We start from the raw sequence: 56,178 nt of genomic DNA, 5'->3' as shown, positions 1-56,178 counted from the left end.
CGGTGCATGCCCTCGTCGGGGTCGCAGACCGACATCGCCCCCAGGGTGTCGCCGTGATAGCCCTCCCGGAAGGCCAGGATGCGGGTGCGGCCGGCGACGCCCCGGTTGATCCACATCTGGACCGCCATCTTCAGGGCGACCTCGACCGCCACCGAGCCGGAATCCGTGAAGAAGACGTGATCGAGGTCGCCCGGAAGCAGGGCCGCGAGGCGCGCGGCCAGCCGCTCCGCGGGGGCATGGGTGAATCCCCCGAACATCACGTGCGGCATCGCCTCGAGCTGCGCCGCCACGGCGGCGCGGATGTGGGGATGGTTGTAGCCGTGGGCCGCCGTCCACCACGAGGCGATGCCGTCGATCAGCTCGCGCCCGTCGGAGAGCACGATGCGCGACCCGTGCGTGCGCACGGCCTCCAGCGGCGGGGCCGCCCCCCGCATCTGCGTGTAGGGCCGCCAGAGATGTTGGATGCGCGGGCTGTCCATGACCCGCAGGGGATGGGCCGGCGCAGACCCCGGGTCAAGGCGGGGCGCACTGCTCCGCGCGAGACCCGGGATCATTCGGCATGAAGTTTAGTTTGTGAAATATATTGATATTCTGACATATATAACAGAAAATTTAGATATATTCCAATATACAGCGTGGCTATTTTTATAAAACCAAGACTCTCCTACGGCAGATCGAACCTCGATCAGGAGCGATCATGTCCCGTCCGGCCCGACATCATCACCGCACCTCGTCCTGCGGCCGGAAACCTGCGGATCCGGCGGCACGGATCTCGACGCGGTGGATTTCGGCGGGATGGATCTCGGGTGCCGCGCTCCTGCTCCAGGCCGGGCCGGCGGCCGCGCAGCAGCCCGATTTCTCGTCCGTCGCCCTCGATGAGATCCAGGTCGCGGGCGACGGCGGGGCGGTGATCGGCTACCAGCCCCGGCGCACGAGCTTCGGAGCGGGGTCCGACACGGCCCTCCTCGACACACCGGCCAACATCGCCATCGTGCCGAGCGCCGTGCTGCGCGATCAGCGGGTGCTGAGCCTCGACGAGGCCCTGCGCAACGTTAGCAGCGTGGTGCAGACCAACAGCCTCGGCGGCACGCAGGAGGCCGTCATCCGGCGCGGCTTCGGTTCCTCCCGTGACAGCTCGATCCTGCGCGACGGGCGCCGCACGGTTCTCCAGCAGAACTTCAACCATGCCATCGAGCGGGTCGAGGTCCTGAAGGGCCCGGCCTCCCTCCTCTACGGCATCTCGGAGCCCGGCGGCCTGATCAACCTCGTCTCGAAGCGCCCCGACTTCACGCCTCGCGGCTCCCTCGATCTGACCGGAACGAGCTTCGGCGGCGGCCTCGTCCAGGCCGACCTCACGGGTCCGATCCAGGACACCAACCTCGCCTACCGGGTCGTCGGCGACTTTCAGGACTACGCCTACTGGCGCAATTTCGGGCAGCTCCGCCGTCAGGTCCTCGCCCCGTCGATGACCTGGCGCGGCGACAACACCACCGTGACGGTGGGCTACGAGTTCACGCACTACTCCATCCCCTTCGACCGGGGCACCACCTTCGACCCGCGCACCGGGCGCGCCCTTCGCGTGCCCCGCGACCGCCGCTTCGACGAGCGCGTCAGTAAGGTGGACGCCGAGAGCCATCTCGCCACGATCGACGTCGACCACCGGTTCGACGCGGATTGGAGGCTTCACTTCGGCTACAGCTATTCGCGGCTCGGCTACGACGACAACCAGATCCGGCCCGTCGCCTACAATTCCGACACGCGCCTCCTGACGCGCCGGGCGGACGCGACGCGCGGCGGGGATTTCGAGGCCCACGTGGCCCGCCTCGACCTGACGGGGCGCTTCGAGGCCTTCGGCCTGCGCAATGATCTCCTCGCCGGGGCGATGGTCGAGCGGATCGACTATTATCGGAAGACCAGCGTGCGGGGACCGAACGTCGGCGGGTTCGACCCGTTCGACCCCGTCTACGGCCTGATGGGCGCCTCCGACCGGGTCTCGCTGGCGGCCAGCAACAACCGCGACCGACTCAGCAACACCAGCCTCTACCTTCAGGATTCGCTCCACCTCACCGACCGGCTGATCCTGGTGGGCGGGATCAGCGCCCAGATCTACGACCAGCTCGCCTATGCGGGCCGCCCCGCCGTGATCTCGACCGCCATCGACGGCGTGAAGCCGGTGCCGCGGGCCGGGCTCGTCTACAAGCTCGCGCCCAATCTCTCGCTCTATGGAAGCTACACGCAGTCCTTTCGCCCCAACGTCACCGACCTCGATGTGACCGGGACCCTGCTGCCGGAAGAGGGGACGGCCTACGAGGTGGGGGTCAAGGCGGAGGTCGCCGACGGCCTCCTGATCACCGGCGCGATGTTCGATGCCGAGAAGAGCAACGTGCTGATCACCCAGGTGATCGACGGCACCCGCTTCGGTTCGACCGCGGGCAAGGTGCGCTCGCGTGGCTTCGAACTCGATTTCGCGGGGCAGATCCTGCCCGACTGGGCCGTGATCGGCAGCTACGGCTTCACCCAGGCGGTCGTCACCGAGGATCCGGTGCTCGCCGGCAAGCAGCTTCAGAACACGCCGCGCGTCACGGCCTCGCTGTTCCTCACCCACCAGCTCGGCGCCGTCGCCGAGGCGACGGCGTTCGGCTCGACCCTCCTCGGCCCTGGCTTCCTGGAGGCCGGGTTCGGCAGCCGCTACGTCGGGGTCCGCCCCGGAGACGCGGCCAATAGCTTCACCATGCCGGACTACCTGGTCTGCGACGCGTTCCTGGCCTACCGGACGCAGGTCAACGGGCTGCCGACCACCCTGCAGCTCAACCTGAAGAACCTGTTCGACGAGACCTATTACGCCTCGTCCGGGGCCAGCAACCTGCTGGTGGCGGTGGGCGAGCCCTTCCAGGCCCTGGTCACCGCCCGCGTCGCCTGGTGAGCGGGCGCGCCGAAGCCGGGCGGGATGCCGGGTCACCACGGACTCTGATACCAGGACGAACCGACCGGGCTGATCTTGCGTTCACTGAGCGAGACCCAAGAATCATTCCAAAACTCGATTCCTCTTCTGTTTTTGAATGCTTCTAATCTTGGTATCTACAATGGAAATTCCGCGGGGGAGCCGATAGAGGTACCGGCTTCTTCGCACGGACCCGTCATGCCTTCCGCTCCCCGCCCGTTCGCCGCCACGCGGCGGCCCCTGCCGACCGGCCTTCTCCTGCTCCTCGCCACCGGGACCGCCGTGCAGGCCCAGCGCGCTTCGGACCAGGCGGCGTCGCCGTCCGCCGTCACCCTCGAGGAACTCAGCGTGGCCGGTCTGGGCGACGGACTCGCCACCGTCGGCTACCAGCCCAGGCGCTCGACCTTCGGGGCGGGCGCCGACACCGCGATCCTCGACACGCCGGCCAACATCGCCGTGGTCTCCGCCGGGGTGCTGCGCGACCAGCGCGTGATCTCGCTCGACGAAGCCCTGCGCAACGTCAGCGGCATCGCCCAGACCAACAGCGTCGGCGGCACGCAGGAGGCGGTGGTCCGGCGCGGCTTCGGCACCTTCCGCGACGACTCGATCCTGCGGGACGGGCGCCGCACCGTCCTGCAGCAGAACTTCAGCTACGCCATCGAGCGCGTGGAGGTGCTGAAGGGCCCGGCCTCGCTCCTCTACGGCATCACCGACCCGGGCGGCCTGATCAACCTCGTCTCGAAGCGGCCCGAGTTCACCGCGCACGGCTCGCTCAACCTCACGGGGACGAGCTTCGACGGGGGCCTCGTGCAGGGCGACCTCACCGGACCGATCGCGGGCACCAACCTCGCCTACCGGATGGTGGCCGACATCCAGAGCTACGCCTACTGGCGCAATTTCGGCCATCTCAGCCGGCAGGTCGTGGCCCCCTCGCTGACCTGGCAGGGCGACGACACCACCGTGACGGTGGGCTACGAGTTCGGCCATTACCGCGTGCCCTACGATCGCGGCACGATCGTCGATCCCCGCACCGGGCGCGCCTTGCGGGTGCCGCGCGACCGCCGCTTCGACGAGCGTTCGAGCGAGCACGCGGCCACCAGCCATCTCGCCACCCTCGACGTCGACCACCGCTTCGACAACGCCTGGAAGCTCCACTTCGGCTACACCTACTCCCATCTCGGCTACGACGAGGACCAGATCCGGCCGGTCACCTACTTCCCGGCCACCGGCCTCCTCACCCGCCGGGCCGACGGCACCCGCAACGCGGACTTCAACGCCCACGTCGCCCGCCTCGACCTGACCGGCAGCTTCGACACCTTCGGCCTGCGCAACGACCTCCTGGCCGGGGTGACCTACGAGAACATCGACTACGGCCGGCCCGACATCATCCGGGGTCCGAACCGGGCGGGGTTCAACCCGTTCCGGCCGGTCTACGGCAGCCTCGCGGCGGTGCCGGTGATCTCGCCCGCCGACAGCAACCTGCGCGAACGCTTAGTGAATACCAGCCTCTATCTGCAGGACTCGCTCCACCTCACCGACCAGTGGATCCTGGTCGCCGGGGTCAGCGCGCAGATCTTCGACCAGTTCGGCGCCAAGGGGACGCCGGCGGTGGCCTATACCGATATCGACGGGGTGCGGGCCCTGCCCCGGGTCGGCCTCGTCTACAAGCTCGCTCCGAACCTTTCGCTCTACGGCAGCTACGCGCAATCCTTCAAACCCAACACGTCGCTGGCCAACATCGTCGGCGCCCTCCCGCCCGAGGAGGGCGAGGCCTTCGAGGTCGGCGTGAAGGCGGACGTCGCCGCCGGACTCACGGTGACGGGCGCGATGTTCGACATCGACAAGGCGAACGTGCTGGTGACGCAGGTCAACGGCCAGGGCCTCACCGTGGCGACCACCGCCGGCAAGGTGCGCTCGCGCGGGTTCGAGCTCGACGTCGCCGGCCAGATCCTGCCCGACTGGGCGGTGATCGCCAGCTACGGTTTCACCCAGGCCGAAGTCACCCAGGACCCGGTGCTGGCCGGCAAGCAACTCCTCAACACCCCGCGGGTCACCGCCTCGGCCTTCCTCACGCACCAGTTCGGCGCCATCGCCGAGGCGACCGAGTTCGGCGCGACGCGCCTCGGCGCGGGATTCCTGGAAGCGGGCTTCGGCGCACGCTATGTCAGCGCCCGACCGGGGGACGCCGCCAACAGCTTCACCCTGCCCGAATACGTCGTCTGCGACGCGTTCCTCGCCTACAACACCCAGGTGAACGGCTTGCCGACCACGCTCCAGCTCAATCTCAAGAACCTGTTCGACCGCATCTATTATCCCTCCTCGGGCGGCAGCAACCTTCTGGTGGCGGTGGGCGAACCCTTCCAGGCCCTGGTGACCGCACGGGTGGCGTGGTGAGGTACCTGCGTGCCGTCCTGTTCCAGCTGCACTGGCTGCTGGGGCTCGGGGCTGGGTTGATCCTGGCCGTGGCGGGCGTCACCGGCGCCCTCCTGAGCTACGAGGACGCCATCGGCGAAGCCTTCGACGCGGACCTGATCCGGGTCGCCCCCCGGGCGGAGGATCCGCTCGCGCCGGATGCCCTCCTGGCCCGCTTCCATGCCCAGCGTCCCGACACGGTGACGAACCTGACGCTCTCGGCGGAGCCCGGCACCGCCGCGATGGTACGGCTCGGACGCGATCCCGCCACCGGCCAGCGGCCGCCCTCCCTCTACCTCGACCCGTATGACGGCACCGTAAGGGGCGAAGCCCGGATGGAGGAGACCTTCGCCATCATCCGGCGCCTGCATCGCTGGCTGCTCCTGCCCGGCGACGGCAAGGGCTGGGGGCGGACCGTGACAGGCGCGAGCGTCATCGCGCTCCTCGTGCTGCTCTGCACCGGTCTCTACCTGCGCTGGCCGAAGGTGATGTCCCTGCGGATCTGGCTGAAGCCCCATCTCCGGCAATGGGGCCGGCCGACCTACTGGTCGCTGCATTCGGTGGCCGGAACCTGGGTGCTGCCGGTCTACCTCGTCATCGGCCTGAGCGGGCTGTGGTGGTCCTTCGACGGCTATCGCGAGGTCGTCACCGCCCTCCTCACCCGCGGCGAGACCATCACCCGGATGGCGGACGGCAAACCGCCGGCAGAGAAGGCGAACGGGCTGGCCGCCGGCCGGAGGGACGCCGCGGCGAAGGGAGAGGTTGCAGGTGGGGGCCGTCGAACGGATGAGGGGCTGGGCAGCGCAGGGGCGCCGTCGCTCGACGCCGCCTGGTCGGCCTTCCGCACGGCGGATGGCGGACACTTCACCCGTGCCACCCTGCTCCTGCCCGCGGGTCTCACCGGGCCGGTGCGCATCCGCTCCGAGAATCGGAACGGATGGCGCGACGACACACGGATCGAGGCATCCAGTGGACGCATCCTCGTGCGCGAGATCGGAGGGGAGCGCCCGCTCGGCGTCCGCATCGCCGGCAACATGCTCGACGTGCACAGCGGGCGCATCTTCGGCCTCCTCGGGCCACCGGTCTTCCTCGTCGCGGCCCTGCTGATGCCGCTCTTCCTCGTGACGGGACTTCTGCTCTACATCGGGCGCCGCGCGGCGAAGGCACGTCGGCGCGTGCAAGCGGGAGCGGGCCGCACCGCGACCTCCGCACTCAGCCCGCGCGCTTGACCCCCCGACCGGTTTTCGACAGGTTCCGCCGCCACAGCTCCCGACCCCGACCGCTGCAACTCCTGAGATCCGATGTCGTCTGGCGACGAATCCACCGTTCCGCCCGCCGCATCCGCGCCCGAGCGACGCTTCACGATCTGCCGCGAGGACGAGCCGGTGCCGCCCGTGATCGCCGGCGCCATCGCGGCCATCGGCAATTTCGACGGGGTGCATCTCGGCCACCGCGCACTGATCGCCGCCGTCCGCGAGACTGCCCGGGCGGCTGGCCGTCCCGCAGTGGCGCTCACTTTCGAGCCGCATCCACGCGCCTATTTCGCGCCGCATCTCCCCATGTTCCGCCTCACCGACGCGGACGCCAAGGAGATCGTCTTCGCCCATCTCGGCCTCGACGGGCTGATCGTGCGCCGCTTCGACGCGATCCTGGCGGGGACCAGTGCGCGCGACTTCGTCGAGGGATTGCTGTTGCGCGACCTCGGGGTGGCCGGGGTCGTCATCGGCCACGACTTCCATTTCGGACGAGGCCGCGAGGGTACGCCTGCCTTGCTCGCCGACCTCTGTGCGCAGGCGGGCCTGAGCTGCCGCATCATTCCGCCCGTGGGCCTGAGCTCGGGTGCAGAGCCGGTCTCGTCGAGCGCGATCCGAGCTGCGCTGGCCGAGGGCGTGGTGGCCCGGGCCAACGCCCTCCTGGGCTACCGCTGGTTCGTCTCCGGCGAGGTCCGCCACGGCGACAAGCGCGGGCGCACCCTCGGCTATCCCACCGCCAACGTGGCGCTGACCGCCTGCAATCTCGCCCACGGCATCTATGCGGTCCGCGTGCGCCTGCCCGACGGCCGGGTGAGAGACGGAGTCGCCAGTTACGGCCGGCGCCCGACCTTCGATGACGGCGCTCCGCTCCTCGAGGTCAACCTGTTCGACTTCTCCGGCGATCTCTATGGCCGGACGATCGCGGTGGAGTTCCTGGGCTACATCCGTGGCGAGGTCCGTTTCGACGGAGCGGATGCCCTGATCGCCCAGATGCATCGCGACGCGGCGGAGGCCCGTCGGATCATCGCCGAGGACGTGGTGCCCTCGATGTTCAACGCCTGACCCGATGGTGGTCCGATCACCGGGACCGCCCGGATCCGGCCTGCGGCGCGTTCAGTCCGCGTCGTCCTCGGTCTCGGGTGTGCGGTTGGGCCAGGTCACGATCCGGTCGAGGAGTTCGTCGGCCGTGAACTCCTCCTCGTTGCCCGACACACGGCCCCGCACGGAGATGCCGGCCTCGTGCACGCTGGCGGCGCGGCCGGAGACGAGGGGATGCCAGTCGTAGAGGTCGCGGCCCTCGCGGATCAGGCGATAGGCGCAGGTCGGCGGCAGCCACGGGATCGTACGGACAGCTTCCGGCGTCAGGCGCACGCAGTCGGGCACCCGCTTCTGGCGCCGGGCATAGTCCCGGCAGCGGCAGCCATGGCCGTCGAGGAGGGTGCAGCCGACATCGGTGTGGTAGACTTCCGCCGTGTCCTCGTCCTCGAGCTTAAGGAGGCAGCAGCGGCCGCAGCCGTCGCACAGACTCTCCCACTCAGCCGGCGACATCGCCTCCAGGCTCTTGGTCCGCCAGAACGGCTCCGGGGCCGGAGCGGCGATCTCGGACGGTGCGGTTTCTGGAAAGGCCCGCGGCGTTGGGGAACGCGCGGCCGAGCGGTCCCGCATGGGGAACACCTTGGGCTGGGAGCGGCGAGAATCCGGGTGATCCGCCCCTGTGCCGCAACGCGGAGCCCGGAGCAAGCGTTGCCGGCGCGGAGCGTGACGCCACGCGCGGGGTGGGACTCCCCGCGCCACCGGCCCGCCCCATTCCGGCATCAAGGTTAAGGACAGGTTATGGCCTGCGGCGGCGGGACGCTCGCCCGTGTCGAGCGTTCCCGTCAACGAAGCCTCGCGGCGGGGCGCAGGTGTTGGTAGGATCGCGCGGATCGGCGTCGTGCCGGATCAGGGTGCGGAAGGACTGGAACTCAGGTGCGCCTGCCCAAAGCGACGTCCCTCACGACACGGATCAAACGCGCCGCCCTCGCTTTCGATGCCTGGGTGAACGCCAGTCTGTACGACGGCAGCCGCTCGGCCGGCGAGACCTACGAGCGCTTCCAGGAGCGCATGAACGTCTTCGCGGTTCGGGGCTGGAAGCGGTTCGCCCTCGACCTGACCAGCGAGGCAGTGACTCTCGGCACCGGCGGCGCCGTGCTGATGCTGGCTCTGGCGCAGCCCGCCTTCAACCTGACCAGCGACAACTGGCTGAAGGCCCAGGACCTCGCCGTGACCTTCCTCGACCGCTACGGCACCGAGGTCGGACGCCGGGGCATCAAGCACGACGACTCGCTGAAGCTCGACGACTTCCCCGACATCATGATCAAGGCCCTGGTCTCGACGGAGGACCGGCGCTTCTACGAGCACTGGGGCATCGATCCCATCGGCACCGCCCGCGCCCTGGTGTCGAATTCGCGCGGCGGCGGCAACACCCAGGGCGGCTCGTCGATCACGCAGCAGCTCGCCAAGAACCTGTTCCTGACCAACGAGCGCTCCCTCGAGCGCAAGATCAACGAGGCCTTCCTGGCGCTCTGGCTGGAGAGCCACCTCTCCAAGAACGAGATCCTGAAGCTCTACCTCGACCGGGCCTACATGGGCGGCGGCACCTTCGGCGCCGTGGCGGCGGCGGACTACTATTTCGGCAAGCCGCTCAAGGACATCACCCTGGCCGAGGCCGCGATGCTCGCCGGCCTGTTCAAGGCGCCGACGAAGTACGCGCCCCACGTGAACCTGCCGGCGGCGCGCGCCCGCGCGGCCGACGTGCTGCACAACATGGTCGAGGCGGGCTTCCTCACCGAGGGTCAGATCCAGACCGCCCTGCGCAACCCCGCGACGCCGGTGACCCGGACGCGCGACATCACGGCGGATTACTACCTCGACTGGGCCTTCGGCGAAATCAAGCAGATGGCCGATGCGGGCCGCTTCCGCAGCGACCGGGTCCTCACCGTGAAGACGCCCCTCGACCTGACCATCCAGCGTCGGGCCGACGAGGCGGTGCAGAACACCCTGCGCCGCTTCGGCGACCAGTACGAGGTCGACGAGGCCGCCATGGTGATCCTCGATCCCGACGGCGCCCTGCGGGCGATGGTCGGCGGCGCCGATTACGGCGAGAGCCAGTTCAACCGCGCCACCGATGCGCTTCGCCAGCCCGGCTCGTCGTTCAAGCCGTACGTCTACGCCGCCGGCCTCGCCTCGGGCCTGTACCGCCCGGATACGCGCGTCGTCGATCGGCCCGTCTGCATCGGCAACTGGTGCCCTCAGAACTACGGACGCTCCTTCTCGGGCGCCACGACGCTCACGGTCGCGGTGGCGAAATCCATCAACACCATCCCGATTCAGGTCTCGATCGCCTTGGGCAGGGCGATGGGCATCTCCCATGAGGCACGGGCGGCCGCGGCCGGACGCAAGAAGATCATCGAGACCGCCCACGCCATGGGCATTACCACGCAGCTGACCGATTCCGTTTCCTTGCCCATCGGCTCGGCGGAGGTGAACGTCATCGACCAGGCCGCCGGCTACGCCGTGTTCGCCAATGGCGGGCGCCGGGCCAAGCCCTACGCGGCCATGGAGGTGCGCAACTCGTCCGGCGAGTTGATCTACCGCCACGCCGACGAACAGGTGCAGCAGGTCCTCTCGACCCAGGTGGTCGCCGACATGAATTACATGCTGACCAAGGTGGTGGAGGAGGGCACCGGCAAGCGCGCGGCGCTGGAGGGCATCAAGGTCGCCGGCAAGTCCGGCACCACGAACGCCTATCGCGACGCCTGGTTCGTCGGCTACACGGGCAATTACGTCGGCGCCGTCTGGTTCGGCAACGACGACCACACGTCCACCAACAAGATGACCGGCGGCTCGCTCCCCGCCATGACCTGGCACGACGTGATGGAAGTCGCTCATCAGGGCATCGAGCTGAAGCCGATGCCCGGCCTGAAGGACCCGGGGCGGGCCGTGGCACAGTCGAGCCAAAGCGCGGCGCCGGTCAACGCGGCGGCGAGTGCGGCCGGCAAGCTCTCCCGACGCTCCTTCGAGGTCATCGGCAGCATGAACGGGCTATTCCGCCAGGTGGAGAAAACCTCCGCCAAGGCGCCCGAGAAGACCTCGGCCCTCGAGCCGATGCACGCGCCCGGCGCGGTGGCCGAGGGGGTCCGCGCCGTCGGCGGCCGCATGGGCACACCGTAAGCGGCGATCATGCGCATGACATTGGCCGAGACGGTCGCGCGGTTGCGCCCGGACCAGACCCGAACCCCCTCCTCCGCGACCACGAGCCCAGAGGGCGCCGCCAAGGCAGGCGGGCGCACGATGTACGTGCTGCGGCAGGGAGTGCACCGGGCCTCGATCCTGTCCCTGGTGCTCTACGCCCTCGCCCTCGGTGCGGGGATCGGCCTCGTCACCGCCGATTATGCCACGCGCGGCGGCTATCCCTTCGGCGGCGTCAGGGTCGGGGCTTGGACAGCGTGGCCGAAAGTCGGCTCGGTGGGCGCCGACCCCTACAGTCGGGCGGTCAATGCCCGGCGGGGCGAAATCCCCCTCGCGGTCGGCGAGGGCATGCTTCTCACGGCGGAGCAGGACGAGTCCGGCCGCTGGCTCGACGCCACCTGCACCTATCGGGTGGCGGGGGTGACACCGCCGGCCCGCGCCTGGACCGTGACGGTGGCCGGGCGCGGGCCGCGCGATTCGGAGGCCGCACCGATGCGTGAGGGCTTCACCGCCACCGAGATCCTGCGCGAGACCGACGGACAGTTCGTGATCACCCTGTCGCCCGAGGTGCAGCCGGGCAATTGGCTGCCGATGCCGCGCGCCAAGGGAGCCGTGCGCCTGGCCCTGCGCCTCTACGACACGCCCGTGGCGGCCAGCGCGGGAAACCTCGACCGCACCTCGCTGCCGGCCATCACCCGTACCGGATGCACCCCATGACGCCGCGGGGACGCTTTCTCGTCGCCACCCTGTCGGGGCTGGTGCTGGCTGGCCTGGTGCACGTGGCCACGGTGCTGCTCATCCCGGGTCTCGCGCAGTCCGACGCCTTGTCGCGGGCGCGCTCCGGAGAGAGCCTCGACCACCCCTTGGCGGTGAACACGGTGGCCACCGGCGACACCGCTCCGCCGATCGAGGCTTGGCTTCCGATTCCCGATCCTGCGGTGGCGGTCGGGCTCTGCGCCTACAATCTCAGCGAGGGACCCATGCGCGTCTCGGCACGCACCGGCACGCTGATGCTGTCGCTCGCGGTGCACGGGCCGCGTGGCGCCTTCTACGCGGTGACGGATCAGGCGGCGGTCCGCGGCGCCCTCGACCTCGTGGTGCTCACGCGGGCACAATACGACGAGGCGCTCGCCAATGCCGACGAGGACGAGGTCAGCCACGACGTCCGCATCGTCGCCGGTGAGGTCCGCGGATTCGTGGTGGTGCGTGTGATCGCCGCCCTGCCGAGCCAGCGCGCGGCGGCCGATGCGGCGGTGCAGGCGGTCTCGTGCACCGTCGACAGCCCGGGCGATGACAAGACCGGCGGCTGACGCCGCCGCTCGTCTTCAACCTTGCGGCTGGAGAACCTTGCGGCTGGAGGCCGCCCTCAATCCTTGACGACGATCGGCCTCGCCGCAGCGACCGCGATCTCCGCCTCGGGCAGGAGCCCACACCGCGCCTCGGCCTCCGGAGGCACCAGCGGATCGAGCATGGGACGCCGCCCGTCGAGGGCGGCCAGGGTCCGTTCCACCGCCACGGCCTCGGGCCCCGGCGCCTCGATCAGCAGATGCTCGAGGGCGTAGCGGTAGCGATGAGAGCGGCGGCCGGTCTCGAAGCGGACCCAGGCGATGAGGCAGCGGTTCTCGGCCACCCGCATGGCGGCTTGGCGGACGTCGCGGTCGTCCAGGCTCTTGGCGAAGGGCAGGCTGCGCAGGCGCAGGGCATCGCTCTCCTTCACCCGCAGCGCCAGGGCGGCGAATTGCGGGATGAGCCGGGCGTCAATCGCGATATCCTCCGACAGGCGCCGATAGCGGGAGACCGGCGACCGGAAGCGCTCTGCCATCAAGGTGTCGTGATAGGCCGCCGGGTCGTCGATCCGCCAGGAGGCGGGCAGCACGCGGGTACGCGTGAGATTGGCGAGGACGTCCGTGAAGGCATCATGGCCAGCCGCCGGCATCAGGAAGCGCCAGGCGCGGTCGCGCAGGGTGCGTTCCTCGTCCGTGAAGGGGAAGGTGGAGGCCGGCTCCTCGCGCTCGCGCGCGGCGAGGGTTCCGGTGGTCTCGATCAGGCTGTTCCAGGCGCCGGCCTTGGGCCGTCCGAAATCGCCCTCTTGCGCGCAGCCGGCGAGAAGTGCCAGGGTCGCGAGGGGCATCAGGCCTGCCGGGCGCAGCCACGAGGCGTGCCGGCGTCCAGTCCGGGGGAAGGGCACCATGCGGGACCGCGCCGGTCGTGGCTTCAGGAGCGGCGGCGCAGGCGCGGCGCGGGCGCTTCCGGCTCGGGCATGCGCTCGTAACGGATCCCGGTGAAGAGCAGGATCGCGCCCCGTGGCGTATCCGCGTCGGTCCGCCGGAAGCGGCGTGCCGAGGCCGGGAACGTGACGACCGTGGCCGTCGGACGCTCGGGGCGGCGATCGATGCCGCCGGTATCGGGCAACCTGTGGCTGTTCATCGGCTGATTTCCGATTCCATTCGATCTCTGAGGCGAGCCGTTATCGGCCCACCACCGCCGCTTCCGGGCCGTTCCGGTGTCGGGGTGTTGCCCGCAGAGATCAGCATGGGGTGGTTAACGGAATCTTGCGATGCTTCGACCGGTCCCGTCTTCCCTCGACCCACGGTGGCGGATGCGGCGTGCGTGGCTTCCATGCCACGGTCGGCGGCTCATGGCATGGCCCGCGACTTGCTTTGATGCGAGCTGCCCATGGCGGGCATTTCCTCCCTTGTACTCGGCCCCGCTCGCCCGGCGAGCGGGGCTTTTTTGCGGGATGAACTCTGGCGTGATGGTGAGACGGCTGCCGGATCCGGCACCCCGACCATGGAACACGCGGCGGCTGGAGCGCTTGCTAAGGGCCGGTCGCGCCCGATATGCCGTGTCGCTTCCGATCGACGTCGCTTCCCATCGAACGGCCAGCCTTTTCGCGAACGCACTCTTCCGTCCTGGGCATTCTACTTTTGCACACCTCACTTCCGATTGAAGGACACCGCCGGATGCGCGTGGTTATCTCCCGACTCTTGAGCTCGGCCAAAGGGCTCAGCACGGCCCTGCGGATCGCGCCATTCGCTCTCCTGATGGTGGCGGTCAGCCCGGCTCAGGCCCAGCGCGAGGACCAGGGCCTTCAGCTGGGATGCGCCAACGACTACTTCCGCCTCTGTGCCGGCGTCGATCCCAACAGCCAGGATGCGGAGCGCTGCATGGACCGCAACCGCGCCCGCCTCTCACCGGAGTGCAAGGCCGCCATCGGCGACTATGACCGCCGCACCGGTGGAAAATCACAGAAGTAAGGTGCCGCACGGCACACCGCGTCACGGTCGAGACGGGCATCGACAATGCCCGTCTCCAGACAGAGGTTTGACAGCATGACCCTGACCGTCGCGGTGCAGATGGATCCGATCCAGGCGATCCGGATTGCCGGGGACACCACCTTCGCGCTCCTGCTCGAGGCCCAGGCACGCGGGCATCGCCTGTTGCACTACACGCCGGATCGACTGTCGATGCAGGGCAAGGCCGTGACGGCGCGCGTCGAGGCCCTCACGGTCCAAGACGTGGAGGGCGCGCACGCCAGCCTCGGGCCGATCGAGCGCATCGACCTGTCGAGCGTCGACGTGGTCCTGATGCGCCAGGACCCGCCCTTCGACATGGCCTACATCACCGCGACGCACATGCTGGAGCGGATCCATCCGCGAACCCTGGTGGTGAACAACCCTGTCGAGGTTCGCAACGCTCCGGAGAAGCTGTTCGTCCTGGACTTCCCCGAATTGATGCCGCCGACCCTGATCACGCGCGACAAGGCGGAGATCGAGGCGTTCCGGGCCGAGCACGGCGCCATCGTGATGAAGCCCCTGCACGGGCATGGCGGGGCGGCGGTCTTTCGGGTCCTGCCGGAGGACGCGAATTTCGGCTCGATGTTCGACCTGTTCTCGGTGACTTTTCGCGAACAATGGGTGGTGCAGCGCTTCCTGCCGCGCATCACCGAAGGCGACAAGCGCATCATCCTCGTGGACGGCGAGCCGATGGGCGCCATCAACCGGGTGCCTGCGCTCAACGACATCCGCTCGAACATGGTGCGGGGCGGGGCCGCCGCGGCCTCGGATCTCACCGAGCGCGAACGCGCGATCTGCGCCACCATCGGCCCGGAGCTGAAGCGCCGGGGCCTGATCCTCGTCGGCATCGACGTTATCGACGGCAACCTGACGGAGATCAACGTGACCTCGCCGACAGGCATCCGGGCGATCAAACGCCTCGGCGGCCCGGACTTGGCGGTCTCCGTATGGGATGCGATCGAGGGCCGCGTCGGCAAGGTCCTGTCGGCCTGATCGGCGCGATCCTCCGAGACTTCGGGCGGCAAGTCCCGGGTACCCACCCCAGAACCCGCCGCGATCGTTACGGCCTCAGACCAGCCCCAGCTTCTGGGCGAGGCCGATCCGTTGGAGCTTTCCGGTGGCGCCCTTCGGGATCTCGTCCAAGATCATGATCTTGGCTGGCACCTTGAAGGCGGCCAGCCGCTCCGAGGCGAAGCCGCGCAGTTCCTTCTCGACGAGGTGATGCCCCTCGCGCAGGACGATCGCGGCGCAGACGTCTTCCCCGAGCTTGTCGTGCGGCATCGCGAAGGTGACGCATTGCGACACCGCGGGATGGTCCATCAGGATCTCGTCGACCTCGCGGGGTGAAATCTTCTCGCCGCCCCGGTTGATGATCTCCTTGAGACGCCCCGTGATGGTCAGGTAGCCCTCGGGTGACAGCGAGCCCTGGTCGCCGGTGCGGAACCAGCCCTGCTTGGTGAAGGCCTCGGCATTGGCCTTGTCGTTGTTCTCGTAGCCCGACATCACGTTGTCGCCGCGGATGACGATCTCGCCGGTCTCGCCGGCCGGCAGGGGCTCGCCGTCCTCGTCCACGATGGCGATCTCGGGGCCGGCCGCGAGACCGACCGAGCCGGCATAGTGCGGGCGCGGCGGCAGCGGGTTCGAAGCCATCTGGTGGGACGCCTCCGTCATGCCGTAGGCCTCGATCAGGGGGGCGCCGAAGACCTCCTCGATCTCCTTCATGACCTGCGGCGGCATGGAGGAGGAAGAGGAGCGGATGAAGCGCAGCGGATTGGCCGCGATGATCTCCCGGTTGCGCGAGGCGCGGCCGAGGATCGCCTGATGCATCGTCGGCACCGCCGTGTACCAGGTCGGGCGCACCTCGCTCATCCAGCCGAAGAACTTCAGGGCGTTGAAGCCCGGGGTGCAGCAGACCTGGCCGCCGGCCGAGAGCGGAGCCAGGATGCCGGCGATCAGCCCGTGGATGTGGAACAGCGGCATGATGTTGAGACCGCGATCCTCGGCCGTGAAGGCCACGGTGGTGCGGATGTTGCGGGCGGAGGCGCAGACGTTCGACTGCTTCAGCGGCACGATCTTCGGGCGCGAGGTGGTGCCCGAGGTGTGCAGCACGAGGCCGATGTCGTCGGGCTGGGCAGGGCCGCCCTGGGCGGCCGGGACTGCGGCGGAGCCCTCGAAGGACAGGGTGAAGCTGCCCGCCCCCTCTGCCGGAGTCGGAGTCAGGCGGACCACCGGGACACCGAGGCGCGCGGCGACTGCCACGGCCGGGCTCTCGGAGCCTTCCGCGACCACGAGCAGGCGGGCATTGAGGTCGGAGAGATAGAACGTGAACTCGTCCGCCTTGTAGCTCGGGTTGAGGGGAGCGGCCGTCGTGCCCGCTCCGATGGCGATGAAGGCGGCCGCCATTTCGGGTCCGTTGTCGAGGACGATGCCGACCCGGTCGTTTCGCCCGATGCCCTGCCCGTTCAGGGCCGCGATCGTCCGGTCGGTGAGCGCACGGAGCTGTCCGAAGGTCAGCGGCACGCCACCGGGGCTCGACAGGGCGGTGGCCTCCTCGGCTCCGGCCCGGATCAGGGCGTGGAGGGTGGTGGCGGCGGTCTCGGCCATGGTCATCGTCCTCGAATGTCTGGGGTTCAGGCCGGCGTGACGGAGAGGCGCCCCTGCGCCCGCTCCAGGCTCTGGGCGAGGAGGCGCATCAGGGCGTAGACGGTGTCGATATGCGGAGTCGGGGTGTCGGTGAGGCGCCCGAGTTCGATGATCGAGCCGACCAGGGCCTCGAGCTCGATCGGCCGGCCGGCCTCCACATCCTGCAGCATCGAGGTCTTGTGCGCGCCGACCTTCTCGGCCCCCGCGATGCGCCGCTCGATGCCGAGCTTGAAGGTGACGCCGAGGCGGTTCGCGATGGTCTCGGCCTCGCGCATCATGTCGGCGGCGAGCGCCCGGGTCTCGGGGAACTGGCAGATGTCCACCAGGGTGGCGTGGGCCAGGGCCGAGATGGGATTGAAGCTGAGATTGCCCCAGAGCTTGAGCCAGATCTCCGCCCGGATGTCGCTGGTCACCGGCGCACGGAAGCCCGCCTTGATCAGGATCTGGGCCAGGGACTGCACGCGCGCGGACATGGAGCCGTCGAGTTCGCCGAGGCCGAAGCGGTGGCCCTCGACCACCTGCACCACGCCGGGCTCGGTGAGTACGGCGGCCGGGTACACCACCGAGCCGATCACGTGCTTGGGATCGAGGTGCTTGGCGATGAGACCGCCCGGATCGGCGGTCTCCAGGTGCGTGCCCGTCAGGTCTCCGCCGTGCCCTTGCGAGAAGTACCACCACGGAATGCCGTTCTGCATCGTCACCACCATCGTGTCGGGTCCGATGAGGTGGTGGAGGTCGGCCGCGATCGGCCCGACCTGATGCGCCTTGACGGTGAGAAGCACGATGTCGTGCTGGCCCGCCTCGGCCATGGACTTGGTGGCCTTGAGGTTCGTGACGTGGATCTCGGAGCCGTCCTCCTCGATCAGCCGCATGCCGTTCCGCTGGATGGCGTCGAGGTTGGCGCCACGCGCGATGAAGGTGACGTCTTCGCCCGCATGGGCGAGGCGCACGCCGAGAAATCCTCCGATGGCGCCGGCGCCGACGATCGCGATGCTCATGTGGGTGTCCCTAAAACCTGTCCTGATCACGTCCGCTTCGTGCGCTTCGGGTGTCTCACGAAAACCCGTTCGACAACACGCCGATGCCGTCGATCTCGACCTCGACCTTAGCACCCTTGGGGATCGGCCCGGCGCCGACCGAGGTGCCGCAGGCGATGAGGTCGCCGGGCTCCAGGGTCATGCCCCGGGAGAGCTCCGCCACGAGTTCGGCGGGCCGGCGCATCATGTCGGCGAGGGGATAGCGCTGGCGCTCGCGCCCGTTGACCCGCACTGCGACCTCGAGGGTCTCCGGATCGATGTCGGTGGCGATCACCGGGCCGAAGGGGCCGAACCCGTCGTACCCCTTGGAGCGCGTCCAGTGCACGAAGCTCGGATCGGCCTTCAAGGCCTCCAGCGCGGTGACGTCGTTCACGCAGGTGTAGCCGAATATGTGCGCGCCCGCCGTCTCAGGGGTCAGGTCGCGGCCGCGCCGGCCGATCACGATCCCGAGTTCGCCCTCGAACAGCAACCGGCCGGCGCCCTCCGGCGCCGTAACGGTCTGCCCGCTGGCGACGTAGCAGCTCGCCGGCTTCACGAAATAGAGCGGCATCTCGGGCCGGGTCAGGCCCTGCTTCTCGGCCGAGGCGTGGAAGTTGTTCCACAAGGCGATGTACTTCGAGGGCCGGCACGGCAGGTCGAGGATGACCTCGGACAACGGCAGGGTCGCCCCGGTGGGCACCGGGTCGACGAAGAGGTCGCCCTCGTGGACCGCGATGGTCTCGCCGTCGAGACGGCCGAAACCGCTCGCGCCGTCGTGGAGATAGCGAAGCCAATGAGCCATCGGGTCAGCTCCGCGCGATGAACCGGGCGCGCATCGGCTTCAGCACGAAGAGCGCGAGGAACCCGGCCAGGAAGGCCATCCCGGAGGCGGCGTAGAACACGTTCTGCCAGCTGCCGGTCTTGGCCTGGATCATCAGGAGGATCGGCAGCAGTAGGGCGGCGGTGCCCTTGGCGGTGTAGAGGAGGCCGGCATTGGCCGCCGCGTTCTTGTCGCCGTAGGTGTCGCTGCAGGTGGCGGGAAACAGCGAGTAGATCTCGCCCCAGGCGAAGAACACGAGGCCGGTGAGCAGCACGAAGGCCATCGGGATGTGGGCGAACATGCCGAGCGCCAGGATACCGGCGCCCTCGATCATGAAGGCGATCACCATGGTGTTCTCACGGCCGATCTTGTCCGAGACCCAGCCGAAAAACGGTCGCGTCACACCGTTGAGCACCCGGTCGATGGTGAGCGCGAAGGTCAGGGCCGGCAGGGTGATGCCGATGAGCGAGACTTCGACCCCCGCGACCTTGAAGTCCTTGGCGATGGGCGCCAGGGAGGCAGCGGCCATCAGGCCGCCGGCGGCCATCATGACGAACATGAGGTAGAGCAGCCAGAAGACCGGCGTCCGGACCATCTCGGCGGCGGAGTACTGGCGCCGGGTGACCGTGTTCACGATCGCCGTGCGGCCGGCGAGCATCCGGTCCTTGAAGGCGGCGCTCGGCGAGACGAGGAGCAGGGCCGCCAGCATGACGATCAAACCTTGGCCGAGGCCGAACACGAAGAAGGTGTGCTGGTAGCCGGAATCGCGGATCATGTTGGCGATCGGGATCACGGTCAGAGCCGAGCCCGCGCCGAAACCGGCAGCGGTGAGACCGGCCGCAAAGCCGCGACGGTCGGGAAACCACTTCAGGGCGTTGCCGACGCAGGTGCCGTAGACCGCACCCGCGCCGACGCCGCTGACGGCGGCAGCCGCGTACAGCATGCCCAGGGAATCCGCGTAGGAGTTCATCACCCATCCGAGGGCGCAGAGGGCGCCCCCGAAGATGGTGACGAGGCGCGGACCGTACTTGTCGACGAACCACCCCTCGATCGGTACCAGCCAAGTCTCCATCACGACGAAGATGGTGAAGGCCCACTGGATGGCGGTGCGCTCCCAGCCGAATTTCTGCTGGATCGGATCGACGAACAGCGTCCAGCCGTATTGCAGGTTGGCGATCATCGACATGCACAGCACGCCGAGGACAAGCTGTCCCCAGCGGCCGAGAGGCGGCGCATCCACCTGCACGGGAGTATCGACCCTGGCGGCATGGGTATTCGCAGGCGCGATCGATGGTGCCCCGCGCGTAGCGGGCGCAGCAGTGCGCGCGGTCATGGGCGTCTTCCTCGGATCAACTCTTGTTTGCGATTTTTGGTTTTATCGGTAATTATTTTGAATTCAAGGATCTGTACCTCGACCAAACCTACACTTCTTCTGCAAAATTTTTGGGTTAAGTCCGTAAAAAATTTGAGATGCTGCGCGGATGCGCGTCGAAGCTGGATTTCCCCGCTGCGCTGCGAAGGCGACGTCTGCGGTGCAGTGTTGCGACATGCCGCCGGCCGTCTCCCGGTCGTCGCGAAACTGTCGGGAATGGAACCAACGGTAGTGCACACCGTTACGCTTGCCAGACGACGCCGGGTTGCAGCCTGCGGCCCGACGTTCAACCCGACACAAACTTCATGGAGCGTTTGATGAGCAGCACGACGGACAAGATCAAGGGTCTCGCCAACGAGGCCGTCGGCAACATCAAGCAAGGCATCGGTTCGGCGACCGGCAACGAGAAGCTTCAGGCCGAGGGCAAGGCCCAGGAACTGAAGGGCGAAGCTCAGAAGACCGTCGGTGATGCCAAGGACGGCATCAAGGGCGCGGCACAGAGCGCTGCCGACGCTGTCAAGAAGATCTGAGCGATCCGTCCCCGTGCCCTCAGCCGCTGACGGGTGGGGGCATTGAGCGGCGCGGCTGACTCTGCCGCCCCATGGACAGAGGCCCGGCCGGAACGACCGCTCACGAGAGCTTCGGCGTTCCGGGATGGGCCGAGACGAAAAGGATCCAGCATGAACCGCGATCAGATCGAGGGCGGAATTCGCAACATTCGGGGCCGCGGGCGCTCCGCACTCGGCGCCGTGACCGGACGGGTTCGTCCGCAGGCAGAAGGCGCCTACGATCAGGCTGCCGGCGCCGTCCAGTACGCCTATGGCCGAGCCCGGGATACCGTCGACGAGTTGCAGCGCGATGGAGCCCACCTCGTCGACGACGCGCGTCACCGGGGCCGAGCGATCGCCGGCGACCTGCAGGAGCGCGGCCGGATCTACCAGGACGAGGCGGTACGTCGTGGTCGGACCGTTGCCCGCCGGGCCGACGAGAACAAGGCCACCACGCTTCTTCTCGTGGCCGCTGCCGCCTTCAGCGCCGGATGGCTCCTGCGCCGCACCCGCTGAACCGTCTCTTCACCACCTGACAGAAGGCCGGGACGCCCATGCGTCCCGGCCTTCTTCGCGTCGAACGGTCCGGCATGGCGCCCCTTGGATGAGGGATGGTTTCCGTGGCACGCAGGGCGACGCGCGGCGATTCAATCGCTCCGCCCGAGGAGAGCGGGGATGCCGATACGCCACTGGGCCGAGTTGACGACGGACGAGATCCGGGCTCGCGACATGGGTCGCGTCATCACGGTGCTGCCCGTCGCCGCCGTCGAGCAACACGGCCCTCACCTGCCCTTGGCCACCGACGCAATCATCGCCGAGGGCTATCTCGCGCGCCTGATGGCGCTGCCGGCCGACGATCTCGACGTGCTGCTCCTGCCTATCCAGGTGATCGGCAAATCCGACGAGCACGAGAGCTTTCCTGGCACCCTGTCGCTGACCACGGCGACGGCCCTGCAGGCTTGGACCGGGATCGGCGATGCCGTCCGCCGGGCCGGCTGCGGCAAGCTCGTCATCGTCACCTCGCATGGCGGCAACAGCGGCCTGATCGACCTGGTGGCCGGGGACTTGCGCGGGCGCCACGCGATGGTGGCGGTGACCACCGCCTGGAGTCGGTTCGGCTACCCGGACAAGCTGTTTCCCGAATCGGAGATTCTTCACGGCATCCATGGCGGCGGCATCGAGACCGCCCTGATGCTGGCCCTGCGGCCGGACTTGGTGCGGCGTCAGGAGATCACGGATTTCACACCGCGCACGCTGACGATGACGCGGACCTTCACGCACCTGCGCGCCGGTCGCCCCGCCGCCTTCGCCTGGCGGGCGGAAGACCTCAACCCGGCCGGCGCCATCGGCGATGCCCGGCTCGGTACGGCGGAGGCGGGGACCCTTGCCCTCGACCATGGCGCAAAAGCCTTCCTCGAACTCCTGCGCGACGTCGATCGCTTCCGTCTTGCCGAGTGAGACATGGACGCGGGAGACATGGCCGCCTGAGACATGGCCGCCTGAGACATCCGACAGGGCGAGGGTCGGTCCCATGCGCTCCGTAACCTTCGGAGATGCCGGCGCGAACAAGCGTGATGCGAGAGGCCCGACCTCCCGGACCATGGAACCCACCCGATGGCCTGTGCCGTCCCGGCCGGACACGTCCTGCCCGCCCCGCGTGCCCGCGATGCCTTCGGCTGGACCCGAAGCCCCCGACACCCGGCGGTGCGTGGTGGACTGCTTGAGCGCATGACCCCGGACCAGGCTCTCGCGGCCGGCATGGCGGCCGCCCAGGCAGGTGACGCGGAGGCCTATCGCCGCCTGTTGCGCGACTGCCTGCCGGTGATCGCCGGGATGGCGCGGGCGCAGGGCGTCCGGCCGGAGGCGGTGGACGACGTCGTTCAGGACGTGCTGCTGACGATCCATCGGGCGCGGGCGACCTACGACCCGGCCCGGCCTTTCCTGCCCTGGCTGCGCGCCATCACCCAGCGGCGGGCCATCGACCGGATGCGCCGGGCCGGCCGACGCCCGCGGGAGGTCCATGATCCCATCGCCTACGAGGCGGAGGTCGATCGCGGCCCCGCTCCGGAGCACGGACTGGAGGCGCGCGACCGCCAGCGCATCCTCGCCCGGGCGGTCGCCGCCCTGCCCGAAGGACAGCGCCAGGCGGTGGAGCATCTCGCCCTGCAGGAGCGCAGCCTGGACGAGACGGCCGCGTTGACGGGACGCAGCAAGGGTTCCCTGAAGGTGAACCTGCACCGGGCGCTCAAGGCCCTGCGCCGGACGCTCGGGCCGGGATCCACCGATCAGGACGCGGCCGGTGGCCCCCGGACGGACGAGCGAGGACACCACGATGCCTGATGCGCCCCGCACGCCCGCGCAGGACCGCCTCGTGGACACCCTCGCCGGCGGTCTGCGGCCGGTCCGGCGCCTGCCTGCGCCGTCGTTCCGGGCGCTCGCCTGGTGCGCGGCCGCTCTTGGGCTGGGCCTCGCGCTATTGCCGTTCGCCGATCTCGAGGCTCTCCGCGCCCGCATGGCGGTGGCCGACCTGCGCTACGCCGCCCTCGGCGCAGTGCTGACCGCCGTCGCGGCGGCCGTCGCGGCGTTCCAGACCAGCGTGCCGGGGCGCTCCTCCGCCTGGGCGCTGCTGCCCCTGGCGCCGGCCGCACTCTGGATCGGCGCCAGCGGCGCCGGCTGCCTGCGCGACTGGGTGGTGCCCGGGGCCGATTCCGCCGACATGCACCAGACCGGCGGATGCATCGCCTTCCTGCTCGCCGTCTCGATCCCGCTGTCGCTGGTCCTCGTCTGGATGCTGCGGCGGGCCTGCCCCCTGCGTCCCAACCTCACGGCGGCCCTGGCAGGGCTCTCGTCCGCGGCGGCGGCGGCGGCACTCCTCGTGCCGTTTCACCCGCACGACGCCACCGCGACGGACCTCGCCCTCCATGCGCTCGTGGTCGGCCTCGTGATCGCGGGCAACAGTCTCGCCGGCGGACGCCTACTCGGACGGGGCTGACCGCGTCACGTCCAGGCGAGGAGAACCTCCTCGGTGGTCACGGGTGGATCTGCTGGCCGTCGCGGCGATGACACGTCGTCAGCAGGGCGTCGTGCGCCTCGTCCGGGCATCGCCAGGGTGTCGATGCCGCGCGTCCGCGGGCGGGCATCGAGGTCGGTGCCGGTGGTCGCCGCCTCGGGTGCCGCGGCCCTCGCCCGGATGCTGGGCCGGGATGAAGCGGTGAGGCTGGTGCGCGCCGGGGCGCGCAGGCCACTCGCTCACGATCGGCTCCCCTCTTGTCCACCGCCGGCCCTGGACGAGCCGGTCTGGATCAACCGCGATTGCGGAGGGGAGTCCTGTGAAATGATGCGCGGGTCCGAGGCTAGAGGCTCCATCTGTCGAAATAAAATGCATCCCGTCAAAAACTGAACACGACGTGCGCCCGTCGGTTCTCGGGTTATCCGGAGGCCGATGTCTCCGTGTACACGCCCATCGCACCGCCGCCAGCGTGACGAATGGGCTCTTCTTGTTCGAGAATGGCGAGATCTCCGCATGTTATACTATGATAAGCGCCTCCAATACCCCGTGAGGGTCGACAGTCCGGACCCGATCTTCGCGCGGATGCTGCAGCAGGCCATCGGCGGCATCGAGGGCGAGATCCGCGTCTGCATGCAGTACTTCTTCCAGGGCTGGGGCGCGCGCGGGCCGACGACCAAGTACCGCGACATGCTGCTCAACACCGCGACGGAGGAGATCGGCCACATCGAGATGCTGGCCACCGCGGTGGCGCTGAACCTCGAGACCGCGCCGATGGCGCTGCAGGAGGAGGGGGCGGCCGACGGCGTCGTCGGAGCCGTGATGGGCGGGGCGAACCCGCGCCACACCATCGAGGGCATGCTGCACCGGCACGTGCTCTCCACCGGCCTGGCGGCCTACCCGGCCAATTGCGACGGCGTCCCCTTCGACATGAGCCATGTCTACGCCAGTGGAAATCTCGCGGCGGACATGTATTGCAACGTCGCCGCCGAGACGACGGGCCGTGTCCTGGCGGTTCGCCTGTTCAACGCCGCCCATGATGCCGGCATGAAGGACATGCTGCACTTTCTCATCGCGCGGGACACCATGCACCAGCAGCAATGGCTCGCGGTGATCGAGGAGCTCGGCGGCAACGAAGGCAACCTGCCGATCCCGAACAGCTTCCCGCAGAGCAAGGAACACGAGAAGTTCAATTACAACTTCTTCGCCACCACCCGCGACGGCGCCCCGCCGCCGGCCGGGCGCTGGACCAGCGGGCCGTCCCTCGACGGCAAGGGCACGTTCACCGTGGTCCAGAACGAGCCGATGGGCGAGGTGCCCGATCTCGGTCCGGCGCGGCCCGACAGCGGCGCGCAGACCCAGCAGATGTGAGGCTCCGGACGCGCCGGTATACCGGCGGAGTCGCGTCGAGGTCGCGGGGTTTTCGCCCCGCGCCGCTCAGGCGGTGCGGATCGCGGCCGCGACCTCGCCCGGATACTCCTCGTGCGGGCTGAGCGCGCCCGGCACCGAGGCCCGGGCGACCCGGCCGGTGGCGATCAGCGCGTCCATCTCGGCGCCGGAGCGGCGCGGCGCCCGCTCCGGCCGCAGGACCAGGACCGGCGGCAGCCCGGGGGCGTCGAACAGGTCGAGGAAGTCCCGGCGGCTGGCGAAGGGGTCGAGGCCGCCGGTGACGAAGGCGGCGGTGCCGAAGCGGCCGCCGTTCTGGCGGGTGATGGCGTGCTTGTCGGCGATGACGCCCGGGGTGACGTGGTCGGGGTCGGCATAGACGTGGGCGCGCATCATCCGGCCGATGACCGGGCGGCTGATGTTGATGCGGTAGAGGGCGTCGCCCAGGAGCGGCAGCTCGACGGCCCGGCGCAGGCCGGCGAACAGGCCCTTGCGCTCCGGCCCGAGGGCGGTGGGCAGGGGGCCGCGCCAGGTCGGGGCGACGAGGACGAGGCGCGCGAAGGCCCGGGGGTGGCGCCGGGCGGCGGCCACGAGGTAGCCGGCCGCGTGGCCGGCCGCGACGCCGAGGGCGTAGGGTCCGGGGGCCTCCGCCAGCAGGGCGTCGAGGAAGGCGTGCATCGTCTCCAGGTTCATCGGCACCCGGGCGCGGACATGGTCGCCGAAGCCCGGCCAGTCCGGCACGAGGCAGCGATAGGCGTGGCCGAGATCCTTGGCCAGGGGCCGCATCTCGACCCGGGCCGAGATCGAGGACAGGGCCGGCAGCAGCAGGGCGTCGGGGCCGCTGCCCACGACGTCGTAGGGGGTCGGGACGCGGCGCCCGGCGAATTTCAGCGCGAAGCTCCGGGCGGAATGGGCCGGGTCGATCATCGTACGCCTCTTCCTCGCTTCCGGGACGATTCCACCGGCACCAGATGGGGCATGGCCGGCCGCACCGGCACGCGACCGAGCGACGCCCCGAAAGGGGCTTCGCTCGGAAACTCGTGACGCAATCCGGCGACGCCCCGAAAGGGGCTTCGCTCGGAAACTCGTGACGCGATCCGGCGACGCCCCGAAAGGGACTCCGCGCAGAAACTCGTGACGCGATCCGGCGACGCCCCGAAAGGGACTCCGTTCGGAGCCGGGTCGATCGATCCGGCGATGCCCCGGGATCAGGTGCGCAGGAGCTCGTTGATGGCGGTCTTGGAGCGGGTGCCGGCGTCGACGCGCTTGACGATCACCGCGCAGTAGAGACCCGGGCCGGGGCTGCCGTCGGGCAGGTCCTTGCCCGGCGTGGTGCCGGAGACCACCACCGAGTAGGGCGGCACCCGGCCGTACATCACCTCGCCGGTGGTCCGGTCGATGATCTTGGTGGAGGCGCCGATGTAGACGCCCATGGAGAGCACGCTGCCCTCGCCGACGATCACGCCCTCGGCCACCTCGGCGCGGGCGCCGATGAAGCAGTTGTCCTCGATGATGACCGGGTTGGCCTGGAGCGGCTCGAGCACGCCCGCGATGCCGGCGCCGCCGGAGATGTGGCAGTTCTTCCCCACCTGGGCGCAGGAGCCGATGGTGACCCAGGTGTCGACCATGGTGCCCTCGCCCACATGGGCGCCGAGGTTGATGAAGCTCGGCATCAGCACCGCGCCGGGGGCGATGTAGGAGCCGCGGCGCACCACGCAGCCGGGCACCGCCCGGAAGCCGGCCTCGCGAAAATGCTTCTTCTTCCAGCCCTCGAACTTCGAGGGCACCTTGTCCCACCAGGTGGCGCCGTCGGGGCCGCCATGGATGATCTCCATGTCGTTGAGGCGGAAGGAGAGCAGCACCGCCTTCTTGAGCCACTGGTTGACCTGCCAGTCGTCGCCGACCTTCTCGGCGACCCGGGCCTTGCCGGAATCGAGCAGGGACAGGGCCTCCTCGACGGCCTCGCGCACGGCGCCCTTGGTGCCGGTGTCGATGCCGGCGCGCTCCTCCCAGGCGGTCTCGATGGTGGCGGCGAGGTCGGCGGGGGACGCGTGGTGCGACATGGGGCAGGTTCCGGCAACGGATCGGGACGGGCCCCGTGCTTACAAAAGCCCGTCCGGCCTGTCACCTTCGCGGCGCCTCGGGACAGCGCCGGGCGGCCGGGCTCACCCCGCGGTCAGGGGCTTGGAGCTGGCATGGCCGCAGGCGTCGTAGCGGCGCTCGATGAAGAAGTAGTCCTTCATGGTGGTGTTGAAGTACTTGGCCGAGACGGAGACCTCGCGCTTGGCGGGGCGCCCCTCGGTGATGGCGCTGGGCACCCGCTCGATGGTGCAGCACTCGGTCTTGTCCCCGAGATAGTCGAGCCGGTTGGCATAGGCCCGCCCGCCGTGATCGCCGTTCTTGACGATGTCGCGGATCATGATGTCGACATAGGCCTCGTCGGGCAGGGTCGCGTTGGTCTCGTAGCAGATCAGCAGCCGGGTCGACTGCTCGTAGAGCAGGTAGCCCCCGCCGGCGATCGCCGTCGCGAAGAAGGTGACGACCGCCGCCTGGGCGGCCCATCCCTTCGGTTTCTCCTCAGCGGCTTGCGCCATCGCAGTCACACACCTTCGCGGGCCAGGCCGGCGCCGCCCGGGGGGCGCGGGACATGGCTTCGCCCGCACGCCGGACGACGCGCAGGGCCGAGCTTGCACCGAAAATCATGACAAATGGTTTCGGAAATCGGGAGGTTCGTCGCGTTCGGGAGATCGGGAGATCGGGAGATCGGGAACGGCGCAGGGCCTTCGAAGGCCCGCGGGCTCGGATCTCCCGGCCGAACGCGTCCCGCAGGCCGCGTCCCTGCTCGTCAGGGCGCGATCCGGTCGAACCGGTCGCTCAACCCGGCGAGGTCGCCCGCGAAGGTGGCGAGGTCGGCGCTGAGCTCGCCGTGGATCGCCTGGGCGGCGTCGGGAAACTCCTCCAGCACCCGGCGCATCAGGGTCGGGGTGATGCGGACCACCTCGGCGGGGCTCGCCGCGTCGGCGTCGCAGGGGCGCTCGCCGCGCTGGAACAGGGCGAGGCGCCCGATCAGGCCCGACCGCCCGACGGTGACGGGGGCCGCGCGGCCGCCCCGCGGGGTCAGCGTGAGGCTGCCCGACATCACCACGTAGCCGCCGTCTCCGCGCTCCCCCTGCGCGAACAGGCGCTCGCCCGCGGCCAGGCTGCGGCGCTCGGCGGCGAAGGAGAGCAGGCGCAGGGCATCCCGGCCCATGAAGCCGAACAGCGGGGCGGCGCTCAGAATCGCGATGTCGTCGTCGAGCCCCACCTGCCGCCCTTCCAGTGCCGCGCTGCCGGACCAGCTTAGCCGAACCGTCCGGCGCGTGAAACGGTGGGGTTTCGCGGGTCCGCGCGGGGTTTCCGATGCCGGGAACCGAGCCTTCGCCCCGCGGCGCGCCCGTGCGCGCTTCGTCCGGCACGCGACGGAGGCCGTCGACGACGATCCGATGCCGCGGACGTCGCGCGAATAGCGCGGTCGACGGATCGGTTCGCCGAAAGAGGGCGCGTCACGACGCGGGTCGCGAGACCCGGCCGGGCACGGCTCTAGGGCAGCAGCTTGTAGCCGCCGCCCTCGGTGACGAGGATCGCGGCCAGGGCCGGGTTCGGCTCGATCTTCTGGCGCAGGCGGTAGATGTGGGTCTCGAGGGTGTGGGTGGTGACCTGCGCGTTGTAGCCCCAGACCTCGGCGAGCAGGGTGTCGCGGCCGACCACCTCGCGGCCCGCCCGGTAGAGGAAGCGCAGGATCGCGGTCTCCTTCTCGGTGAGCTTCAGCTTCGAGCCGCGCTCGCCCACCAGCAGCTTGGCGCCGGGGCGGAAGGTGTAGGGGCCGATCTGGAACACGGCGTCCTCGCTGGCCTCGTGGCTGCGCAGGTGAGCGCGGATGCGCGCCAGCAGGACGGCGAACTTGAACGGCTTGGTGACGTAGTCGTTGGCGCCGGCCTCCAGGCCCTCGACCGTGTCGTCCTCGGAATCCTGCGCCGTCAGCATGATGACCGGTCCGCGATAGCCGCTGCGGCGCATGGCACGCACGGCCTCGCGCCCGTCCATGTCGGGCAGGCCGACATCCATCACGGCGAGGTCGATCCGGTCCTCGGTGACGCGCGTGATGGCGCTCTGCCCGTCGAGGGCCGTCAGGACGGTGAATTCATCGTACAGATCGAGCTGCTCCATCAGCGTCTCGCGCAGCGAGGCGTCGTCGTCGCAGATCAGCAGGCGATGGGTATTCGGCATCGACCGAAGGACTTTCAGGCAGTTTGCAGGACGTGCCGGTGGTCCCGGAGGACCATCGGCGGGCGGTGGCGAACAGGATCAACGGTTGCAGCGACTTCCGACGGCACCATTATCTTGCCGTATGTAAATCGCATCGCGCACATTAAACCAAGAATTCCGGCCGCGCACAATACGGTTGTGCGCAGCCTAACCCCCGCGAAACGGCCGAGACCTGCGAAAAGTTTCAGGTCGACCAGCGGATTGGCAGCTTTGCGCGGCCGGGCGATAAGCGCCCTCATGAAGCGGACCACCCTTCCCCGCCTGCGCGTGCGCGCGCTCGTGACCGACCGGACCCGCGGCCAGCTCCTCGCCGGAACGGCCATCCTCCCCTGCGCCCTCGGGCGGAGCGGGATCACGCAGGTCAAGCGCGAGGGGGACGGCGCCTCGCCGCGCGGCACGTTCCGCCTGCGCGGCGGGGTCTACCGGCCGGACCATTTCGCGAGCCGGCCGGCGAGCCCCCTCCCCTTGCGGGCGAGCGCCCCCGGCGACGGCTGGTGCGACGACGCCCGGGACCGGCGCTACAACCGGCCGATCCGCCTGCCCGCCCCGGGGGTCGGGCACGAGCGGATGTGGCGGGAGGACGGGCTCTACGACCTCGTGGTCGACCTCGACTACAATCGCGGCCCGATCCGGCCCGGCCGCGGCTCGGCGATCTTCCTGCACGTGGCGCGGGGCGGCTTCCTGCCGACGGAGGGCTGCGTCGCCCTGCGCCGCGCCGACCTCGTCCGCCTGCTGCGCCGGGTCGGCCCGGGCACCCGGATGCGGATCGGCTGAATCGCCTCAGGCCGCCCGGGCGCGCAGGGCGGCGAGGCGTGCTCCGCTCGACCATCCGGTGGCGGACCGGTGTTGAGTTGCCGGCTCAGTACTTGGAATAGCCGGCTTCGCAATCTTGGCTCTGCGCGGCGCCCGCATCCGATGAAATCTCGCGCGGCACCGCGTCGTCCCGGGGCCGCGCAGCGGAGCCCGGGCTCCGGACAGGCAAGGGGCGCAGGATCTGGGCCTGCCGCAGCGCCCCGGAACGACGACGCGGCGCGATCGGCGAGCGCCCCACCCGACGGGATGGAGCGCCCGCACACTGGACCGGCGCGAGGGGGAGAGGCGAAGGCCCCTCCCCTCCTTCCCTCAGGCCGACGCCTCGGCCGAGGCCGCCGTCAGGGCCGTCATGTTGACGATGCCGCGTACGGTGGCGGTGGGGGTGAGGATGTGCACGGGCCTGGCCGCGCCGAGCAGGATCGGGCCGATGGAGACGCTCTGGCCGGCCACCACCTTGAGGGCGTTGAAGGTGATGTTGGCCGCCTCCAGGTTCGGCATGACCAGGAGGTTGGCCTCGGCGGTGAGGGCCGAGTCCGGTCGCAGGCGGCCGAGGATCGTCGGGCTCAGCGCCGTGTCGGCCGACATCTCGCCGTCGATCGCGAGATCCGGCGCCTGGGCGCGGATGAGGCGCAGGGCCTCCTGCATCTTGCGCGACACCGGATCGTCGACGCTGCCGAAATTCGCCGACGAGACCAGGGCGACGCGGGGCGTCTGGCCGAAGCGGCGCATCTCCTCGGCGGCCAGCACCGTCATCCCGGCGATCTCCGCGGCGCTCGGGTCGCGGTGGATGTAGGGGTCGCAGATGAACAGCGTGTGCCGGGGCAGCTGCAGCAGGCCCATGGCGGCGAGGCCCGGGACGCCGGGCTTCAGGCCGATCGCCCCGGTCACCTCGGCGAGGTGGGCCGGGTAGGTGCCGGTGGTGCCGCAGAGCATGCCGTCGACCTCGCCGGCGGCGAGGAGCCGGGCGGCCCGCACCGTGGCGCCGGTCTCCGGCCCGGTCTCGGCGACGTGGACGTCCGTGCCGATGCGCAGGCGCAGGCCGAGGCTGGCGATCCGGCTCGCGATGGTCTCGGCGCGGCCGACCAGGACCGGCGTGGCGAGGCGCTCGTCGACCACCACCTGGGCGGCGCGCAGCACGCGGTCCTCCTCGCCCTCCGCATAGGCGATCCGCTTGGCGCCGGCCTCCGAGGCGGCGGCGAAGACGGGCTGCATCACCGTGCCGGAGGTGTAGACGAGGCGCTCCAGGGAGCGGCGGTAGGACTCGATGTCCTTGAACGGCCGGGCGGCGACGCCGCTGTCGATGGCGGCCTGGGCCACCGCCGGCGCGACGGTGGTGATCAGGCGCGGGTCGAAGGGGCGCGGGATGAGGTAGTCGGGGCCGAAGCGCAGGTCGTGGGCGCCGTAGGCGGCGGCCACCACGTCGGATTGCTCGGCATGGACGAGGTCGGCGATGGCGCGCACGGCGGCGAGCTTCATCGCCTCGTTGATCTCGGTGGCGCCGACGTCGAGGGCGCCCCGGAAGATGAAGGGGAAGCACAGGACGTTGTTGACCTGGTTCGGGTAGTCCGAGCGGCCGGTGGCGATGAGGCAGTCCGGCCGGACCTGCTTGGCGAGGGCGGGCAGGATCTCCGGGTCGGGGTTGGCGAGCGCCAGGATGATCGGCTTGTCGGCCATGCCGGCGACCATCTCGGGCTTGAGCACGCCGCCCTGGGAGACGCCGAGGAAGATGTCGGCGCCCTTGACGGCGTCACCGAGGGTGCGCGCCGCGGTGTCCCGGGCATAGGCCCGCTTCTGCTCGTCGAGGGAGGCCATCCGGTCGGTGGAGACCACGCCGCGGGAATCGCAGACCAGGATGTTCTCGCGCTTCAGGCCGAGGCCCACCAGGATGTTGAGGCAGGCGATGGCGGCCGCCCCCGCGCCCGAGCAGACCAGGGTGGCGGATTCGATCGGCTTGCCCACCACCTGGAGCGCGTTGATCAGGGCGGCGGCGGCGACGATGGCGGTGCCGTGCTGGTCGTCGTGGAAGACCGGGATCTTCATGCGCTCGCGCAGCTTCGTCTCGATCACGAAGCACTCGGGGGCCTTGATGTCCTCGAGGTTGATGCCGCCGAAGGTCGGCTCCAGGCGGGCGACGGTCTCGATGAACTTCTCCGGGTCGGTCTCGTCGACCTCGATGTCGAACACGTCGATGCCGGCGAACTTCTTGAACAGGCAGCCCTTGCCCTCCATCACGGGCTTGCCGGCCAGCGCGCCGATGTTGCCGAGGCCGAGCACCGCCGTGCCGTTGGTGATGACGGCCACGAGGTTGCCGCGCGAGGTCAGGCTGTAGGCTTCCTCCGGATCGTGGTGGATGGCCATGCAGGCGGCGGCGACGCCGGGGGAATAGGCGAGCGCGAGGTCGCGCTGGGTGCTCATGTCCTTGGTCGGCTGCACCGAAATCTTCCCCGGCGTGGGGAAGCGGTGATAGTCGAGGGCGGCCCGGGTCAGGGCGGCCTCGGTGCCGGCATCGGCATTCGCGGCGGCGCCCGCGGTGCGCAGGTCGGTGTCTTTGCTCATGGTGCGATCCTTCGGTTTCGGGTGACAGGCGCCGTCCGCCCCGCCGAGGGCGGGGTCGGTGGCATCCGGATGGCGAGGGTGGAGACGGTGGAGACGTCCTGCGCGTCGGCGGATCAGGACGGACCGGGATCCGCCGGCGATTCCGGCTCGGGTGGCTCGGGCTCGGGCTCGGGCGGTCCCGCCGCCGGCGGGGCCGGATCGGGTCCGCCCGCGGCCGCCCGGCGCCCCTCGGCGAGGAGGTCGAGGACCTGCGCCCGGGCCAGGTCCCAGTCGCGCCGGGCCCAGCTCATCTGGCGGTGCAGGTAATCCTGCTGGAGCCGCAGCATCGCCGGCAGGCTGCGCGCCGACATCAGCCCGTGCACCAGGGTGAGGTTGGCGGCGATCTGCCGGTGGATGTTGCGGGCCATCAGCCGGCCCGCGGCCTGCAGGTCGGCGTCGACGTCGGCGCGCGCCGCGCGGCGCATCGTGGCGAGACGGTCGAGGGTGCTCTCGACGGCCTCCGTGACGGCATCGCGGGCGGCCTCGGCGCGCCGGAGGGCCGGGTCGGATGCGGGCTCGTTCGATGACATCAGCGCGTCTCCCGAAGCCGGAGCCGGAATGGGCTCCGCGAGGACCGCACCGGCCTCGGCGCGGTCCTGTCTTCCCGATGCGGCCCGCGATCCGCGGGGGTCGGCCTCGAAGACCGGTCTCCAGTGACCGGCCTAGTGACCGGCTTTCTTCGGACCGTCCTTCCGGGGCATGTAGAGGTCGGTGATGGTGCCCTCGAAGGCTTCGGCCGCCAGTCCGATCGTCTCCGACAGGGTCGGGTGCGGGTGGATGGTCAGGCCGATATCCTCGGCATCCGCCCCCATCTCGATGGCGAGCGCGGCCTCCGCGATGAGGTCGCCGGCCGAGGGGCCGACGATGCCGCAGCCGAGGATGCGGTCGGTCTCGGGGTCGAACAGGACCTTGGTCAGGCCCTCCTCGCGCCCCAGCGCCAGGGAGCGCCCGGAGGCCGCCCAGGGGAACACGCCCTTGCCGACCTTGATGCCCTTCCCCTTGGCCTCGTTCTCCGTCAGGCCGACCCAGGCCACCTCCGGGTCGGTATAGGCGACCGAGGGGATGACCTTGGCGTCGAAGGCGCTGGCCTTGCCGGCGGCCACCTCGGCCGCGACCTTGCCCTCGTGCGTCGCCTTGTGGGCCAGCATCGGCTGGCCGACCACGTCGCCGATGGCGAAGATGTGGGGCACGTTGGTGCGCATCTGCTTGTCGACCGCGATGAAGCCGCGCTCGTCCACGGCGACCCCGGCCGCCTCCGCGCCGATGCGCTTGCCGTTCGGGCGCCGCCCCACCGAGACCAGCACCTTGTCGAAGGTGTCGCTGGCCGGCGCGGTGCCGCCCTCGAACGAGACCTTCAGCCCCTCCGGCGTCGCCTCCACGGCGGTGACCTTGGCCTTGAGGTGGATCGCCTCGTACTGCTTCTGGATCCGCTTCATCAGCGGCGTGACCATGTCCTTGTCGGCGCCGGGGATGATCTGGTCCATCAGCTCGACGATGGTCACCTTCGATCCGAGGGCGTGGTAGACGGTGGCCATCTCCAGCCCGATGATGCCGCCGCCGATCACGAGGAGGCGGGCCGGCACGCCGTCGAGTTCCAGCGCCCCGGTCGAGTCGAGGACCCGCGGGTCGTCGTGCGGGATGAAGGGCATCTGCACCGGCTCGGAGCCGGCCGCGATGATGGCGTGGTCGAAGCCGATCACGCGGGTCTTGCCCTCGTGCTCGACCGCGACCTGGTTCGGGCTGACGAAGCGGGCCTCGCCCGTCACCACCGTGACCTTGCGCTGCTTGGCCAGCCCGTTGAGGCCACCGGTCAGGCGCTTGACCACCCCGTCCTTCCAGTCGCGCAAGCGGTCGATGTCGATCTGCGGCGCGGTGAAGCTGATGCCGTGCGCCGCCATGGCGTGGCTCTCGTCGATGACCTTGGCGGCGTGCAGCAGGGCTTTGGACGGGATGCAGCCGACGTTGAGGCAGACGCCGCCCAGATTCGGCCAGCGCTCGACCAGCACCACCGACTGCCCGAGATCGGCCGCCCGGAAGGCGGCGGTGTAGCCGCCGGGGCCGGCGCCGATGACGAGGACCTGGGACCGCATCTCCTCGCCGGAGACGGGGGCCGCCCCCTTCGGGGCGGGCGCGGGCGCCGCCCCGCCGGTGGCGGTGGCCGAGGAGCCGTAGCCGGCCTGGCCCTCGCCCGGGGCGTGGGCGGGCGCACCGGCCCCCGCCCTGGTGGTGTCGGTGACGGCGGGCTTCGGCGCGCCGGCGCCGGCGGCCTCGGCCATCACCAGGATCAGGTCGCCCTGGCTCACCGCGTCGCCCGGCTTGATCCGCACCTCGGCCACCGTGCCGGCCACCGGGGACGGGATGTCCATGGTGGCCTTGTCGGATTCCAGCACGATGATCACGTCGTCGACCGAGATCACGTCGCCGGGGCTGACGCTGACCTCGATCACGGGCACGTTCTTGAAGTCGCCGATATCCGGCAGGTGGACGTCGTTGCTGCTCATCGCTTCACCTCACTCGTTTGTCCGCGCAACCGGGCCCCGTCAGACGACGAGGCGCCGGACGTCCTCCAGGACGTGGGCGAGGTGGCGGGCGAAGCGCGCGGCGAGCGCTCCATCGATGACGCGGTGGTCGTAGGAGAGGGAGAGCGGCACGATCAGGCGCGGCTTGAACTCGGTGCCGTTCCAGACCGGGCTCATCTTCGAGCGGGCGACGCCCAGGATCGCGACTTCCGGCGCGTTGACCAGCGGCGTGAAGGAGGTGCCGCCGATGCCGCCGAGGCTGGAGATCGAGAAGGTGGCGCCCTGCATGTCGGCCGCCCCGAGCTTGCCGTCGCGGGCTTTCGCCGAGATCGCCCCGAGGTCGCGGCTGATCTCGATGATGCCCTTGCGGTCGGCATCCTTGATCACCGGCACCACGAGGCCGTCCGGCGTGTCGACCGCCACGCCGATGTTGTAGTAGCGCTTGAGGATCAGCGCGTCCTTCTCGGGCGAGAGCGAGGCGTTGAACTCGGGGTGCTTGCGCAGGGCCGAGACCGCGGCCTTGATCAGGAAGGCCAGCAGGGTGACGCGGTAGCCCTTGTCCTTGAGCTCCTTGCCCTGGTTGTCGAGCTCCTTGCGATAGGCGTCGGTCTCGGTGATGTCCGACTCGTCCTGGTGGGTGACCAGGGGCACGTTGAGCCAGGACCGGTGCAGGTGCGCGCCGGAGATCTTCTTGATCCGCGAGAGGGGCTGGGTCTCGATCGGGCCGAACTTCGAGAAGTCGACGGCCGGGATCTCCGGGATGCCCATGCCGCCGCCCGAGAAGGCGGCCGTGCCGGAGGCGGCGGCGGCGGGGGCCGCCGAGCGGGTGAGGTGACCCTTCACGTCCTCCTTGGTGATCCGGCCCTTCTCGCCGGTGCCCTTCACCGCCGTCAGGTCGAGGCCGAGCTCGCGGGCGAGGCGCCGCACGCCGGGGCTGGCATGGACCTGGGAGAAGTCGGGGAGGTTGCCGGCGGGCGCGGCCGACGGAGCGGGCGCAGGTGCGGCCGGGGCGGCGCTCGGGGCCGGCTCCTGCTTGGCCAGCAGCGCGGCGCTGTCGGCGCCGGCGGGCGCGTCGGCGGCCTTCTCGGCAGCCTTGGCGCCACCCTGGGACGCCTCGCCCTTGAACACGAGCAGCGGCGAGCCCTCGCTCACCTTGTCGCCGAGCTTGACCAGGATCTTCTCGACCACGCCGGCGCTCGGCGAGGGCACGTCCATGGTCGCCTTGTCGGATTCCAGCGAGACCAGCGGGTCGTCGGGCCCGATCGTGTCGCCCTCCTTCACGTGGATCTCGATGATCGGGATGTCCTTGAAGTCGCCGATGTCCGGAATCTGGATCTCGATGCCCACTGCGCGTTCTCCCTGGCTGAGTCGGAGCCTCTCGCGGGCTCCCTCGTCCGGTGGTGTGTTCGGTGAAAGGTCGGGAAGTCTGGTGCGCCGGCCGCCGCGGAGGCGGCCGGCGCCGGGTCGGATCAGACGGTCCAGGGTGCCGGCCGGTCCGTGTCGATGCCGTACTTGGCGAGGGCGTCGGCCACGGTCTGGGCCGGGATCACGCCGTCCTCCGCGAGGCTGTGCAGGGCCGCCACCACGACCCAGTGCCGGTTGACCTCGAAGAAGTCGCGCAGGCGGACCCGGTAGTCGGACCGGCCGAAGCCGTCGGTGCCGAGCACCCGGTAGCGGCCGGGCACCCAGGTGCGGATCTGGTCGGCGAACAGGCGCATGTAGTCCGTCGAGGCGATCACCGGGCCGGTGCGTCCGGTCAGGCAGGTCTCGACGTGGGAGAGGCGCTTGCCCTCCAGCGGATGCAGCAGGTTCCAGCGCTCCGCCGCCATGGCGTCGCGGCGCAGCTCCGTGAAGCTCGGGCAGCTCCAGATGTCGGCGCTGATCCCGAAATCCTGCTCCAGCAGGTCGGCGGCGGCGATGACCTCGCGCAGGATGGTGCCCGAGCCCAGCAGCTGCACCCGGTGGCCCTCCTTGGCCTCCTTCGCACCCTCCTTGAACAGGTACATGCCCTTGATGATGCCGGCCTCCGCGCCCTCCGGCATGCCCGGGTGCTCGTAGTTCTCGTTCATCACGGTGATGTAGTAGAACACGTCCTCCTGCTCGGCATACATCCGGCGCAGGCCGTCCTGCACGATCACCGCCACTTCGTACGAGAAGGTCGGGTCGTAGGAGACGCAGTTCGGGATGGTCGAGGACATGAGGTGGCTGTGGCCATCCTCGTGCTGCAGGCCCTCGCCGTTCAGGGTCGTGCGCCCGGCGGTGCCGCCGATCATGAAGCCGCGCGCCCGCATGTCGCCCGCCGCCCAGGCCAGATCGCCGATCCGCTGGAAGCCGAACATCGAGTAGTAGACGTAGAACGGGATCGTCGGCGCGTCGGAATGCGAGTAGGAGGTCGCGGCCGCGATCCAGGACGACATCGCGCCCGGCTCGTTGATGCCCTCTTGGAGCATCTGACCGTTCTTGTCCTCCTTGTAGTACATTAGCTGGTTGGCATCCTCCGGCCGGTAGAGCTGGCCGACCTGGGAGAAGATGCCGAACTGGCGGAACATGCCCTCCATGCCGAAGGTGCGGCTCTCGTCGGGCACGATCGGCACGATGCGGTTGCCGATGTTCTTGTCGCGCAGCAGCGTGTTGAGGATGCGCACGAAGGCCATGGTGGTGGAGATCTCGCGGCCGGCGGTCTCCTTGAGCTGGGCCGAGAAGGCCGAGAGCGGCGGGATCTCCAGGGCCTGCGACTTGCGGCGCCGGGCCGGGAGCGGACCGCCGAGCGCTTCCCGCCGCGCCATCAGGTAGCGGTGCTCGGGGCTGCCCTCGGGGAACTTGATGAAGGGGATCTCCTTCAGCTGGTCGTCGGTCAGGTCGATCTGGAAGCGGTCGCGGAACTGCTTGAGGACCGCCTCGCCCATCTTCTTCTGCTGGTGGGTGATGTTCTGGCCCTCGCCGGACTCGCCCATGCCGTAGCCCTTGACGGTCTTGGCGAGGATGAGGGTCGGCTGGCCCTTGTGCTTGGAGGCGGCGCTGTAGGCGGCGAAGACCTTGCGCGGATCGTGGCCGCCGCGCGTCAGGCGCCAGATGTCGTCGTCGCTCCAGTCGGCCACCAGGGACGCCGTCTCCGGGTACTTGCCGAAGAAGTGTTCGCGCACGTAGGCGCCGCTCTTCGACTTGAAGTCCTGGTACTCGCCGTCGACGCACTCCTCCATCAGGCGCGCCAGCATGCCGGTGGTGTCCTTCTGGATCAGGGCGTCCCAGCCCGAACCCCACAGCACCTTGATGACGTTCCAGCCGGCCCCCCGGAAATCGGCCTCGAGCTCCTGGACGATCTTGCCGTTGCCGCGCACCGGCCCGTCGAGCCGCTGCAGGTTGCAGTTGATGACGAAGACGAGGTTGTCGAGTTTTTCACGCGCGGCGAGCGCGATGGCGCCGAGGCTTTCCGGCTCGTCCATCTCGCCGTCGCCCATGAAGGCCCAGACCTTGCGGCCGTCCGTCTGCGCGAGGTTGCGGTGGTGGAGGTAGCGCAGGAAGCGGGCCTGGTAGATCGCCATCAGGGGCCCGAGGCCCATGGAGACGGTGGGGAACTGCCAGAAATCCGGCATCAGCCAGGGATGCGGATAGGACGACAGGCCCTTGCCGCCGACTTCCTGGCGGAAGCCGAGGAGCTGCTCCTCGGTCAGGCGCCCCTCGAGGAAGGCGCGGGCATAGACGCCCGGGGAGGAGTGACCCTGCACGTAGATGAGGTCGCCGCCGTGGTTGGCGTCGGCGCCGCGCCAGAAATGCATGAAGCCGGTGTCGTAGAGGGTGGCGGCCGACTGGAAGCTGGCGATGTGGCCGCCGAGCTCGGACGAATCCTTGTTCGCCCGCAGGATGATCGCGATGGCGTTCCAGCGGATGGCCGAGCGGATGCGGTGCTCGATCGCCCGGTCGCCGGGATGCGGATCCTGCTTCTCGGGCAGGATCGTGTTCAGGTAGGCCGTATTGGCCGAGTACGGGACCGGGGCACCCTTCTTGCGGGCGCCGTCGATGACCTGCTCGATCAGGTAATGGGCCCGTTCCGGCCCGTCGACGTCGAGAACGCCGTCCAGCGAATCAAGCCATTCCTGAGTCTCGACCGGGTCGAGGTCGCGGCTACGCTCCATGGGCATCCTCCTGGGATTATTTTGCGGCTCTCACGGGCCGCTCTTTGACTCGCCACCCTTGAGCAGCGTTCGTGCCAACGCCAACCAAGCGCTTTTTGTCTTATGTGGCAATGGCTTCGGCAGAGCGGAAAGTTTTTGGTCTGCGAAGTTTGTTACGGGTTTCAATTTTTTTGTCCGACTTTCCGGACGCGGCCGGCCGGCTTTGGCAGTCTAGGCCCGGTGGGGAGCGCCCGGGAAGCGGCGCCCGGAGCCTCGGCTCGGGCGCCGCCCCGGGGCCTCGGGCTCCGGGCGAGGGCGTCCCTCAGTCCCGGGCGCGCTCGAAGGTGACGATGCTGCGGGTCTCGCCCTGGTCGGCCCAGTTCGGCATCACCCGCCAGGGGGTGAGCACGCGCAGGCGGTCGCCCGCGATGGTGAAGCTGCGGGTCTGCTCGGTCCCGACCCATTTCGGGTCCCAGGCCGCGTCGAGCTTCGTGGTCCACTGGTCGCCCGTCAGCGTGACCTTGCCGGTGTAGGAGACGAGGGTCTTCATCAGGGCCGCGCGCTCGGCATCGGTCTCGGCGGGCTTGCGGTCCTCCCCGGTGAGCAGGAAGAACACGCGGTCGTCCGGCGTGAAGTAGGCGAAACCGGTGGGGCGCTCGCCCATGACCGGCCGTGTCCGGCCGTCGGCCCGGGCCTCGACCTCGTAGGAGACCAGCTTCCAGAGCCCTTTCAGGGAGGCCGGTGTCTCGGCCCGGGCCGGGCCGGACAGCAGGCCGGCCGCGGCGAGCGCGGCCAGGGTGGTCGTCGTGTGTGTCCGCATGGTTCGTGTCTCTCCCTGAAGGTGCGTGCCCGCCCCGCCCCGTTGCCCGGGGTCGCGAAGGCCGCCCGCCGGTCGATTCCGGCCCTTCCGGCCCTTCCGGCATAGACCGTTTCGCGCCTCGGGGGAGTCGGACCGTGGCGAAGAACCGGGAGTTGCAACGACAGAGAGCCGGTTCCGTCTCACCGGAACCGGCTCTCGCGGCCGTTCGCCTCGATGCGGCGGGATCCGTGCGGACGGATCCCGGAACGCGGATCAGTGCACGAGAATCAGTGCACGAGAATCTTGGAGAGGAAGTTCTGCGCCCGCTCGGAGCGGGCATTGGCGAAGAAGTCCTCCTTGGTGGCGTCCTCGACGATCTCGCCCTTGTCCATGAAGATCACCCGGTTGGCGACCTTGCGGGCGAAGCCCATCTCGTGGGTCACGCACATCATGGTCATGCCCTCGCGGGCGAGCTGCACCATGACGTCGAGCACCTCGCCCACCATCTCGGGGTCGAGGGCCGAGGTCGGCTCGTCGAACAGCATCACCACCGGGTTCATGGCGAGCGCCCGGGCGATGGCCACGCGCTGCTGCTGGCCGCCGGAGAGCTGGCCGGGGAACTTCTTGGCATGGGCCGAGAGGCCGACCCGGTCGAGGAGGGCGAGCCCGGTCTTGAGAGCGGAATCCTCGTCGCGCTTGAGCACCTTCCTCTGAGCCAGGGTCAGGTTCTCGGTGATGGAGAGGTGCGGAAACAGCTCGAAGTGCTGGAACACCATGCCGACCCGGGCGCGCAGCTTCGGCAGGTCGGTCTTCTTGCTGTGGACCGGCGTGCCGTCGACGACGATCTCGCCCTTCTGGAAGGGCTCGAGGGCGTTGACGCACTTGATCAGGGTCGACTTGCCGGAGCCCGAGGGGCCGCACACCACCACGACCTCGCCCTTGTTCACGGCGGTGGTGCAGTCGGTGAGGACCTGGAAGTCCCCGTACCATTTGCTGACGGACTTCATGGTGATCATCGGGCCCGTGGTCACGGGGGCCTGGGCGGTGTTGAGCGACGTGGTCATGGCGGAAATCCTCGTCTGGGATGCGGCGACGCCTCGGCAGGGAGCGTCAGCGGATGATGGCGATCTTCTTCTGGAGGTGGCGCACCGCCATGGAGGCCACGAAGCAGACCGCGAAGTAGACCACGGCCGCGAACAGGTACATTTCCACGAGGCGGCCGTCGCGCTGGGCGATCTTCGAGGCCGCGCCGAGGAAGTCGGTGACCGAAAGGACGTAGACCAGCGAGGTGTCCTGGAACAGGACGATGGTCTGGGTCAGCAGGATCGGCGTCATGTTGCGGAAGACCTGGGGCAGGATCACGCTGCGCATCGAGGCGAAGTAGGTCAGGCCGAGGGCCGAGGCCGCCGCCGCCTGGCCCTTGGGGATCGACTGGATGCCCGCGCGCATGATCTCGGAGAAGTAGGCCGCCTCGAACAGCGTGAAGGTCACCAGCGACGAGGTGAAGGCGCCCACCGTCATCGGCCGGTCGGCCCCGGTCACCCACTGCCCGAGATACGGCACCAGGAAGTAGAACCAGAAGATCACCAGCACGAGCGGCAGCGACCGCATCAGGTTGACGTAGCCCTTGGCCACCTGCGGAATCACCGGAATGCTGGAGAGCCGCATCATGGCGATGAGCGTGCCGAGCACGATGCCACCGAGGGCGGCGAGCGCCGTGAGCGTCAGGGTGAAGCGCATGCCGTCCAGGAACAGGTACGGCAGCGCGGAGGTGATGACGGAGAAGTCGAAATTCGCGAGCATCGCGGCAATCCTTGAGGAGGAGCAATCCTTGAGGAGGAGAATGCGGAGGGCGTGCCCTCAGCGATGGCCCGGGACGGCAACGCGGCGCTCGATCCAGCCGGAGGCGAAGATCACCACGACGTTGATCAGGACGTAGAGCACGGTGGCGGCGGTGAAGGCCTCGAACACTTGGAACGAGAATTCCTGCATGGCGCGGGCGCGGGCGGTGAGCTCGAGCAGGCCGATGGTGAGGGCGACCGAGGTGTTCTTGAGGTTGTTCAGGAATTCCGAGGTCAGCGGCGGCAGGATCATCCGGTAGGCGCTGGGCAGGAGCACGTAGCGGTAGGTCTGGTAGACGGTCAGGCCCATGGCGGTGCCGGCCATCTTCTGCCCGCGCGGCAGGGCCTGGATGCCCGCGCGCACCTGCTCGGCGACGCGGGAGGCGGTGAAGAACCCGAGGCACACCACCGCCGTGTAGAACGGGGCGTTCGGCAGCTGCTTGATCCAGCCGCCCCAGGCTTCCGGCAGCACCTCCGGCAGCACGAAGTACCAGAGGAACATCTGCACCAGGAGCGGGATGTTGCGGAACAGCTCGACGTAGGTCGTGCCGATGGCGTTGGCGAGCTTCGAGGGCAGGGTGCGCATGACGCCGATGACCGAGCCGAGGAAGAAGGCGATCACCCAGGCGCAGAGCGCCGTCACCACCGTCCACATGAGGCCCGAGAGCAGCATGTCGGCGTAGGTGCCCGTCCCTTCCGGGGACGGTTCGAGGAAGATGCCCCAGTTCCAGTTGTAGTTCATCGCGTCGTCGTCCCCTGTGATCGGGTATCCGGGCGAGCGCCCGTGGCGAAGGTGCGGGCGAGCGCCCGTGAATGTGGCGGTGCTGTGTCGGACAGTGCCGAGACCTTGGCCGGAAGGTCCAGGGCCTGGAGGGTCGCGCCCTGGTCCCTCCCTGACATTTCCAGAGATTTGCTGCTTTTCCGGGCAGATCCGGGCTTGCGGCGCGCAAGGGCCGCCGGCCCGCCCGGGTTGGGCGGACCGACGGCCACGGAGCGATTCGAAGGGGAACCTGGGCGGGACATCGGTGCCGCCCCTCTAGCATCATCCGGACCAGAGCCCGGGCAAGCGGGCCGCTGCGCGGCTCAGGCGCGGGCCGGTGTGGCCGCGGGGACACCCGGCGCGGCCGGCCGGCCCAAAGTGAGGATCAGCAGCGCGGCCGCGAGGCAGAGGGCCCCGGCGGCGAAGAAGGCCGGCAGGTAGGTCGCGAGCTCCGCGCGCGAGAGGCCGGCCCCGTAGGCGATCGTCGCCGCGCCGAGCTGGTGGCCGGCGAAGACCCAGCCGAAGACCAGGTTGGCGCGCTCGCGCCCGAACCGCGCCGCGGTCAGGCGCACGGTCGGCGGCACCGTGGCGATCCAGTCGAGGCCGTAGAACACCGCGAACAGCGACAGGCCCACGAAGGAGAAGTCCGAGAACGGCAGGAACATCAGCGAGAGGCCGCGCAGGCCGTAGTACCAGAACAGGAGCCAGCGGTTGTCGTAGCGGTCGGAGAGCCAGCCCGACGCGACGGTGCCGACGAAGTCGAACACGCCCATCGCCGCGAGCACGCTGGCGCCCTGCACCGGCCCGATGCCGTAATCGGCGCAGAGGGGGATGAAATGGGTCTGGATCAGCCCGTTGGTGCTGGCCCCGCAGATGAAGAACGTGGCGAACAGCACCCAGAACACGCGGGTGCCGGCGGCCTCGCGCAGGGCCGAGAGGGCGCCACCGGCGCTCGGCCCCGGCGCGGTCGAAGCAGCCGGAGCGGCGGGCGGCCGCGTCTCGCCGTAGGGCGCCAGCCCGAGATCCTCCGGGCGGTCGCGCATCAGGGCGACGACGCCGAGGCCCGCCGTGAGGAGCAGCGCGCAGATCACCAGGACCGCCGCGCGCCAGCCCAGGGCCTCGGTGAGAGCCGCGAGCAGCGGCAGGACGACGAGCTGCCCCGTGGCGGAACTGGCGGTGAGCAGGCCGACGACGAGACCGCGCGACCGCGAGAACCAGCGCGTCGCCACCGTGGCGCCCAGCACCAGGGCGGTCAGCCCCGTGCCGATGCCGACCACCACGCCCCAGAGCAGGACGAGCTGCCAGACCCGGGTCATCCCGAGGGACGCGAGGAGGCCGCCGGCGATGAGCGCGAGGGCCATGAGCACGATCCGGCGCGGGCCGTAGCGATTCATCAGGGCGGCCGCGAAGGGACCCATCAGGCCGAACAGGACGAGGCGCACGGCGAGCGCCGAGCCGATCGTCGCCGTGTCCCAGCCGAACTCCTTCTGGAGCGGCAGGATCAGGACACCCGGGGCTCCGACCGCGCCCGCCGTCACCAGCATGGTCAGGAAGGTCACGGCGGCGACGGACCAGCCGTAATGGATGCCGCGGCGGGCGAGGCCGCTCGCGACGGCATCGGAGAGCCGCAGGGTGGGGTCGGTGGCCATGGCACGTCTCCGAAGCCTCGCTGTGCGAGTGCCGGACTTGCATAGGCGCATATGCACGCTTTAGACAAGGGCCAGGATCGCGAGCGCCTCGATCGCGGGAACGGACCGATGGACGAACCTCCAGCCCCTGTCGGGCTCTGCCACTGCAACGCGATCCGCCAGGGCGCCCGGCAGGTGACGCAGTTCTACGACCGCCACCTGGCGGCGGTGGGCCTGCGAACCTCGCAATATTCGATGCTGGTGGGCCTGCGCCGGCTCGGACCGATCGCGATCAACGCCTTCGCCGATGCCATGGCGATGGACCGCACCACCATGGGACGGGCGCTCAAGCCCCTGGAGCGCGACGGCCTCCTCGCCATCGGGCCGGGGCCGAACGGGCGCACCCGCGCGCTCCACCTCACCGAGGCCGGCCACGGGCGCATCGCCGAGGCCGAACCCCTCTGGCGCGTGGCACAGGAGGGGTTCGAGGCGCGCTACGGCGTGGAGGCGGCGTCCGACCTCCGCGCCGCCCTGGCACGGGTGGTGCGGCGGGTGTGAGCGGGGTCCTATCCCTTGCGCGGGCGCGCGCCGAAGATCGCGGTGCCGACCCGGACATGCGTCGCCCCCATCTGGATGGCGGCGGGATAGTCGGCGCTCATGCCCATCGAGAGGATCGGCAGGTTGTGGCGCTCGGCGATGCGGGCCAGCAGGGCGAAGTGCGGTGAAGGCGGGGCTTCCGCCGGCGGGATGCACATCAGCCCCTGGATCGCGAGGCCGTGCGTCTCGCGGCATTCGGAGAGGAGCGTGTCGACCTGGGCCGGCGCGACGCCGCCCTTCTGCGGCTCGTCGCCGGTATTGACCTGGATCAGGAGCTTCGGCGCCCGCCCCGCCCGCTCGATCTCCTTGGCCAGGGCCGCGGCCAGGGAGAGCCGGTCGAGGCCATGGATGACGTCGAACAGCTCGACCGCCTCCCGGGCCTTGTTGGATTGCAGCGGGCCGACGAGGTGGAGCTCGACATCCGGGTAGCGTTCGCGGAGGGCGGGCCACTTGGCCTTCGATTCCTGCACGTAGTTCTCGCCGAACAGGCGCTGCCCGGCCTCCAGCGCAGGCAGGATGCCCTCGGCGGGGATCGTCTTCGAGACCGCCACCAGGGCGACCGCGGCGGGATCGCGCTCGGCATCCGCCGCCGCCTGGGCGATCTGGTGGCGCACCGCCGCCAGCCCGGCCACGACGTCGGCGGCGTTCGGGGGCGTCGGGACGGCGTCGGAGGTCGTGTCGGCCATGCTGCCTCGGTGGGATGCGTTCGGTGAAGCGCTCGCCCCGGGGACTACCATTCCGGACGGGGGCCGCAAGGGCTCCGCGAGCAGGGGAGCCGCGAGCAGGGGAGCCTCAGCACGCGGCCCGCGAGCACGGGGGTGCGTATCGGGGCACGGTTCGGCGAGGGAACGCGGAGGGCGGGACGAGGCTCCCGCATTCGACCCGCGCCGCCCGTGTTGACCCCTCCCCTCTCCGTGGTAGTCCGACCCCCAGCCTCTCAGGGCAGGCTCGCGCCGCGCGGGCCGCCCCTCACCCTCAGAACCCCGGCGCCCGGCCCATGACGACCACCCCCGCCCCCAAACCCGCTCCCGAGCGCTACAACGCCAAGGAGACCGAGCCGCGCTGGCAGCAGGCCTGGACCGAGGCGGGCATCTACGCCACGAAGAACGACGACGGCCGTCCGAAATACTACGTGCTGGAGATGTTCCCCTACCCGTCGGGGCGCATCCACATGGGCCACGTGCGCAACTACGCCATGGGCGACGTGGTGGCGCGCTACAAGCGGGCGCGCGGATTCAACGTGCTGCATCCGATGGGCTGGGACGCCTTCGGCCTGCCGGCCGAGAACGCCGCCATGGAGCGCAAGGTCAACCCGCGCGACTGGACCTACGCCAACATCGCGACGATGCGCGGGCAGCTCCAGAGCATGGGCCTGTCGCTCGACTGGAGCCGGGAGATCGCGACCTGCGACCCCGACTACTACAAGCACCAGCAGCGCATGTTCCTCGACTTCCTGTCCAAGGGGCTGGTGACGCGCCGCACGGCCAAGGTGAACTGGGACCCGGTGGATCACACCGTGCTGGCCAACGAGCAGGTGATCGACGGGCGCGGCTGGCGCTCGGGCGCCCTGGTCGAGCAGCGCGAGCTGACCCAGTGGTTCTTCAAGATCACCGACTTCGCCCAGGACCTCTACGACGCCCTCGACGGCCTGGAGCGCTGGCCCGAGAAGGTCCGGGTGATGCAGAAGAACTGGATCGGCCGCTCGGAGGGTCTCGAGGTCCGCTTCGCCCTGGCGGCGCCGCCCGCTCATGTCGAACCCGAGGTGAAGGTCTACACCACGCGGCCCGACACCCTGTTCGGGGCGAAGTTCCTGGCCATCGCCGCCGACCACCCGATCGCGGCGGCCCTGGCCCCGGCCCACCCGGCCCTCCAGGCCTTCATCGAGGAATGCCGGCGCACGGGCACGGCCCAGGCGGCCATCGACACGGCGGAGAAGCTCGGTTTCGACACCGGCCTGAAGGTCCGCCATCCGCTCGACCCGTCCTGGCTGCTGCCGGTCTACGTCGCGAACTTCGTGCTCATGGATTACGGCACCGGCGCCGTCTTCGGCTGCCCGGCCCACGACCAGCGCGACCTCGACTTTTCCAACAAGTACGGGCTCGGCAACACGCCCGTGGTCTGTCCGGAGGACCAGGATGCCGGCGGCTTCGTCATCACCGACACCGCCTATGACGGCGACGGCCGGATGATCCATTCGCGCTTCCTCGACGACATGACCACCGACGAGGCCTTCCACGCGGTGGCCAACCGCCTGGAGGCCGAGATCCTCGACGGGGAGCCGGTGGCGCAGCGCAAGGTGCAGTTCCGCCTGCGCGACTGGGGCGTCTCGCGCCAGCGCTATTGGGGCTGCCCCATCCCGATCATCCATTGCGAGGCCTGCGGCCCCGTCCCGGTCCCGGTGGCCGACCTGCCGGTGAAGCTCCCCGACGCGGTCTCCTTCGACGTGCCCGGCAACCCGCTGGAGCGGGACCACGCCTGGCGCAACGTCCCCTGCCCCACCTGCGGGCAGCCGGCGCGGCGCGAGACCGACACCATGGACACCTTCGTGGATTCGTCCTGGTACTATGCCCGCTTCACCGCGCCCTGGCTGCAGGACGCGCCCACCGACCGCAAGGCGGTCGACCAGTGGCTCGCGGTCGACCAGTATATCGGCGGCATCGAGCACGCGATCCTGCACCTGCTCTATGCCCGCTTCTTCATGCGGGCGATGAAGGCCACCGACTGGTCGGGGGTCTCCGAGCCGTTCGACGGCCTGTTCACGCAGGGCATGGTCGTTCACGAGACCTACAAGGACGGTGCCGGGGCCTGGGTGCCACCCGCCGACATCCGGATCTCGGCCGAATCCGGGACGCGCGAAGCGTTTCACGTGAAAACGGCGGAGCCGATCACCATCGGCGCCATCGAGAAGATGTCGAAGTCGAAGAAGAACGTCGTCGACCCGGACGACATCATCGCCAGCTACGGTGCCGACACCGCGCGCTGGTTCATGCTCTCGGACTCGCCGCCCGAGCGCGACGTGATCTGGACCGAGGACGGCGTGCAGGGCGCGGCCCGCTTCGTCCAGCGGGTCTGGCGCCTCGTCTCCCTGGCGAGTGCCGTGGAGACGGCGGAGGGCGCGGGTGACGCCGCCCTGCGCAAGGCCGCCCACAAGGCCCTGGCCGCCGTGGAGGAGGATGTGGAGCGCCTGCGCTTCAACCGCTGCGTGGCGCATATCTACACCCTGGCCAATGCCCTCGACGAGGCGATGCGGGGCGGCGTCTCGCGGAATGTCGCCGGGGACGCGGCCGGGATCCTGACCCAGCTCATCGCCCCGATGATGCCGCACCTCGCCGAGGAATGCTGGCGGGCGCTGGGCCGCGACGGCCTGGTGGCGCAGGCGGCCTGGCCGGAGGTCGACCGGGCGCTCCTGGTGGAGGACAGCGTCACCCTCCCCGTCCAGCTCAACGGCAAGAAGCGCGCGGACGTCACCGTGCCCCGCAGCGCCGACGTCGCGGCGGTTCAGGCCCTGGTGCTCGCCGACGAGGCGGTGCAGCGTGCCCTGGAAGGACGCAGCCCGAAGAAGGTCATCGTGGTCCCGGGCCGGATCGTGAATCTCGTGGTCTGAGACACACGATCCGGCGACCACGATCCTGCCGGATAGGAAACGTAAAGCTTGCGCCGAATAGGCTGTCGTCGGACCTCGGTTCGCCGTACAGACGGGCGGGACGAGACAGCGGGACGGCGGCGGGCATGATGCGCTTGGCAAACGGGGCAGGGGCGGTTCGGGCAGCGGTGGCCGGCACGGTCGGCCGGGCCGTGCGGGTCGCCGCCGTCGCCGCCCTGGCGCTCAACCTGTCGGCCTGCTTCCGCCCCCTCTACGGCCCCACCGCCTCGGGCGAGCCGATGGCCGCCCTCCTCGCCTCCGTCCAGGTCGACGACGTGGCGATGGCGCAGGGCCAGGAGCGCCTGGGCCATTACCTGCGCAGCGAGCTCATCTTCGGTCTCGACGGCTCGGGCCAGCCCTCGACCAAGCGCTACCGCCTGAAGATGCAGGGCAGCGAGTCGGTGCAGACCCCGATCGTGTCCTCGCAGACCGGCCGCGCCGAGGCCGGCACCATCGTGGGAACGGTGAAGTACGCCCTGGAAGACCTCAGCGGCACGAAGATCATCAGCGAGGGCGTGGCGACCTCGACCGCCACCTACGACCGCTCGATCCAGCGCTTCGCCAGCCTGCGGGCCGCCCGCGACGCCGAGATCCGCCTCGCCAAGGTCCTGGCCGAGCAGATCAAGACCCGCATCGCCTCCGTGCTGGTGACCAAGCCCTGAGCCGGACCGCCCCGTGACCGCCGTCAAGGCCAGCGACGTCGACGGCCTGATCCGGCGCGGGCCCGACCCGCGCATCGCCATCCTGCTCGTCTACGGGCCGGATACGGGCCTCGTCTTCACCCGCGCCAAGGCGCTGGCGGAAGCCTTCGTCAGCGATCCGAGCGATCCCTTCGCCCTGGTGAAGATCGATGGCGACGTGCTGGCCCAGGATCCCGGCCGCCTCGTGGACGAAGCCGGCACCGTCGGGCTGTTCGGCGGCACCCGCACGATCTGGGTCCGCTCCGGGAGCCGCAACTACGCCCCCGCCGTGGAGGCCGCGCTCAAGGCCGAGATCCAGAACGCCCGCATCGTGGTGGAGGGCGGCGACCTCAGCAAGAGCGCGCCCCTGCGGACCCTCTGCGAGAAATCCCCGAAGGCCCTCGCCCTGCCCTGCTACCCGGACGACGAACGGGCGCTCGGCGACCTCATCGACCGCACCCTGCAGGACCAGGGCCTGCGCATCGCCCGCGAAGCCCGGGACGTCCTCGCCACCAGCCTCGGCGGCGACAGGGGCGCCAGCCTGTCGGAGATCGAGAAGCTCGCCCTCTACGCGCGAGGCCAGGGAAGCGTCAGCCTCGACGATGTCGAGGCGGTGGTCAGCGATGTCGCCGGCAGCGTGCTCAACACGCTGATCGACGCCGCCTTCGCCGGGCGCAGCGGCGAGGTCGAGCGCGACTACCGGCGCTTCCGCCACGAAGGCATGGACCCCTCCGTCATGCTCGGCTCGGCCCTGCGGCACGCCCTGACGCTGCTGGCCACGCGGCTCGCGGGGGAAGGGCAGAGCGCCGGTGTGATGGTGGCCAACTGGCGCGGCCTGCATTTCCGGCGCAAGGCGCTGGTCGAGACGCAGCTCGCCCGCTGGTCGCCCCCGGCCCTGCGGCACGCGATCCAGCTGCTGCAGGATTCCGTGCTCGCCTGCCGCCGCGCGAACCCGGACCTGGCCCACGCCCACGCATCGAGCACGCTCCTGCGCATCGCCACCGAGGCCGCCCGGCGGCGATAGGGGTCAGGCCGTCAGGCCTCCGCCTGCCCGAGGTTGAAGCGCCGGCACAGGGCCTCGAGCTCGGCGGCGGTCTCGTAGCGGATGCGGATCTCGCCCGCGCCCGCCACCTTGGACTTCACCGCCACGTTCATGCCCAGCGCCCGGGCCATGGCCTGTTCCAGGGTCCGGATCTCGGCGTCCTTCTCGGCCGCGCGACGGGGCCGGCCGGGGCGGGGGCCATCGCCCTCGGGCACCTCGGCGGAGGCCAGCGCCTCGACCTCGCGGACCGACAGGCCCTCCTCCACGATCCGGCGGGCGACGCCCTCGGCATCGCGCACGGCCAGCAGGGCACGGGCATGGCCGGCCGTGATCTCGCCGGCCACGACCCGGTCCTGGATGGCCGGAGCGAGCTGGAGCAGGCGCAGGGTGTTGGCGAGGTGGCTCCGGCTCTTGCCGAGGATCTCGGCGAGCTCGCTCTGGCTGTACTGGAACTCGCTCATCAGCCGCTCGTAGCCGGCGGCCTCCTCGATGGCGTTGAGGTCGGTGCGCTGGACGTTTTCCAGGATGGCGAATTCCAGCGAGGTCCGGTCGTCGATCTCCACGGTGACCACCGGCACCTCGTGGAGCCCCGCCCGCTGGGCCGCGCGCCAGCGGCGTTCGCCCGCCACGATCTCGTAGGTGTCGGGCACGCCGGGCATGGCCCGGACCACGATCGGCTGGATGATGCCACGCAGCTTGATCGAGGCCGACAGCTCATCGAGATCCGTCTCGTTGAAGCGGCGGCGCGGATTGCGCGGGTTCGGGCGCAGGAATTCGACTGCAACCTTGCGCTGCGCCTGAGACTTGTTCGCCTCCGCGTTGTCGTCGCCGAAATCGCCGATCAGGGCCGCGAGGCCGCGCCCGAGCCGGGGCCGCACCACATCATCCGCCATCGCCACCTGCTTCAACTCCGAACCTTGGAAAACGCTCGTCACACAGTGGGGGCAGGACGCCCCCGCATCGTCACGCGGCGACGGGCAGGCGCCCCTCGCGCTGGATGATCTCGGAGGCGAGGCGCAGATAGGCCTGCGAGCCCGCGCATTTGAGATCGTAGAGCAGCACGGGCTTGCCGTGCGAGGGCGCCTCGGACACGCGCACGTTGCGCGGGATCATGGTCTCGTAGACCTTCTCGCCCATGAAGCTGCGCACATCGGCCACCACCTGCGCCGAGAGGTTGTTGCGCGGATCGAACATGGTCAGGACGATGCCCTGGATGGTCAGGCGCGGATTGAGCGCGCCGCGCACCTGCTCGACCGTGCGCAGCAACTGGCTGAGGCCCTCCAGGGCGAAGAACTCGCATTGCAGGGGCACCAGCACCGCGTCGGAGGCGGCCAGGGCGTTGATGGTGAGGAGGTTGAGCGAGGGCGGGCAGTCGATCAGCACGTAGGTGACACCCGCCGTGGCACCGGATTCGCCGACGCCCTTCAGGACGTTGCGCAGGCGGTGGGCCCGGTCGGGCGCGCTCGCCATCTCCATCTCCAGGCCGAGGAGGTCCATGGTCGAGGGCGCCACCATCAGGCGCGGCACCGCCGTCGGGATGCAGGCCTGGCCCAGGGACGCCTCGCCCGCCAGCACGTGGTAGGTCGAGACCTTGCGCTGGCGGCGGTCGATGCCCAGGCCCGTCGAGGCGTTGCCCTGCGGATCGAGATCGATCACCAGGACGCTCTCGCCGATGGCGGCCAGAGCCGTGCCGAGGTTGATCGCGGTCGTCGTCTTGCCGACGCCACCCTTCTGGTTGGCGAGGGCCAGGATGCGCAGCGGCCGCTCCGGATTGCCTCCGGTCGTCGGTACGGGAGTCGGATCGCTTGTCATGAATCCACGCGAGATAGGGCCGTGACGCGGACGATCCGCGCTTCCGACTCGGTTCGGCTCGGCACGAGATCGTAAACGAATCTCCACCGTTGCGCGGCCTCGGTCAATTCCGATTGGACATCCCGTCCTTTCGGAAACAGGCCGACCGTGCCGGTTGTCAACAGCGGCTCCGCCCAGGCGAGCAGTTGGCCGAGAGGCGCGAGCGCCCGGGCGCAGACCACCGCGACGCCGCGATGGGCGTCGATGACCCCCTCGATCCGGGCGTTGTGGACTTTCGCCGGTGCGCCGGTGAGGCGGGCGGTCTCGGTGAGGAAGGCGCATTTGCGCGCGTTGCTCTCCACGAGATCGACCTGAAACCGGGGGCGCGCGTGACCCGCGATGGCGAGGACGAGGCCGGGCAGACCGGCCCCGGCCCCGAGGTCGAGCCAGGTCTCCGCCTCCGGGGCGATCTCCAGGAGCTGGAGCGCATCGGCGATGTGGCGGGTCCAGACCTCGGAGAGGGTCGCAGGCCCGACGAGGTTCTTCACGTTCTGCCAGCGCCGCAGCTGCTCGACATAGAGGTCGAGGCGCCGCGCTGTTTCACGTGAAACACCCGCGGCGGCCAGGACACGATCGCGGTCGCGATCAGAGGCCATGGCCGGCCCCGCGCTCGGCCCGGCGGGCATGGGCGGCCAGGAGGGTGAGGGCGGCCGGCGTCACGCCCTCGATCCGTGCCGCCTGGCCCAGCGTCCCCGGGCGTACGGCTTCGAGCTTCAGACGCATCTCGTTCGAAAGCCCGGGGATGCCGGCATAATCCAGGCGGATCGGCAGGGCGACCGCCTCGTCGCGGCGGAAGGCGGCGATGTCCGCCTGCTGCCGGTCGAGATAGACGGCGTAGGTCGCGTCCGTGCAGAGCCGCTCGGCCACGCGGGGCGGGACCGGAGACAGTTCCGGCCAGACCGCGCAGAGGCGCGCCCAGTCAATGTCGGGGTAGGACAGGAGCTGGAAGGCGGAGCGGCGGATGCCGTCCTGGTTGAGCTCGATGCCGGCGGCCCGCGCTTGGTTCGGGGTCAGGCTCAGGCTGTCGAGCCGGGCGCGCGTGGTGTCGAGCGCCGTCTGCGCCGCGGCGAAATGGGCAGCCCGCTCTTGCCCGACGCAGCCGAGGGCCGCACCCTTCGGCGTCAGGCGCTCGTCGGCATTGTCGATGCGCAGGGAGAGCCGGTACTCCGAGCGCGAGGTGAACATCCGGTAGGGCTCGCTCACCCCATGGGTGACGAGGTCGTCGATCATCACGCCGAGATAGGACTCGGCCCGGTCGAAGGTGGTGAGCGCCGAGCCGCCGGCGAGGCGTGCCGCGTTGATGCCGGCCACCAGCCCCTGCCCCGCCGCCTCCTCGTAGCCCGTGGTGCCGTTGATCTGGCCGGCCAGGAACAGACCCGGCAGGCGCTTGGCCTGGAGGGTGGCGTCGAGCTCGCGGGGATCGACGTAGTCGTATTCGATGGCGTAGCCCGGCCGCAGGATGGCGGCGCGCTCCAGGCCGGGAATCAGGGCGATGACGTCGCGCTGGACGCTCTCGGGGAGCGCGGTGGAGATGCCGTTGGGGTAGATCGTCGGGTCGTCGAGCCCCTCGGGTTCGAGGAAGATCTGGTGGCCTTCCCGGTCGCCGAAGCGCACCACCTTGTCCTCGATGGACGGACAGTAGCGCGGGCCGCGGCTGGCGATGCCGCCGGAATACATCGGCGAGCGGTGCAGGTTGGCGCGGATGAGATCGTGCACCGCCTGGGTCGTGCGGGTGATGCCGCATTGGATCTGCGGGGTAGTGATCCGCTCCGTGAGGGTCGAGAACGGCACCGGATCGTCGTCGGCCGACTGCATCTCCAGGCCGGACCAGTCGATGGTGCGCCCGTCGAGGCGGGCCGGGGTCCCGGTCTTGAGGCGGCCGAGGGCGAAACCGGCGCGGTCGAGGGTCTGGGCCAGGCCCACGGACGGGGCCTCGCCGACACGGCCGGCCGGGATCTGGGTCTCGCCGATATGGATCAGGCCGCGCAGGAAGGTGCCGGTGGTCAGGACGACGGCGGCACAGGGGAGCGTGCGCCCATCGGCGAAGATGACGCCGGAGACGCGCCCCTGGGTGAGGGCGAGGTCGGCCACCTCCCCCTCGATCACGCGCAGGTTCGCGGTCTCAGCGATGGCCGCCTGCATGGCGTGGGCATAGAGCTTGCGGTCGGCCTGGGTGCGCGGGCCACGCACGGCCGGACCCTTGCGCCGGTTCAGCAGGCGGAACTGGATCCCGGCGGCATCGGCGGCGCGGCCCATCAACCCGTCCAGGGCATCGACCTCGCGCACGAGGTGCCCCTTGCCCAGGCCCCCGATCGCCGGGTTGCAGGACATTGCTCCGATGGTGGCGGCCCGATGAGTGACGAGGACCGTGCGGGCTCCGATCCGTGCGGCGGCGGCCGCGGCCTCGACGCCGGCATGGCCTCCGCCGACGACGATGACGTCGTGGGAATCAGGGATGGGATGCATGGGATCGATTAAGCGGCTGGTGCGCGGATGGTCAACGCATGGATGCGCCGCAGCGTGGTTTTCACGTGAAACCAGAGCCTCGTGCCCCCACGGTCACAGCGCGCCGAATGGCTCGCTCACTTGCCGATGCAGAAACCGGAGAACAGCCGGTCCAGCATTTCCTCGACGCCCACATGCCCGGCCACCTCTCCGAGAGCCCGCACGGCGAGCCGCAGGTCCTCGGCGGCGAGCTCGGGCAAGGCCGCGCCGGCCAGAAGCCGGTCGAGATGCTCGCGGCAGCGGGTCAGTCCGAGCCGGTGACGCTCGCGCGTGATGAGGGCATCGCCGCTTCCCACGGCCTCAGCCGCCCGCGCCTCGATCGCCGCCATCAGCCGATCGAGCCCCGCCCCCGTCAACGCGGAAATGCCGATCTGGGTGTCCGGGACGGCTCCAGCCGGATCGAGGTCGTGCTTGCTGCGGACGCGCAGGACCGGCCCGTCGAGCGCCGGCATGTCCACGCCCGCTTCCCCCTCCGGACCTTCCAGGAGGACGACGAGGTCGGCCTGCTCCATGCGCATATGCGTCCGGCGGATGCCTTCCGCCTCGATGGCATCGCCCGCGTCCCGCAGGCCCGCCGTGTCGACGAGGATCACCGGCAGGCCACTGAGATCGCAGCGGATTTCGATGACGTCGCGCGTCGTCCCGGGCGTCGGGGAGACGATGGCCGCCTCCCGCCGACTCAGCGCGTTCAGCAGGGTCGATTTGCCGGCATTGGGCGGTCCGGCGAGGACGACGGTGAAGCCGTCGCGCAGGCGCTCGCCGCGCCGGGCATCGGCGAGCACCGCCGAGACCTCGTCCCGGATCGTCCGCGCCTCGTCGGCCAGGGTGGCGTCCAGGGCCGCGTCGTCGACGTCGCCCTCGTCCGAGAAATCCAGGGCCGCTTCCGCGCCGGCGAGCAGATCGACCAGGCGATGGCGCCAGTCGGCCACGGTCTTGCCGAGCGCGCCGTCGAGCTGGCGCAGGGCCTGGCGCCGCTGCGCCTCTGTCTCGGCATCGATCAGGTCGGCGATCCCCTCCGCCTCGGTGAGGTCCAAGCGGCCATTGAGGAAGGCGCGGCGGGTGAAGGCTCCGGGCTCGGCCGGCCGGCAGCCGGGAATCTCGGCCAGCGCCCGCAGGACCGCGCCGCGGACCGCGACGCCGCCATGCAGGTGGAGTTCCACCATGTCCTCGCCGGTGAAGCTCGCGGGCGCCGGCATCCAGGCGACGAGGGCCTGGTCGAGCTGCGTGCCGTCGGGCGCGCGCAGGGTGCGGAGGGATAGGCGGCGGGGGGCGGGGAGGGGACCGGCGAGGGAGCGGATCACCGCGGCCGAGGCCGGCCCGCTGATGCGGATGACGCCGACGGCCGACCGGCCAGTACCGGTGGCGGGCGCGAAGAGGGTGGTCTGTTCGGGCATGGGAGCGACGTCCCGGACGCCGACAATCTATCGTTAACCAGCTAACAAAATTGTTTCGGCCGGAAAACGTCGAGCGAGAATCGAGGGTCGGCCGGACCCGGCAGGTAGTTCGAATCCGACGAGCGCAGGAAGCCGAAGCCGTCCTGCAGCACCTCGACGGTGCCGGCGCC

Annotated in this window: 49 protein-coding genes and 1 pseudogene (1 of these 50 only partly in view); 20 read left to right on the top strand and 30 right to left on the bottom strand. The window is 70.0% G+C overall.

The features are described 5' to 3' along the window. Positions 1-479 carry the start of an adenosylmethionine--8-amino-7-oxononanoate transaminase gene (locus AC0IWM_RS00250; RefSeq protein ID WP_471752536.1) on the bottom strand. 775 nt of this gene lie to the left of the window's left edge, so only the first 479 of its 1,254 coding nucleotides appear in the window; the start codon lies at positions 477-479; the stop codon falls past the left edge of the window. 218 nt (positions 480-697) lie between these two features. Here AC0IWM_RS00250 and AC0IWM_RS00245 point away from each other — a divergent pair, with 218 nt between their 5' ends. From AC0IWM_RS00245 to AC0IWM_RS00230, 4 genes are all read left to right on the top strand, one after another. Further along, positions 698-2,923, top strand: a complete 2,226-nt coding sequence (locus AC0IWM_RS00245) for a TonB-dependent siderophore receptor (RefSeq protein ID WP_471752535.1) — start codon at positions 698-700, stop codon at positions 2,921-2,923. A 216-nt stretch (positions 2,924-3,139) separates the two neighbouring features. Beyond that, positions 3,140-5,335, top strand: a complete 2,196-nt coding sequence (locus tag AC0IWM_RS00240; protein ID WP_471752534.1) for a TonB-dependent siderophore receptor — start codon at positions 3,140-3,142, stop codon at positions 5,333-5,335. Beyond that, positions 5,332-6,582, top strand: coding sequence for a PepSY-associated TM helix domain-containing protein (locus AC0IWM_RS00235; RefSeq protein WP_471752533.1), 1,251 nt, complete (start codon positions 5,332-5,334; stop codon positions 6,580-6,582). Before AC0IWM_RS00240 ends, AC0IWM_RS00235 begins: the two co-directional genes overlap by 4 nt. 72 nt (positions 6,583-6,654) lie before the next feature. Further along, positions 6,655-7,668, top strand: a complete 1,014-nt coding sequence (locus AC0IWM_RS00230) for a bifunctional riboflavin kinase/FAD synthetase (protein ID WP_471752532.1) — start codon at positions 6,655-6,657, stop codon at positions 7,666-7,668. A gap of 51 nt (positions 7,669-7,719) precedes the next feature. Here the strand turns inward: AC0IWM_RS00230 and AC0IWM_RS00225 are convergent, their stop codons facing one another. After that, positions 7,720-8,271 (bottom strand): YcgN family cysteine cluster protein, encoded by a 552-nt coding sequence (locus AC0IWM_RS00225; protein ID WP_471752531.1) that lies wholly within the window; start codon positions 8,269-8,271, stop codon positions 7,720-7,722. 303 nt (positions 8,272-8,574) lie between these two features. On the opposite strand from AC0IWM_RS00225, the gene AC0IWM_RS00220 reads away from it, so the two are divergent. The 3 genes from AC0IWM_RS00220 (at position 8,575) to AC0IWM_RS00210 (ending at position 12,146) form a co-directional block, all read left to right on the top strand. Next, the gene (locus AC0IWM_RS00220) at positions 8,575-10,818 is read left to right on the top strand and encodes a transglycosylase domain-containing protein (RefSeq protein ID WP_471752530.1); all 2,244 of its coding nucleotides are present in this window, start codon (positions 8,575-8,577) and stop codon (positions 10,816-10,818) included. Positions 10,819-10,938: 120 nt separating this feature from the next. Next, positions 10,939-11,553, top strand: coding sequence for a DUF1214 domain-containing protein (locus AC0IWM_RS00215; RefSeq protein WP_471753078.1), 615 nt, complete (start codon positions 10,939-10,941; stop codon positions 11,551-11,553). Further along, positions 11,550-12,146: a DUF1254 domain-containing protein gene (locus AC0IWM_RS00210; protein WP_471752529.1), complete on the top strand. Its 597-nt coding sequence runs from the start codon at positions 11,550-11,552 to the stop codon at positions 12,144-12,146. Before AC0IWM_RS00215 ends, AC0IWM_RS00210 begins: the two co-directional genes overlap by 4 nt. A gap of 56 nt (positions 12,147-12,202) precedes the next feature. On the opposite strand, the gene AC0IWM_RS00205 is transcribed toward AC0IWM_RS00210, so the two are convergent. Continuing rightward, positions 12,203-12,967, bottom strand: a complete 765-nt coding sequence (locus AC0IWM_RS00205) for a hypothetical protein (protein WP_471752528.1) — start codon at positions 12,965-12,967, stop codon at positions 12,203-12,205. Between the two features lie 83 nt (positions 12,968-13,050). Then, complete coding sequence (locus AC0IWM_RS00200; protein WP_471752527.1) at positions 13,051-13,263, bottom strand: hypothetical protein; 213 nt, start codon at positions 13,261-13,263, stop codon at positions 13,051-13,053. A 536-nt stretch (positions 13,264-13,799) separates the two neighbouring features. Between AC0IWM_RS00200 and AC0IWM_RS00195 the strand changes: the two genes are divergently transcribed. Together AC0IWM_RS00195 and gshB are read left to right on the top strand one after the other, a co-directional pair. Further along, a complete protein-coding gene (locus AC0IWM_RS00195; RefSeq protein ID WP_471752526.1) occupies positions 13,800-14,093 on the top strand; it encodes a hypothetical protein in 294 nt (97 codons plus the stop codon). A gap of 75 nt (positions 14,094-14,168) precedes the next feature. After that, positions 14,169-15,125, top strand: coding sequence for a glutathione synthase (gene gshB, locus AC0IWM_RS00190; protein ID WP_471752525.1), 957 nt, complete (start codon positions 14,169-14,171; stop codon positions 15,123-15,125). A 75-nt stretch (positions 15,126-15,200) separates the two neighbouring features. Here gshB and AC0IWM_RS00185 read toward each other — a convergent pair whose 3' ends face one another. The 4 genes from AC0IWM_RS00185 to oxlT are packed head-to-tail and all read right to left on the bottom strand — an operon-like array spanning position 15,201 to position 19,944. Continuing rightward, positions 15,201-16,736: an acyl--CoA ligase gene (locus AC0IWM_RS00185; protein WP_471752524.1), complete on the bottom strand. Its 1,536-nt coding sequence runs from the start codon at positions 16,734-16,736 to the stop codon at positions 15,201-15,203. A 26-nt stretch (positions 16,737-16,762) separates the two neighbouring features. Beyond that, complete coding sequence (locus AC0IWM_RS00180) at positions 16,763-17,773, bottom strand: ketopantoate reductase family protein (protein WP_471752523.1); 1,011 nt, start codon at positions 17,771-17,773, stop codon at positions 16,763-16,765. Between the two features lie 55 nt (positions 17,774-17,828). Beyond that, complete coding sequence (locus AC0IWM_RS00175) at positions 17,829-18,593, bottom strand: fumarylacetoacetate hydrolase family protein (RefSeq protein ID WP_471752522.1); 765 nt, start codon at positions 18,591-18,593, stop codon at positions 17,829-17,831. Positions 18,594-18,597: 4 nt separating this feature from the next. Beyond that, positions 18,598-19,944, bottom strand: a complete 1,347-nt coding sequence (gene oxlT, locus AC0IWM_RS00170) for an oxalate/formate MFS antiporter (protein WP_471752521.1) — start codon at positions 19,942-19,944, stop codon at positions 18,598-18,600. A gap of 356 nt (positions 19,945-20,300) precedes the next feature. Here oxlT and AC0IWM_RS00165 point away from each other — a divergent pair, with 356 nt between their 5' ends. The 6 genes from AC0IWM_RS00165 to AC0IWM_RS00140 all read left to right on the top strand — a co-directional run bounded on the left by AC0IWM_RS00165 (position 20,301) and on the right by AC0IWM_RS00140 (position 24,909). Next, positions 20,301-20,513, top strand: coding sequence for a CsbD family protein (locus tag AC0IWM_RS00165; RefSeq protein ID WP_055946396.1), 213 nt, complete (start codon positions 20,301-20,303; stop codon positions 20,511-20,513). Positions 20,514-20,663: 150 nt separating this feature from the next. Then, a complete protein-coding gene (locus AC0IWM_RS00160) occupies positions 20,664-21,047 on the top strand; it encodes a CsbD family protein (protein ID WP_471752520.1) in 384 nt (127 codons plus the stop codon). Positions 21,048-21,206: 159 nt separating this feature from the next. Further along, on the top strand, positions 21,207-21,989 hold the full coding sequence (locus AC0IWM_RS00155; protein WP_471752519.1) for a creatininase family protein: 783 nt from the start codon (positions 21,207-21,209) through the stop codon (positions 21,987-21,989). A 270-nt stretch (positions 21,990-22,259) separates the two neighbouring features. Further along, a complete protein-coding gene (locus AC0IWM_RS00150) occupies positions 22,260-22,871 on the top strand; it encodes an RNA polymerase sigma factor (protein WP_471752518.1) in 612 nt (203 codons plus the stop codon). Further along, positions 22,864-23,523, top strand: coding sequence for an NrsF family protein (locus AC0IWM_RS00145; RefSeq protein ID WP_471752517.1), 660 nt, complete (start codon positions 22,864-22,866; stop codon positions 23,521-23,523). The genes AC0IWM_RS00150 and AC0IWM_RS00145 overlap by 8 nt, the downstream gene beginning before the upstream one ends. A gap of 531 nt (positions 23,524-24,054) precedes the next feature. Continuing rightward, complete coding sequence (locus tag AC0IWM_RS00140; protein ID WP_471752516.1) at positions 24,055-24,909, top strand: manganese catalase family protein; 855 nt, start codon at positions 24,055-24,057, stop codon at positions 24,907-24,909. Positions 24,910-24,975: 66 nt separating this feature from the next. Here the strand turns inward: AC0IWM_RS00140 and AC0IWM_RS00135 are convergent, their stop codons facing one another. From AC0IWM_RS00135 to AC0IWM_RS00115, 5 genes are all read right to left on the bottom strand, one after another. After that, entirely contained in the window at positions 24,976-25,851 is an 876-nt protein-coding gene (locus AC0IWM_RS00135; protein ID WP_471752515.1) for an alpha/beta fold hydrolase, read from the bottom strand. 281 nt (positions 25,852-26,132) lie between these two features. Next, on the bottom strand, positions 26,133-26,987 hold the full coding sequence (gene dapD / locus AC0IWM_RS00130; protein WP_471752514.1) for a 2,3,4,5-tetrahydropyridine-2,6-dicarboxylate N-succinyltransferase: 855 nt from the start codon (positions 26,985-26,987) through the stop codon (positions 26,133-26,135). A 102-nt stretch (positions 26,988-27,089) separates the two neighbouring features. Continuing rightward, a complete protein-coding gene (locus AC0IWM_RS00125) occupies positions 27,090-27,518 on the bottom strand; it encodes a hypothetical protein (protein WP_471752513.1) in 429 nt (142 codons plus the stop codon). Positions 27,519-27,769: 251 nt separating this feature from the next. Then, the gene (locus AC0IWM_RS00120; protein ID WP_056472222.1) at positions 27,770-28,228 is read right to left on the bottom strand and encodes a cyclic nucleotide-binding domain-containing protein; all 459 of its coding nucleotides are present in this window, start codon (positions 28,226-28,228) and stop codon (positions 27,770-27,772) included. Between the two features lie 275 nt (positions 28,229-28,503). Next, positions 28,504-29,190, bottom strand: coding sequence for a response regulator transcription factor (locus tag AC0IWM_RS00115; RefSeq protein WP_056472226.1), 687 nt, complete (start codon positions 29,188-29,190; stop codon positions 28,504-28,506). Between the two features lie 276 nt (positions 29,191-29,466). Here AC0IWM_RS00115 and AC0IWM_RS00110 point away from each other — a divergent pair, with 276 nt between their 5' ends. Beyond that, complete coding sequence (locus AC0IWM_RS00110; RefSeq protein ID WP_471752512.1) at positions 29,467-30,003, top strand: L,D-transpeptidase family protein; 537 nt, start codon at positions 29,467-29,469, stop codon at positions 30,001-30,003. Between the two features lie 348 nt (positions 30,004-30,351). Here AC0IWM_RS00110 and AC0IWM_RS00105 read toward each other — a convergent pair whose 3' ends face one another. From AC0IWM_RS00105 to AC0IWM_RS00060, 10 genes are all read right to left on the bottom strand, one after another. After that, positions 30,352-32,598, bottom strand: coding sequence for an NADP-dependent malic enzyme (locus tag AC0IWM_RS00105; RefSeq protein WP_471752511.1), 2,247 nt, complete (start codon positions 32,596-32,598; stop codon positions 30,352-30,354). 113 nt (positions 32,599-32,711) lie between these two features. Next, positions 32,712-33,167, bottom strand: coding sequence for a hypothetical protein (locus tag AC0IWM_RS00100; protein WP_471752510.1), 456 nt, complete (start codon positions 33,165-33,167; stop codon positions 32,712-32,714). Between the two features lie 132 nt (positions 33,168-33,299). Next, positions 33,300-35,138, bottom strand: coding sequence for a dihydrolipoyl dehydrogenase (lpdA, locus tag AC0IWM_RS00095; protein WP_471752509.1), 1,839 nt, complete (start codon positions 35,136-35,138; stop codon positions 33,300-33,302). A gap of 39 nt (positions 35,139-35,177) precedes the next feature. Continuing rightward, entirely contained in the window at positions 35,178-36,503 is a 1,326-nt protein-coding gene (gene aceF, locus AC0IWM_RS00090) for a dihydrolipoyllysine-residue acetyltransferase (protein WP_471752508.1), read from the bottom strand. A gap of 122 nt (positions 36,504-36,625) precedes the next feature. Next, entirely contained in the window at positions 36,626-39,289 is a 2,664-nt protein-coding gene (gene aceE / locus AC0IWM_RS00085) for a pyruvate dehydrogenase (acetyl-transferring), homodimeric type (protein WP_471752507.1), read from the bottom strand. 301 nt (positions 39,290-39,590) lie between these two features. Next, the gene (locus AC0IWM_RS00080; RefSeq protein ID WP_471752506.1) at positions 39,591-40,088 is read right to left on the bottom strand and encodes a lipocalin-like domain-containing protein; all 498 of its coding nucleotides are present in this window, start codon (positions 40,086-40,088) and stop codon (positions 39,591-39,593) included. A gap of 266 nt (positions 40,089-40,354) precedes the next feature. Continuing rightward, positions 40,355-41,083, bottom strand: coding sequence for an amino acid ABC transporter ATP-binding protein (locus AC0IWM_RS00075; RefSeq protein ID WP_471753077.1), 729 nt, complete (start codon positions 41,081-41,083; stop codon positions 40,355-40,357). 94 nt (positions 41,084-41,177) lie between these two features. Then, positions 41,178-41,870, bottom strand: coding sequence for an amino acid ABC transporter permease (locus tag AC0IWM_RS00070; RefSeq protein WP_447677645.1), 693 nt, complete (start codon positions 41,868-41,870; stop codon positions 41,178-41,180). Between the two features lie 57 nt (positions 41,871-41,927). Further along, the gene (locus AC0IWM_RS00065; RefSeq protein WP_471752505.1) at positions 41,928-42,650 is read right to left on the bottom strand and encodes an amino acid ABC transporter permease; all 723 of its coding nucleotides are present in this window, start codon (positions 42,648-42,650) and stop codon (positions 41,928-41,930) included. Between the two features lie 341 nt (positions 42,651-42,991). After that, complete coding sequence (locus AC0IWM_RS00060) at positions 42,992-44,317, bottom strand: MFS transporter (RefSeq protein ID WP_471752504.1); 1,326 nt, start codon at positions 44,315-44,317, stop codon at positions 42,992-42,994. A gap of 108 nt (positions 44,318-44,425) precedes the next feature. On the opposite strand from AC0IWM_RS00060, the gene AC0IWM_RS00055 reads away from it, so the two are divergent. Further along, positions 44,426-44,854 carry a MarR family winged helix-turn-helix transcriptional regulator gene (locus AC0IWM_RS00055; protein WP_471752503.1) on the top strand — a complete coding sequence of 143 codons (429 nt, stop codon included), beginning with the start codon at positions 44,426-44,428 and terminating at the stop codon, positions 44,852-44,854. Positions 44,855-44,862: 8 nt separating this feature from the next. Here AC0IWM_RS00055 and AC0IWM_RS00050 read toward each other — a convergent pair whose 3' ends face one another. Further along, the gene (locus AC0IWM_RS00050) at positions 44,863-45,579 is read right to left on the bottom strand and encodes a YggS family pyridoxal phosphate-dependent enzyme (protein ID WP_471752502.1); all 717 of its coding nucleotides are present in this window, start codon (positions 45,577-45,579) and stop codon (positions 44,863-44,865) included. 311 nt (positions 45,580-45,890) lie between these two features. Between AC0IWM_RS00050 and leuS the strand changes: the two genes are divergently transcribed. The 3 genes from leuS (at position 45,891) to holA (ending at position 50,240) form a co-directional block, all read left to right on the top strand. Continuing rightward, positions 45,891-48,497 carry a leucine--tRNA ligase gene (leuS, locus tag AC0IWM_RS00045; RefSeq protein WP_471752501.1) on the top strand — a complete coding sequence of 869 codons (2,607 nt, stop codon included), beginning with the start codon at positions 45,891-45,893 and terminating at the stop codon, positions 48,495-48,497. A gap of 125 nt (positions 48,498-48,622) precedes the next feature. Beyond that, a complete protein-coding gene (gene lptE / locus AC0IWM_RS00040) occupies positions 48,623-49,198 on the top strand; it encodes an LPS assembly lipoprotein LptE (protein WP_471752500.1) in 576 nt (191 codons plus the stop codon). Positions 49,199-49,211: 13 nt separating this feature from the next. Beyond that, a complete protein-coding gene (holA, locus tag AC0IWM_RS00035; RefSeq protein ID WP_471752499.1) occupies positions 49,212-50,240 on the top strand; it encodes a DNA polymerase III subunit delta in 1,029 nt (342 codons plus the stop codon). Positions 50,241-50,251: 11 nt separating this feature from the next. Here holA and AC0IWM_RS00030 read toward each other — a convergent pair whose 3' ends face one another. The 6 genes and pseudogenes from AC0IWM_RS00030 to AC0IWM_RS00005 all read right to left on the bottom strand — a co-directional run. Beyond that, on the bottom strand, positions 50,252-51,151 hold the full coding sequence (locus tag AC0IWM_RS00030) for a ParB/RepB/Spo0J family partition protein (protein WP_471752498.1): 900 nt from the start codon (positions 51,149-51,151) through the stop codon (positions 50,252-50,254). A gap of 70 nt (positions 51,152-51,221) precedes the next feature. Further along, a complete protein-coding gene (locus AC0IWM_RS00025) occupies positions 51,222-52,070 on the bottom strand; it encodes a ParA family protein (protein ID WP_471752497.1) in 849 nt (282 codons plus the stop codon). Next, complete coding sequence (gene rsmG / locus AC0IWM_RS00020; protein ID WP_471752496.1) at positions 52,067-52,705, bottom strand: 16S rRNA (guanine(527)-N(7))-methyltransferase RsmG; 639 nt, start codon at positions 52,703-52,705, stop codon at positions 52,067-52,069. The genes AC0IWM_RS00025 and rsmG overlap by 4 nt, the downstream gene beginning before the upstream one ends. Next, on the bottom strand, positions 52,695-54,575 hold the full coding sequence (gene mnmG / locus AC0IWM_RS00015) for a tRNA uridine-5-carboxymethylaminomethyl(34) synthesis enzyme MnmG (protein ID WP_471752495.1): 1,881 nt from the start codon (positions 54,573-54,575) through the stop codon (positions 52,695-52,697). Before mnmG ends, rsmG begins: the two co-directional genes overlap by 11 nt. Before the next feature lie 116 nt (positions 54,576-54,691). Beyond that, positions 54,692-56,008 (bottom strand): tRNA uridine-5-carboxymethylaminomethyl(34) synthesis GTPase MnmE, encoded by a 1,317-nt coding sequence (mnmE, locus tag AC0IWM_RS00010; RefSeq protein WP_471752494.1) that lies wholly within the window; start codon positions 56,006-56,008, stop codon positions 54,692-54,694. An 86-nt stretch (positions 56,009-56,094) separates the two neighbouring features. Further along, positions 56,095-56,178: pseudogene (locus AC0IWM_RS00005) on the bottom strand (hypothetical protein); the annotation flags it as partial.

The sequence above is a fragment of the Methylobacterium sp. AC433 genome, from assembly GCF_979253015.1.
This window is presented reverse-complemented; position numbering and strand designations above follow the sequence as displayed.

What these genes read in the sequence shown, in the direction of transcription:
- AC0IWM_RS00215 (WP_471753078.1), top strand. Translation starts at nt 10,939, where the DNA reads ATGTACGTGCTGCGGCAGGGAGTGCACCGGGCCTCGATCCTGTCCCTG.
- AC0IWM_RS00135 (WP_471752515.1), bottom strand. Translation starts at nt 25,851, where the DNA reads ATGATCGACCCGGCCCATTCCGCCCGGAGCTTCGCGCTGAAATTCGCC.
- lpdA (WP_471752509.1), bottom strand. Translation starts at nt 35,138, where the DNA reads ATGAGCAGCAACGACGTCCACCTGCCGGATATCGGCGACTTCAAGAAC.
- AC0IWM_RS00245 (WP_471752535.1), top strand. Translation starts at nt 698, where the DNA reads ATGTCCCGTCCGGCCCGACATCATCACCGCACCTCGTCCTGCGGCCGG.
- AC0IWM_RS00100 (WP_471752510.1), bottom strand. Translation starts at nt 33,167, where the DNA reads ATGTCATCGAACGAGCCCGCATCCGACCCGGCCCTCCGGCGCGCCGAG.
- AC0IWM_RS00030 (WP_471752498.1), bottom strand. Translation starts at nt 51,151, where the DNA reads ATGGCGGATGATGTGGTGCGGCCCCGGCTCGGGCGCGGCCTCGCGGCC.
- AC0IWM_RS00075 (WP_471753077.1), bottom strand. Translation starts at nt 41,083, where the DNA reads ATGATCACCATGAAGTCCGTCAGCAAATGGTACGGGGACTTCCAGGTC.
- AC0IWM_RS00230 (WP_471752532.1), top strand. Translation starts at nt 6,655, where the DNA reads ATGTCGTCTGGCGACGAATCCACCGTTCCGCCCGCCGCATCCGCGCCC.
- AC0IWM_RS00240 (WP_471752534.1), top strand. Translation starts at nt 3,140, where the DNA reads ATGCCTTCCGCTCCCCGCCCGTTCGCCGCCACGCGGCGGCCCCTGCCG.
- AC0IWM_RS00065 (WP_471752505.1), bottom strand. Translation starts at nt 42,650, where the DNA reads ATGAACTACAACTGGAACTGGGGCATCTTCCTCGAACCGTCCCCGGAA.
- AC0IWM_RS00060 (WP_471752504.1), bottom strand. Translation starts at nt 44,317, where the DNA reads ATGGCCACCGACCCCACCCTGCGGCTCTCCGATGCCGTCGCGAGCGGC.
- AC0IWM_RS00145 (WP_471752517.1), top strand. Translation starts at nt 22,864, where the DNA reads ATGCCTGATGCGCCCCGCACGCCCGCGCAGGACCGCCTCGTGGACACC.
- AC0IWM_RS00080 (WP_471752506.1), bottom strand. Translation starts at nt 40,088, where the DNA reads ATGCGGACACACACGACGACCACCCTGGCCGCGCTCGCCGCGGCCGGC.
- AC0IWM_RS00105 (WP_471752511.1), bottom strand. Translation starts at nt 32,598, where the DNA reads ATGAGCAAAGACACCGACCTGCGCACCGCGGGCGCCGCCGCGAATGCC.
- AC0IWM_RS00175 (WP_471752522.1), bottom strand. Translation starts at nt 18,593, where the DNA reads ATGGCTCATTGGCTTCGCTATCTCCACGACGGCGCGAGCGGTTTCGGC.
- mnmG (WP_471752495.1), bottom strand. Translation starts at nt 54,575, where the DNA reads ATGCATCCCATCCCTGATTCCCACGACGTCATCGTCGTCGGCGGAGGC.
- AC0IWM_RS00050 (WP_471752502.1), bottom strand. Translation starts at nt 45,579, where the DNA reads ATGGCCGACACGACCTCCGACGCCGTCCCGACGCCCCCGAACGCCGCC.
- AC0IWM_RS00155 (WP_471752519.1), top strand. Translation starts at nt 21,207, where the DNA reads ATGCCGATACGCCACTGGGCCGAGTTGACGACGGACGAGATCCGGGCT.
- aceE (WP_471752507.1), bottom strand. Translation starts at nt 39,289, where the DNA reads ATGGAGCGTAGCCGCGACCTCGACCCGGTCGAGACTCAGGAATGGCTT.
- dapD (WP_471752514.1), bottom strand. Translation starts at nt 26,987, where the DNA reads ATGTCGCACCACGCGTCCCCCGCCGACCTCGCCGCCACCATCGAGACC.
- AC0IWM_RS00115 (WP_056472226.1), bottom strand. Translation starts at nt 29,190, where the DNA reads ATGCCGAATACCCATCGCCTGCTGATCTGCGACGACGACGCCTCGCTG.
- oxlT (WP_471752521.1), bottom strand. Translation starts at nt 19,944, where the DNA reads ATGACCGCGCGCACTGCTGCGCCCGCTACGCGCGGGGCACCATCGATC.
- leuS (WP_471752501.1), top strand. Translation starts at nt 45,891, where the DNA reads ATGACGACCACCCCCGCCCCCAAACCCGCTCCCGAGCGCTACAACGCC.
- AC0IWM_RS00150 (WP_471752518.1), top strand. Translation starts at nt 22,260, where the DNA reads ATGACCCCGGACCAGGCTCTCGCGGCCGGCATGGCGGCCGCCCAGGCA.
- AC0IWM_RS00225 (WP_471752531.1), bottom strand. Translation starts at nt 8,271, where the DNA reads ATGCGGGACCGCTCGGCCGCGCGTTCCCCAACGCCGCGGGCCTTTCCA.
- AC0IWM_RS00125 (WP_471752513.1), bottom strand. Translation starts at nt 27,518, where the DNA reads ATGGCGCAAGCCGCTGAGGAGAAACCGAAGGGATGGGCCGCCCAGGCG.
- AC0IWM_RS00180 (WP_471752523.1), bottom strand. Translation starts at nt 17,773, where the DNA reads ATGAGCATCGCGATCGTCGGCGCCGGCGCCATCGGAGGATTTCTCGGC.
- AC0IWM_RS00140 (WP_471752516.1), top strand. Translation starts at nt 24,055, where the DNA reads ATGTTATACTATGATAAGCGCCTCCAATACCCCGTGAGGGTCGACAGT.
- rsmG (WP_471752496.1), bottom strand. Translation starts at nt 52,705, where the DNA reads ATGGCCTCTGATCGCGACCGCGATCGTGTCCTGGCCGCCGCGGGTGTT.
- mnmE (WP_471752494.1), bottom strand. Translation starts at nt 56,008, where the DNA reads ATGCCCGAACAGACCACCCTCTTCGCGCCCGCCACCGGTACTGGCCGG.
- gshB (WP_471752525.1), top strand. Translation starts at nt 14,169, where the DNA reads ATGACCCTGACCGTCGCGGTGCAGATGGATCCGATCCAGGCGATCCGG.
- AC0IWM_RS00205 (WP_471752528.1), bottom strand. Translation starts at nt 12,967, where the DNA reads ATGCCCCTCGCGACCCTGGCACTTCTCGCCGGCTGCGCGCAAGAGGGC.
- AC0IWM_RS00165 (WP_055946396.1), top strand. Translation starts at nt 20,301, where the DNA reads ATGAGCAGCACGACGGACAAGATCAAGGGTCTCGCCAACGAGGCCGTC.
- AC0IWM_RS00200 (WP_471752527.1), bottom strand. Translation starts at nt 13,263, where the DNA reads ATGAACAGCCACAGGTTGCCCGATACCGGCGGCATCGATCGCCGCCCC.
- AC0IWM_RS00160 (WP_471752520.1), top strand. Translation starts at nt 20,664, where the DNA reads ATGAACCGCGATCAGATCGAGGGCGGAATTCGCAACATTCGGGGCCGC.
- AC0IWM_RS00195 (WP_471752526.1), top strand. Translation starts at nt 13,800, where the DNA reads ATGCGCGTGGTTATCTCCCGACTCTTGAGCTCGGCCAAAGGGCTCAGC.
- AC0IWM_RS00070 (WP_447677645.1), bottom strand. Translation starts at nt 41,870, where the DNA reads ATGCTCGCGAATTTCGACTTCTCCGTCATCACCTCCGCGCTGCCGTAC.
- AC0IWM_RS00055 (WP_471752503.1), top strand. Translation starts at nt 44,426, where the DNA reads ATGGACGAACCTCCAGCCCCTGTCGGGCTCTGCCACTGCAACGCGATC.
- AC0IWM_RS00025 (WP_471752497.1), bottom strand. Translation starts at nt 52,070, where the DNA reads ATGACAAGCGATCCGACTCCCGTACCGACGACCGGAGGCAATCCGGAG.
- AC0IWM_RS00185 (WP_471752524.1), bottom strand. Translation starts at nt 16,736, where the DNA reads ATGGCCGAGACCGCCGCCACCACCCTCCACGCCCTGATCCGGGCCGGA.
- AC0IWM_RS00110 (WP_471752512.1), top strand. Translation starts at nt 29,467, where the DNA reads ATGAAGCGGACCACCCTTCCCCGCCTGCGCGTGCGCGCGCTCGTGACC.
- AC0IWM_RS00210 (WP_471752529.1), top strand. Translation starts at nt 11,550, where the DNA reads ATGACGCCGCGGGGACGCTTTCTCGTCGCCACCCTGTCGGGGCTGGTG.
- lptE (WP_471752500.1), top strand. Translation starts at nt 48,623, where the DNA reads ATGATGCGCTTGGCAAACGGGGCAGGGGCGGTTCGGGCAGCGGTGGCC.